The 52736-nt window shown below is 64.3% G+C and carries 66 protein-coding genes and 1 pseudogene (2 of these 67 cut by a window edge); 58 read left to right on the top strand and 9 right to left on the bottom strand.

The window, feature by feature from the left end:
• From tuf to A3AS_RS0135860, 31 genes are all read left to right on the top strand, one after another.
• Positions 1 to 1111: the 3' portion of an elongation factor Tu gene (gene tuf, locus A3AS_RS0135710; RefSeq protein ID WP_008136415.1), read on the top strand. Its footprint begins 80 nt before the window's first position; the window shows 1111 of its 1191 coding nt (coding positions 81–1191); its start codon lies beyond the left edge, outside the window; it ends in the stop codon at positions 1109 to 1111.
• Positions 1112 to 1194: 83 nt separating this feature from the next.
• On the top strand, positions 1195 to 1503 hold the full coding sequence (gene rpsJ, locus A3AS_RS0135715) for a 30S ribosomal protein S10 (protein ID WP_002712302.1): 309 nt from the start codon (positions 1195 to 1197) through the stop codon (positions 1501 to 1503).
• Between the two features lie 53 nt (positions 1504 to 1556).
• Positions 1557 to 2273, top strand: a complete 717-nt coding sequence (gene rplC, locus A3AS_RS0135720) for a 50S ribosomal protein L3 (protein WP_018322262.1) — start codon at positions 1557 to 1559, stop codon at positions 2271 to 2273.
• A gap of 1 nt (position 2274) precedes the next feature.
• On the top strand, positions 2275 to 2895 hold the full coding sequence (gene rplD, locus A3AS_RS0135725; RefSeq protein WP_020508797.1) for a 50S ribosomal protein L4: 621 nt from the start codon (positions 2275 to 2277) through the stop codon (positions 2893 to 2895).
• The gene (locus A3AS_RS0135730) at positions 2892 to 3194 is read left to right on the top strand and encodes a 50S ribosomal protein L23 (RefSeq protein WP_018322264.1); all 303 of its coding nucleotides are present in this window, start codon (positions 2892 to 2894) and stop codon (positions 3192 to 3194) included. Before rplD ends, A3AS_RS0135730 begins: the two co-directional genes overlap by 4 nt.
• A 12-nt stretch (positions 3195 to 3206) precedes the next feature.
• Positions 3207 to 4040 carry a 50S ribosomal protein L2 gene (rplB, locus tag A3AS_RS0135735; RefSeq protein WP_018322265.1) on the top strand — a complete coding sequence of 278 codons (834 nt, stop codon included), beginning with the start codon at positions 3207 to 3209 and terminating at the stop codon, positions 4038 to 4040.
• Between the two features lie 12 nt (positions 4041 to 4052).
• Positions 4053 to 4331: a 30S ribosomal protein S19 gene (rpsS, locus tag A3AS_RS0135740; protein WP_008136357.1), complete on the top strand. Its 279-nt coding sequence runs from the start codon at positions 4053 to 4055 to the stop codon at positions 4329 to 4331.
• 10 nt (positions 4332 to 4341) lie between these two features.
• Complete coding sequence (rplV, locus tag A3AS_RS0135745; protein WP_008136353.1) at positions 4342 to 4728, top strand: 50S ribosomal protein L22; 387 nt, start codon at positions 4342 to 4344, stop codon at positions 4726 to 4728.
• A gap of 17 nt (positions 4729 to 4745) precedes the next feature.
• The gene (gene rpsC, locus A3AS_RS0135750) at positions 4746 to 5471 is read left to right on the top strand and encodes a 30S ribosomal protein S3 (protein WP_014494500.1); all 726 of its coding nucleotides are present in this window, start codon (positions 4746 to 4748) and stop codon (positions 5469 to 5471) included.
• A gap of 30 nt (positions 5472 to 5501) precedes the next feature.
• A complete protein-coding gene (rplP, locus tag A3AS_RS0135755; RefSeq protein ID WP_008136349.1) occupies positions 5502 to 5915 on the top strand; it encodes a 50S ribosomal protein L16 in 414 nt (137 codons plus the stop codon).
• Positions 5916 to 5920: 5 nt separating this feature from the next.
• Positions 5921 to 6127 carry a 50S ribosomal protein L29 gene (rpmC, locus tag A3AS_RS0135760; protein WP_026202715.1) on the top strand — a complete coding sequence of 69 codons (207 nt, stop codon included), beginning with the start codon at positions 5921 to 5923 and terminating at the stop codon, positions 6125 to 6127.
• Between the two features lie 13 nt (positions 6128 to 6140).
• The gene (rpsQ, locus tag A3AS_RS0135765; protein ID WP_007603028.1) at positions 6141 to 6389 is read left to right on the top strand and encodes a 30S ribosomal protein S17; all 249 of its coding nucleotides are present in this window, start codon (positions 6141 to 6143) and stop codon (positions 6387 to 6389) included.
• An 83-nt stretch (positions 6390 to 6472) separates the two neighbouring features.
• Positions 6473 to 6841, top strand: a complete 369-nt coding sequence (gene rplN, locus A3AS_RS0135770) for a 50S ribosomal protein L14 (protein WP_007603030.1) — start codon at positions 6473 to 6475, stop codon at positions 6839 to 6841.
• The gene (gene rplX / locus A3AS_RS0135775) at positions 6841 to 7155 is read left to right on the top strand and encodes a 50S ribosomal protein L24 (RefSeq protein ID WP_007603031.1); all 315 of its coding nucleotides are present in this window, start codon (positions 6841 to 6843) and stop codon (positions 7153 to 7155) included. The genes rplN and rplX overlap by 1 nt, the downstream gene beginning before the upstream one ends.
• Positions 7148 to 7705: a 50S ribosomal protein L5 gene (gene rplE / locus A3AS_RS0135780; protein WP_018322267.1), complete on the top strand. Its 558-nt coding sequence runs from the start codon at positions 7148 to 7150 to the stop codon at positions 7703 to 7705. Before rplX ends, rplE begins: the two co-directional genes overlap by 8 nt.
• A 46-nt stretch (positions 7706 to 7751) precedes the next feature.
• Positions 7752 to 8057 (top strand): 30S ribosomal protein S14, encoded by a 306-nt coding sequence (rpsN, locus tag A3AS_RS0135785; protein ID WP_018322268.1) that lies wholly within the window; start codon positions 7752 to 7754, stop codon positions 8055 to 8057.
• A gap of 14 nt (positions 8058 to 8071) precedes the next feature.
• A complete protein-coding gene (gene rpsH, locus A3AS_RS0135790; RefSeq protein WP_018322269.1) occupies positions 8072 to 8470 on the top strand; it encodes a 30S ribosomal protein S8 in 399 nt (132 codons plus the stop codon).
• A 16-nt stretch (positions 8471 to 8486) separates the two neighbouring features.
• Positions 8487 to 9020, top strand: coding sequence for a 50S ribosomal protein L6 (gene rplF / locus A3AS_RS0135795; protein ID WP_018322270.1), 534 nt, complete (start codon positions 8487 to 8489; stop codon positions 9018 to 9020).
• A gap of 11 nt (positions 9021 to 9031) precedes the next feature.
• Positions 9032 to 9394 (top strand): 50S ribosomal protein L18, encoded by a 363-nt coding sequence (gene rplR, locus A3AS_RS0135800; protein WP_007603036.1) that lies wholly within the window; start codon positions 9032 to 9034, stop codon positions 9392 to 9394.
• 44 nt (positions 9395 to 9438) lie between these two features.
• A complete protein-coding gene (rpsE, locus tag A3AS_RS0135805; RefSeq protein WP_018322271.1) occupies positions 9439 to 10035 on the top strand; it encodes a 30S ribosomal protein S5 in 597 nt (198 codons plus the stop codon).
• A 23-nt stretch (positions 10036 to 10058) separates the two neighbouring features.
• Complete coding sequence (gene rpmD / locus A3AS_RS0135810) at positions 10059 to 10253, top strand: 50S ribosomal protein L30 (RefSeq protein ID WP_018322272.1); 195 nt, start codon at positions 10059 to 10061, stop codon at positions 10251 to 10253.
• Between the two features lie 15 nt (positions 10254 to 10268).
• Positions 10269 to 10754, top strand: a complete 486-nt coding sequence (gene rplO, locus A3AS_RS0135815) for a 50S ribosomal protein L15 (RefSeq protein ID WP_018322273.1) — start codon at positions 10269 to 10271, stop codon at positions 10752 to 10754.
• A gap of 150 nt (positions 10755 to 10904) precedes the next feature.
• A complete protein-coding gene (gene secY / locus A3AS_RS0135820) occupies positions 10905 to 12236 on the top strand; it encodes a preprotein translocase subunit SecY (protein WP_018322274.1) in 1332 nt (443 codons plus the stop codon).
• Complete coding sequence (locus A3AS_RS0135825) at positions 12233 to 13438, top strand: preprotein translocase subunit SecY (protein WP_018322275.1); 1206 nt, start codon at positions 12233 to 12235, stop codon at positions 13436 to 13438. Before secY ends, A3AS_RS0135825 begins: the two co-directional genes overlap by 4 nt.
• A complete protein-coding gene (locus tag A3AS_RS0135830) occupies positions 13435 to 14343 on the top strand; it encodes an adenylate kinase (RefSeq protein ID WP_018322276.1) in 909 nt (302 codons plus the stop codon). Before A3AS_RS0135825 ends, A3AS_RS0135830 begins: the two co-directional genes overlap by 4 nt.
• A 187-nt stretch (positions 14344 to 14530) precedes the next feature.
• A complete protein-coding gene (rpsM, locus tag A3AS_RS0135835; RefSeq protein ID WP_008549231.1) occupies positions 14531 to 14899 on the top strand; it encodes a 30S ribosomal protein S13 in 369 nt (122 codons plus the stop codon).
• Between the two features lie 122 nt (positions 14900 to 15021).
• Entirely contained in the window at positions 15022 to 15411 is a 390-nt protein-coding gene (rpsK, locus tag A3AS_RS0135840; protein ID WP_007603045.1) for a 30S ribosomal protein S11, read from the top strand.
• 112 nt (positions 15412 to 15523) lie between these two features.
• Entirely contained in the window at positions 15524 to 16555 is a 1032-nt protein-coding gene (locus tag A3AS_RS0135845) for a DNA-directed RNA polymerase subunit alpha (protein WP_008136316.1), read from the top strand.
• 150 nt (positions 16556 to 16705) lie between these two features.
• Entirely contained in the window at positions 16706 to 17122 is a 417-nt protein-coding gene (gene rplQ, locus A3AS_RS0135850; RefSeq protein WP_018322277.1) for a 50S ribosomal protein L17, read from the top strand.
• Between the two features lie 203 nt (positions 17123 to 17325).
• Complete coding sequence (locus tag A3AS_RS0135855; RefSeq protein WP_018322278.1) at positions 17326 to 18114, top strand: SDR family NAD(P)-dependent oxidoreductase; 789 nt, start codon at positions 17326 to 17328, stop codon at positions 18112 to 18114.
• Positions 18115 to 18121: 7 nt separating this feature from the next.
• Complete coding sequence (locus A3AS_RS0135860; protein ID WP_018322279.1) at positions 18122 to 18418, top strand: DUF1330 domain-containing protein; 297 nt, start codon at positions 18122 to 18124, stop codon at positions 18416 to 18418.
• Positions 18419 to 18521: 103 nt separating this feature from the next.
• On the opposite strand, the gene A3AS_RS0135865 is transcribed toward A3AS_RS0135860, so the two are convergent.
• Entirely contained in the window at positions 18522 to 19535 is a 1014-nt protein-coding gene (locus A3AS_RS0135865; protein ID WP_018322280.1) for a zinc-binding alcohol dehydrogenase family protein, read from the bottom strand.
• 135 nt (positions 19536 to 19670) lie between these two features.
• Between A3AS_RS0135865 and A3AS_RS0135870 the strand changes: the two genes are divergently transcribed.
• Positions 19671 to 20048 (top strand): helix-turn-helix domain-containing protein, encoded by a 378-nt coding sequence (locus A3AS_RS0135870; RefSeq protein WP_018322281.1) that lies wholly within the window; start codon positions 19671 to 19673, stop codon positions 20046 to 20048.
• A 173-nt stretch (positions 20049 to 20221) separates the two neighbouring features.
• Here the strand turns inward: A3AS_RS0135870 and A3AS_RS0135875 are convergent, their stop codons facing one another.
• Positions 20222 to 21835: an OprO/OprP family phosphate-selective porin gene (locus tag A3AS_RS0135875; protein ID WP_018322282.1), complete on the bottom strand. Its 1614-nt coding sequence runs from the start codon at positions 21833 to 21835 to the stop codon at positions 20222 to 20224.
• Positions 21836 to 22148: 313 nt separating this feature from the next.
• On the opposite strand from A3AS_RS0135875, the gene A3AS_RS0135880 reads away from it, so the two are divergent.
• From A3AS_RS0135880 to blaOXA, 8 genes and pseudogenes are all read left to right on the top strand, one after another.
• On the top strand, positions 22149 to 23555 hold the full coding sequence (locus A3AS_RS0135880; RefSeq protein WP_018322283.1) for a DegQ family serine endoprotease: 1407 nt from the start codon (positions 22149 to 22151) through the stop codon (positions 23553 to 23555).
• A complete protein-coding gene (locus tag A3AS_RS0135885; protein WP_018322284.1) occupies positions 23552 to 24886 on the top strand; it encodes a replication-associated recombination protein A in 1335 nt (444 codons plus the stop codon). Before A3AS_RS0135880 ends, A3AS_RS0135885 begins: the two co-directional genes overlap by 4 nt.
• A 52-nt stretch (positions 24887 to 24938) precedes the next feature.
• Positions 24939 to 26156 (top strand): RluA family pseudouridine synthase, encoded by a 1218-nt coding sequence (locus A3AS_RS0135890; RefSeq protein ID WP_018322285.1) that lies wholly within the window; start codon positions 24939 to 24941, stop codon positions 26154 to 26156.
• 40 nt (positions 26157 to 26196) lie between these two features.
• The gene (locus A3AS_RS0135895; RefSeq protein ID WP_018322286.1) at positions 26197 to 26496 is read left to right on the top strand and encodes a hypothetical protein; all 300 of its coding nucleotides are present in this window, start codon (positions 26197 to 26199) and stop codon (positions 26494 to 26496) included.
• Between the two features lie 70 nt (positions 26497 to 26566).
• Positions 26567 to 27361 (top strand): ATP12 family chaperone protein, encoded by a 795-nt coding sequence (locus tag A3AS_RS0135900; protein ID WP_018322287.1) that lies wholly within the window; start codon positions 26567 to 26569, stop codon positions 27359 to 27361.
• Positions 27362 to 27417: 56 nt separating this feature from the next.
• A complete protein-coding gene (locus A3AS_RS0135905) occupies positions 27418 to 29019 on the top strand; it encodes a flagellar hook-length control protein FliK (protein ID WP_018322288.1) in 1602 nt (533 codons plus the stop codon).
• Positions 29016 to 29279, top strand: coding sequence for an EscU/YscU/HrcU family type III secretion system export apparatus switch protein (locus tag A3AS_RS0135910; protein ID WP_018322289.1), 264 nt, complete (start codon positions 29016 to 29018; stop codon positions 29277 to 29279). The genes A3AS_RS0135905 and A3AS_RS0135910 overlap by 4 nt, the downstream gene beginning before the upstream one ends.
• A gap of 76 nt (positions 29280 to 29355) precedes the next feature.
• A pseudogene (blaOXA, locus tag A3AS_RS0135915) lies at positions 29356 to 30174 on the top strand (class D beta-lactamase).
• Between the two features lie 273 nt (positions 30175 to 30447).
• Here blaOXA and A3AS_RS0135920 read toward each other — a convergent pair.
• Complete coding sequence (locus tag A3AS_RS0135920; RefSeq protein ID WP_018322290.1) at positions 30448 to 31041, bottom strand: hypothetical protein; 594 nt, start codon at positions 31039 to 31041, stop codon at positions 30448 to 30450.
• Positions 31042 to 31194: 153 nt separating this feature from the next.
• Positions 31195 to 31599, bottom strand: coding sequence for a DUF4260 domain-containing protein (locus A3AS_RS0135925; protein WP_018322291.1), 405 nt, complete (start codon positions 31597 to 31599; stop codon positions 31195 to 31197).
• Positions 31600 to 31737: 138 nt separating this feature from the next.
• Between A3AS_RS0135925 and A3AS_RS0135930 the strand changes: the two genes are divergently transcribed.
• From A3AS_RS0135930 to A3AS_RS0135945, 4 genes are all read left to right on the top strand, one after another.
• Positions 31738 to 33270 (top strand): acyl-CoA carboxylase subunit beta, encoded by a 1533-nt coding sequence (locus tag A3AS_RS0135930; RefSeq protein WP_018322292.1) that lies wholly within the window; start codon positions 31738 to 31740, stop codon positions 33268 to 33270.
• A gap of 71 nt (positions 33271 to 33341) precedes the next feature.
• Entirely contained in the window at positions 33342 to 33518 is a 177-nt protein-coding gene (locus A3AS_RS48680; RefSeq protein ID WP_183234613.1) for a hypothetical protein, read from the top strand.
• Positions 33515 to 34186 carry a Fic family protein gene (locus tag A3AS_RS0135940; protein ID WP_018322294.1) on the top strand — a complete coding sequence of 224 codons (672 nt, stop codon included), beginning with the start codon at positions 33515 to 33517 and terminating at the stop codon, positions 34184 to 34186. Before A3AS_RS48680 ends, A3AS_RS0135940 begins: the two co-directional genes overlap by 4 nt.
• A 60-nt stretch (positions 34187 to 34246) precedes the next feature.
• Positions 34247 to 34594 (top strand): hypothetical protein, encoded by a 348-nt coding sequence (locus A3AS_RS0135945; RefSeq protein WP_018322295.1) that lies wholly within the window; start codon positions 34247 to 34249, stop codon positions 34592 to 34594.
• A gap of 97 nt (positions 34595 to 34691) precedes the next feature.
• Here the strand turns inward: A3AS_RS0135945 and A3AS_RS0135950 are convergent, their stop codons facing one another.
• Positions 34692 to 35342, bottom strand: a complete 651-nt coding sequence (locus A3AS_RS0135950; RefSeq protein ID WP_018322296.1) for a glutathione S-transferase family protein — start codon at positions 35340 to 35342, stop codon at positions 34692 to 34694.
• A gap of 130 nt (positions 35343 to 35472) precedes the next feature.
• Here A3AS_RS0135950 and A3AS_RS0135955 point away from each other — a divergent pair, with 130 nt between their 5' ends.
• Both A3AS_RS0135955 and A3AS_RS0135960 read left to right on the top strand, forming a co-directional pair.
• Positions 35473 to 35787, top strand: a complete 315-nt coding sequence (locus tag A3AS_RS0135955; protein ID WP_026202718.1) for a hypothetical protein — start codon at positions 35473 to 35475, stop codon at positions 35785 to 35787.
• A 132-nt stretch (positions 35788 to 35919) separates the two neighbouring features.
• Positions 35920 to 36195 carry a twin-arginine translocation signal domain-containing protein gene (locus tag A3AS_RS0135960; RefSeq protein ID WP_018322297.1) on the top strand — a complete coding sequence of 92 codons (276 nt, stop codon included), beginning with the start codon at positions 35920 to 35922 and terminating at the stop codon, positions 36193 to 36195.
• 176 nt (positions 36196 to 36371) lie between these two features.
• On the opposite strand, the gene A3AS_RS0135965 is transcribed toward A3AS_RS0135960, so the two are convergent.
• Together A3AS_RS0135965 and A3AS_RS0135970 are read right to left on the bottom strand one after the other, a co-directional pair.
• Complete coding sequence (locus A3AS_RS0135965; RefSeq protein WP_026202719.1) at positions 36372 to 36620, bottom strand: GCG_CRPN prefix-to-repeats domain-containing protein; 249 nt, start codon at positions 36618 to 36620, stop codon at positions 36372 to 36374.
• Positions 36621 to 36951: 331 nt separating this feature from the next.
• A complete protein-coding gene (locus A3AS_RS0135970; RefSeq protein ID WP_018322299.1) occupies positions 36952 to 37650 on the bottom strand; it encodes a winged helix-turn-helix domain-containing protein in 699 nt (232 codons plus the stop codon).
• Positions 37651 to 37863: 213 nt separating this feature from the next.
• Here A3AS_RS0135970 and A3AS_RS0135975 point away from each other — a divergent pair, with 213 nt between their 5' ends.
• The 3 genes from A3AS_RS0135975 to A3AS_RS0135985 all read left to right on the top strand — a co-directional run bounded on the left by A3AS_RS0135975 (position 37864) and on the right by A3AS_RS0135985 (position 39428).
• The gene (locus A3AS_RS0135975; RefSeq protein WP_018322300.1) at positions 37864 to 38172 is read left to right on the top strand and encodes an NIPSNAP family protein; all 309 of its coding nucleotides are present in this window, start codon (positions 37864 to 37866) and stop codon (positions 38170 to 38172) included.
• Positions 38173 to 38196: 24 nt separating this feature from the next.
• Complete coding sequence (locus A3AS_RS0135980; protein WP_026202720.1) at positions 38197 to 38547, top strand: antibiotic biosynthesis monooxygenase; 351 nt, start codon at positions 38197 to 38199, stop codon at positions 38545 to 38547.
• Positions 38548 to 38618: 71 nt separating this feature from the next.
• Complete coding sequence (locus tag A3AS_RS0135985; RefSeq protein WP_018322302.1) at positions 38619 to 39428, top strand: oxaloacetate decarboxylase; 810 nt, start codon at positions 38619 to 38621, stop codon at positions 39426 to 39428.
• A 77-nt stretch (positions 39429 to 39505) separates the two neighbouring features.
• On the opposite strand, the gene A3AS_RS0135990 is transcribed toward A3AS_RS0135985, so the two are convergent.
• Positions 39506 to 39898 (bottom strand): hypothetical protein, encoded by a 393-nt coding sequence (locus tag A3AS_RS0135990; protein ID WP_018322303.1) that lies wholly within the window; start codon positions 39896 to 39898, stop codon positions 39506 to 39508.
• A gap of 164 nt (positions 39899 to 40062) precedes the next feature.
• Here A3AS_RS0135990 and A3AS_RS0135995 point away from each other — a divergent pair, with 164 nt between their 5' ends.
• Complete coding sequence (locus A3AS_RS0135995) at positions 40063 to 40707, top strand: trimeric intracellular cation channel family protein (protein ID WP_018322304.1); 645 nt, start codon at positions 40063 to 40065, stop codon at positions 40705 to 40707.
• Between the two features lie 39 nt (positions 40708 to 40746).
• Here the strand turns inward: A3AS_RS0135995 and A3AS_RS0136000 are convergent, their stop codons facing one another.
• Positions 40747 to 41985, bottom strand: a complete 1239-nt coding sequence (locus A3AS_RS0136000) for a cytochrome c (RefSeq protein ID WP_018322305.1) — start codon at positions 41983 to 41985, stop codon at positions 40747 to 40749.
• A 284-nt stretch (positions 41986 to 42269) separates the two neighbouring features.
• Here A3AS_RS0136000 and A3AS_RS0136005 point away from each other — a divergent pair, with 284 nt between their 5' ends.
• From A3AS_RS0136005 to A3AS_RS0136040, 8 genes are all read left to right on the top strand, one after another.
• Positions 42270 to 45761: an indolepyruvate ferredoxin oxidoreductase family protein gene (locus A3AS_RS0136005; RefSeq protein WP_018322306.1), complete on the top strand. Its 3492-nt coding sequence runs from the start codon at positions 42270 to 42272 to the stop codon at positions 45759 to 45761.
• A 230-nt stretch (positions 45762 to 45991) separates the two neighbouring features.
• On the top strand, positions 45992 to 46990 hold the full coding sequence (locus A3AS_RS0136010) for a hypothetical protein (RefSeq protein ID WP_210163483.1): 999 nt from the start codon (positions 45992 to 45994) through the stop codon (positions 46988 to 46990).
• A 42-nt stretch (positions 46991 to 47032) separates the two neighbouring features.
• Positions 47033 to 47539 carry a DUF4262 domain-containing protein gene (locus tag A3AS_RS0136015; RefSeq protein ID WP_018322308.1) on the top strand — a complete coding sequence of 169 codons (507 nt, stop codon included), beginning with the start codon at positions 47033 to 47035 and terminating at the stop codon, positions 47537 to 47539.
• 958 nt (positions 47540 to 48497) lie between these two features.
• Positions 48498 to 49655 (top strand): thiolase domain-containing protein, encoded by a 1158-nt coding sequence (locus tag A3AS_RS0136020; protein ID WP_018322309.1) that lies wholly within the window; start codon positions 48498 to 48500, stop codon positions 49653 to 49655.
• Complete coding sequence (locus tag A3AS_RS0136025; protein WP_018322310.1) at positions 49655 to 50044, top strand: Zn-ribbon domain-containing OB-fold protein; 390 nt, start codon at positions 49655 to 49657, stop codon at positions 50042 to 50044. The genes A3AS_RS0136020 and A3AS_RS0136025 overlap by 1 nt, the downstream gene beginning before the upstream one ends.
• A 221-nt stretch (positions 50045 to 50265) precedes the next feature.
• Positions 50266 to 51126, top strand: a complete 861-nt coding sequence (locus A3AS_RS0136030; RefSeq protein ID WP_018322311.1) for a MaoC family dehydratase — start codon at positions 50266 to 50268, stop codon at positions 51124 to 51126.
• A 187-nt stretch (positions 51127 to 51313) separates the two neighbouring features.
• Positions 51314 to 52192, top strand: coding sequence for an SDR family oxidoreductase (locus tag A3AS_RS0136035; protein WP_018322312.1), 879 nt, complete (start codon positions 51314 to 51316; stop codon positions 52190 to 52192).
• Between the two features lie 129 nt (positions 52193 to 52321).
• Positions 52322 to 52736: the 5' portion of a dihydrodipicolinate synthase family protein gene (locus A3AS_RS0136040; protein ID WP_018322313.1), read on the top strand. 539 nt of this gene lie beyond the right edge of the window; 415 of the gene's 954 nt are visible here — the first part of the coding sequence; the start codon lies at positions 52322 to 52324; its stop codon lies off the right edge, out of view.

Below are 52736 nucleotides of genomic sequence, written 5' to 3' on the forward strand. Positions count from 1 at the left end.
GCTGACCGCGGCGATCACCAAGGTTCTCGCCGAAGCCGGCGGTGCGACGTTCACCGCGTACGACCAGATCGACAAGGCGCCGGAAGAGAAGGCGCGCGGCATCACCATCTCGACCGCGCACGTCGAGTACGAGACGCCGAACCGCCACTACGCCCACGTCGACTGCCCCGGCCACGCCGACTACGTCAAGAACATGATCACCGGCGCCGCCCAGATGGACGGTGCGATCCTGGTCGTGTCCGCCGCTGACGGCCCGATGCCGCAGACCCGCGAGCACATCCTGCTCGCCCGCCAGGTCGGCGTGCCCGCGCTCGTCGTGTTCCTCAACAAGTGCGACATGGTCGACGATCCGGAACTGCTCGAGCTCGTCGAGCTCGAAGTCCGCGAGCTGCTCTCGAAGTACGACTTCCCGGGCGACAAGATCCCGATCATCAAGGGTTCGGCGCTCGCCGCTCTCGAAGATTCCGACAAGAAGCTCGGCCACGACGCCATCCTCGAGCTGATGAAGAACGTCGACGAGTACATCCCGCAGCCGGAGCGTCCGATCGACCAGCCGTTCCTGATGCCGGTTGAAGACGTGTTCTCGATCTCGGGCCGCGGCACCGTCGTGACCGGCCGTGTCGAGCGCGGCATCGTCAAGGTCGGCGAGGAAATCGAGATCGTCGGTCTCCGTGCGACCCAGAAGACGACCGTCACCGGCGTCGAAATGTTCCGCAAGCTGCTCGATCAGGGCCAGGCCGGCGACAACATCGGTGCGCTGCTCCGCGGCACCAAGCGCGAAGACGTCGAGCGCGGCCAGGTGCTGTGCAAGCCGGGTTCGGTCAAGCCGCACACCAAGTTCAAGGCTGAGGCTTACATCCTCACCAAGGAAGAGGGCGGTCGCCACACCCCGTTCTTCACCAACTACCGTCCGCAGTTCTACTTCCGCACCACCGACGTGACCGGTGTCGTGCACCTGCCGGAAGGCACCGAGATGGTGATGCCGGGCGACAACATCGCGATGGAAGTGCACCTGATCGTGCCGATCGCGATGGAAGAGAAGCTCCGCTTCGCGATCCGCGAAGGTGGCCGCACCGTCGGCGCCGGCGTCGTCGCCTCGATCATCGAGTAACAAGCGAATAGGGAATGGTGAGTGGCGAATAGGGATTTCTATTCGCTACTCGCTACTCGCCACTCACTAAAGAAAGCACGGCAATGAACGGCCAAAACATTCGTATCCGTCTCAAGGCGTTCGACCATCGTATCCTCGATACGTCGACCCGCGAGATCGTGAACACGGCGAAGCGCACCGGCGCGCAGGTCCGCGGACCCATTCCGCTGCCCACCCGCATCGAGAAGTTCACCGTCAACCGTTCGCCCCACGTCGACAAGAAGAGCCGCGAGCAGTTCGAGATGCGCACTCACAAGCGCCTGCTCGACATCGTCGATCCGACCCCGCAGACCGTCGATGCTTTGATGAAGCTCGACCTGGCCGCCGGTGTCGACGTCGAGATCAAGCTCTAAGATTTTTGGATCCCGTTCGCTTAAGGCGGACAGAAAGAACAGGAAGCAAGCCGATGCGCTCCGGAGTGATCGCACAAAAGGTCGGGATGACGCGGGTCTTTACTGAGGCCGGCGAACATATCCCCGTGACCGTGCTGAAGCTCGGCAATTGCCAGGTCGTGGGCCACCGTACCGAAGAGAAGAACGGTTACGTGGCGCTCCAGCTTGGTTCTGGTGCCCGCAAGACCGTTTACATGCCCAAGGCGGAGCGCGGCCAGTTCGCGGTCGCCAAGGTCGAGCCGAAGCGCCGGGTCGAGGAATTCCGCGTCACCGCGGATGCCATGATCCCGGTCGGCGCCGAGATCCTTGCCGACCACTTCGTCGTCGGCCAGTTCGTCGACGTCACCGGCACCTCGGTCGGTAAGGGCTTCGCCGGCGGCATGAAGCGCTGGAACTTCGGCGGTCTGCGCGCCACCCACGGCGTCTCGGTCTCGCACCGCTCGATCGGTTCGACCGGTGGCCGTCAGGACCCCGGCAAGACCTGGAAGAACAAGAAGATGCCCGGCCACATGGGTGTCGACCGCATTACCACGCTCAACCTTCGCGTCGTTCAGCTCGATGTCGAGCGCGGCCTGATCCTCGTCGAAGGTGCCGTTCCCGGCTCCAAGGGCGGCTGGATCCGCGTGCGCGACGCCGTCAAGAAGCCGCTGCCGAAGGAAGCTCCGAAGCCCGGCAAGTTCAAGGTTGCCGGTGGCGAAGCCGAGGCTGCGGCCCAGCAGGAGGGTGCGTGAGATGGAATTGAAGGTCACCACCCTCGAAGGTAAGGAAGCCGGCTCGGTCCAGCTGTCCGACACCATTTTCGGCCTCGAGCCGCGCCAGGACATCATTGCGCGTTGCGTGCAGTGGCAGCTCAACAAGCGTCAGGCCGGCACCCACAAGGCCAAGGGCCGCGCCGAGATCTGGCGCACCGGCAAGAAGATGTACAAGCAGAAGGGCACCGGCGGTGCTCGTCACGGCTCGGCCCGCGTGCCGCAGTTCCGCGGCGGTGGCCGTGCTTTCGGTCCGGTGGTGCGTTCGCACGCCACCGATCTGCCGAAGAAGGTCCGCGCGCTGGCGCTGAAGCATGCGCTCTCGGCCAAGGCCAAGGACGGCGATCTCGTCGTGATCGAGAAGGCCGCGCTGGAAGCCGCCAAGACCAAGGCGCTGCTCGGTCACTTCTCGGGTCTGGGTCTCACCAACGCGCTGATCATCGACGGCGCCGAGCTCAACAACGGCTTCGCCGCTGCGGCCCGCAACATCCCGAACATGGACGTGCTGCCGATCCAGGGCATCAACGTCTACGACATCCTGCGCCGTCAGAAGCTCGTTCTGACCAAGGCCGCCATCGATGCGCTGGAGGCGCGCTTCAAATGACGAAGAACATCGAGGCTCGCCACTACGACGTGATCCTGTCGCCGGTCGTGACCGAAAAGGCAACGATCGCCTCGGAGCACAACAAGGTGCTGTTCAAGGTGGCCGCCAAGGCGACCAAGCCGCAGATCAAGGAAGCGATCGAGAAGCTGTTCGACGTCAAGGTCAAGAGCGTCAACACGCTGGTCCGCAAGGGCAAGACCAAGATCTTCCGCGGCAATCTCGGCTCGCAGTCGAACACCAAGCGCGCGATCGTGACCCTCGAAGAGGGCCACCGGATCGACGTCACCACCGGTCTGTAAGGTCGTACGACGATGGCACTGAAGACATTCAATCCTACGACGCCGGGCCAGCGCCAGCTGGTCATGGTCGATCGTTCGGCCCTCTACAAGGGCAAGCCGGTCAAGGCGCTCACCGAGGGCAAGCACTCCTCGGGCGGCCGCAACAACACCGGTCGCATTACCGTGCGTTTCCGTGGCGGTGGCCACAAGAAGACGCTGCGCACTGTGGATTTCAAGCGCGAGAAGATCGACGTCCCCGCGACGGTCGAGCGTCTCGAGTACGATCCGAACCGCACCGGCTTCATCGCACTGATCAAGTATCAGGACGGCGAGCAGGCCTACATCCTGGCGCCGCAGCGCCTGGCCGTCGGTGACACCATCATCGCGGGCAACTACGTCGACGTGAAGCCGGGCAATGTCATGCCGCTCGGCAACATGCCGGTCGGCACGATCATCCACAACATCGAGGTCAAGATCGGGAAGGGCGGCCAGCTCGCCCGTTCGGCCGGCACCTACGCCCAGCTCGTCGGCCGCGACCAGGACTACGTGATCATCCGCCTGAACTCGGGCGAGCAGCGCCTGGTGCACGGCCGTTGCCGCGGCACGATCGGCGCGGTGTCGAACCCGGATCACATGAACACCTCGATCGGCAAGGCCGGCCGCAACCGTTGGCTGGGCCGCAAGCCGCACAACCGCGGTGTTTCGATGAACCCGATTGACCATCCGCACGGCGGTGGTGAAGGTCGTACCTCGGGCGGCCGCCACCCGGTCACCCCGTGGGGCAAGCCGACCAAGGGCAAGAAGACCCGCACCAACAAGTCGACCAACAAATTCATTCTCCTAAGCCGCCACAAGCGGAAGAAGTAAGGAACGCCGGACATGGTTCGTTCAGTCTGGAAAGGCCCGTTCGTCGAGGGTTCTCTGCTCAAGAAGGCAGATGCCGCCCGCGCGTCCGGCCGTCACGACGTCATCAAGATCTGGAGCCGTCGCTCGACGATCCTGCCGCAGTTCGTCGGCCTGACCTTCGGCGTCTACAACGGTCAGAAGCACGTGCCGGTGGCCGTCAACGAGGAAATGGTCGGTCACAAGTTCGGCGAGTTCTCGCCGACCCGGACCTTCCATGGCCACTCCGGCGACAAGAAAGCCAAGAAGGCTTGAGGATTAAACGATGAGCAAACCTAAGCGCGAACGGAGCCTCGCCGAAAACGAGGCCAAGGCGGTCGCCCGGATGCTGCGGGTGAGCCCGCAGAAGCTCAACCTGGTCGCCCAGCTCATTCGCGGCCGGAAGGCAGCTGCTGCGCTCGCCGATCTGCAGTTTTCGCGCAAGCGGATCGCGGTCGACGTGAAGAAGTGCCTGGAATCGGCTATCGCCAATGCCGAGAACAATCACGATCTCGACGTGGACGATCTCGTCGTAGCGCAGGCCTTCGTCGGCAATGGCCTCGTGATGAAGCGCTTCGCCGCCCGTGGCCGTGGCCGCTCGGGCCGTGTCTACAAACCATTTTCGCAGCTGACGATCATCGTTCGTCAGGTCGAAGCCGAAGCAGCCGCTTAAGGGCGCAGGAGAACACGATGGGTCAAAAGATCAATCCGATCGGTCTGCGTCTCGGCATCAACCGCACTTGGGATTCCCGCTGGTTCGCCGGCAAGCAGGAATACGGCAAGCTGCTGCACGAAGACGTCAAGATCCGTGAGATCCTGCACAAGGAGCTCAAGCAGGCGGCCGTCGCCCGCATCGTGATCGAGCGTCCGCACAAGAAGTGCCGCGTCACCATCCACTCGGCTCGTCCGGGCGTGGTGATCGGCAAGAAGGGCGCCGACATCGACAAGCTGCGCAAGAAGGTCGCGGACATCACTTCGTCCGACGTCGTCATCAACATCGTCGAGATCCGCAAGCCGGAGCTCGATGCGACGCTGGTGGCCGAGTCGATCGCGCAGCAGCTCGAGCGCCGCGTGGCGTTCCGCCGTGCCATGAAGCGCGCCGTTCAGTCGGCGATGCGTCTCGGCGCGGAAGGCATCCGCATCAACTGCTCGGGTCGTCTGGGCGGTGCGGAAATCGCGCGCATGGAGTGGTACCGCGAAGGTCGCGTGCCGCTGCACACGCTGCGCGCCGACATCGACTACGGCGTTGCGACCGCGTTCACGACCTTCGGCACCTGCGGCGTCAAGGTCTGGATCTTCAAGGGCGAGATCCTCGAGCACGATCCGATGGCCCAGGACAAGAGAATGGCCGAAGGCGAGACGGGTGGCAGTGGTGATCGTGGTGGCCGTCAGCGCCGCGATACGGCTGCAGCCTAAAGCCGCACAGGAATTTGAGGGCTTAAAGCCATGATGCAACCTAAGAAAACGAAGTTCCGGAAGGCGCATAAGGGCCGCATCCACGGCGTTGCGTCTTCGGGCGCGACGTTGGCGTTCGGCCAGTTCGGCCTGAAGGCGACCGAGCCTGAGCGCGTCACCGCGCGCCAGATCGAAGCCGCTCGCCGCGCGCTGACCCGCCACATGAAGCGCGCCGGCCGCGTCTGGATCCGCGTGTTCCCCGACGTTCCGGTGTCGAAGAAGCCGGCCGAAGTCCGCATGGGCTCCGGCAAGGGTTCGCCGGAATTGTGGGTCGCGCGCGTCAAGCCGGGCCGGGTGCTGTTCGAGATCGACGGCGTCAACACCCAGACGGCGCGTGAGGCGCTGACCCTGGCGGCCGCCAAGCTGCCGATCAAGACGCGCTTCGTCGAGCGCATTGCGGAGTAATGGCCATGGCCCAGATGAAGATCGAAGACATCCGCGCGATGAGCCCCGACCAGCAGGACGACGCCGTCCTGAACCTGAAGAAGGAGCGCTTCAACCTGCGCTTCCAGCGCGCCACCGGGCAGCTCGAGAACACCTCGCGCCTGCGCGAGGCCCGCCGTGACATCGCCCGGATCAAGACCGTCGCCGCGCAGACGCGCGCGAAGAAGAAGTAAGAGGCTTACGAAGATGCCGAAACGTACTTTGCAGGGCGTGGTCGTCAGCGACAAGCAAGCCAAGACCATCGTGGTGCGCGTTGATCGCCGCTTCACGCACCCGATCTACAAGAAGACGATCCGCCGTTCGAAGAACTACCACGCGCACGACGAGAGCAACGAGTTCAAGCCGGGCGACATGGTGTGGATCGAGGAATCGAAGCCGATTTCGAAGTTGAAGCGCTGGGTCGTGATCCGGGGCGAACACAAGAAAAGCGCCTGATCTGTTGGCTTTAGCCGACTGACTTCAGGGAAATGTTGAGCGCCGGCTGGGCTGGCGCAAATAGAAGAGGACGAGGTGCATCAATGATTCAGATGCAGACCAACCTCGACGTGGCCGACAATTCTGGCGCACGCCGTGTCATGTGTATCAAGGTGCTCGGGGGCTCCAAGCGCCGCTACGCCACGATCGGCGACATCATCGTCGTTTCGATCAAGGAAGCAATTCCGCGTGGCAAGGTGAAGAAGGGCGACGTGATGAAGGCCGTCGTGGTGCGCGTCCGCAAGGACATCCGCCGCGCCGACGGTTCGGTCATCCGCTTCGACCGTAACGCCGCCGTTCTGATCAACAACCAGTCCGAGCCGGTCGGCACCCGTATCTTCGGGCCCGTGCCGCGCGAGCTGCGCGCGAAGAACCACATGAAGATCATCTCGCTCGCGCCGGAGGTGCTGTGATGGCTGCCAAGATCCGCAAGGGCGACAAGGTCGTCGTGCTGACCGGCCGCGACAAGGGCCGCACCGGTGAAGTGTTCGAAGTGCGTCCCGACGCCGGCACGGCGCTGGTGCGCGGCATCAACATGGTCAAGCGTCACCAGAAGCAGACGCAGGCCCAGGAGGGCGGCATCATCTCGAAGGAGTCGCCGATCCAACTGTCCAACATCGCGTATGTCGGCAAGGACGGAAAGCCGACCCGCGTCGGATTCAAGATTCTGGCGGACGGCAAGAAGGTCCGCATCGCCAAGAGCTCGGGAGCTGAGATCGATGGCTGAGGCCGCTTACACGCCGCGCCTGCGCGCGGAATACGATGCGAAGATCCGCACGGCCATGACCGAGAAGTTCGGTTATGAGAACGTCATGCAGGTTCCGCGTCTGGACAAGGTCGTGCTGAACATGGGCGTTGGCGATTCCGTCAACGATCGCAAGAAGGCCGAGACCGCCGCTGCCGAGCTGACCCAGATCGCCGGCCAGAAGGCGATCGTGACCTATTCGCGTATCGCGATCGCGACCTTCAAGCTGCGTGAAAACCAGCCGATCGGCTGCAAGGTCACGCTGCGCAAGGCCCACATGTACGAGTTCATCGATCGCCTGGTAACGGTCGCGCTGCCGCGCGTCCGCGACTTCCGCGGCCTGAACCCGAAGAGCTTCGACGGCCGCGGCAACTACTCGCTCGGCATCAAGGAGCACATCATTTTCCCCGAGATCGACTTCGACAAGGTCACGGAAGCCCGCGGCATGGACATCACCGTCTGCACCACGGCCAAGACCGACGAAGAGGCGAGGGCCTTGTTGACCGCTTTCAATTTCCCGTTCCGGCAGTGAGACGCTGACCTAAAGCCTCTCAAACGCGGATACCCAGGAGCCAAGCATGGCAAAGAAGAGTTCAGTCGAGAAGAACAACCGGCGCAAGCGGATGGTGAAGAACGCCGCCGCCAAGCGCGAGCGGTTGAAGGCGATCATCGCCGACAAGAAGCTGCCGATGGAGGAGCGTTTCGCTGCGACGTTGAAGCTGGCGGAAATGCCGCGCAACTCGTCGGCAACCCGCATCCGCCTGCGTTGCGAGCTGTCGGGTCGCCCGCGCTCTAACTACCGCAAGAACAAGCTGTCCCGTATCGCGCTGCGCGAACTTGGCTCCAAGGGCATGGTCCCGGGCCTCGTGAAGTCCAGCTGGTAAGGAGGGTCGTTTAGATGTCTACGCACGATCCAATCAGCGATCTGATCACCCGTATCCGCAACGCGCAGATGCGCTCCAAGACCAAGGTCTCCACGCCTGGCTCGAAGATGCGCGAGAACGTGCTCGAGGTCCTCAAGTCCGAGGGCTACATCCGCGGTTACGCCACGCTCGAGCATTCCTCGGGCCGCAGCGAGATCGAGATCGAGCTGAAGTATTTCGACGGCGAGCCCGTCATCCGCGAGATCGAACGTGTTTCCAAGCCCGGGCGTCGCGTCTACGCCTCGGTGAAGAACCTGCCGCGGGTCAACAACGGGCTCGGCATTTCGGTGTTGTCGACGCCGAAGGGGATCATGGCCGACCACAGCGCGCGCGACGCGAATGTGGGCGGTGAAGTCCTCTTCACGGTGTTCTGAGAAGGATTTTTGATCCATGTCACGTGTTGGCAAAAGGCCTGTGGCGGTGCCGTCGGGCGTTACCGCGACCGTCGATGGGCAGACCGTCAAGATGAAGGGGCCGAAGGGCCAGCTTCAGTTCGTCGTTCATGACGACGTCGAGGTGAAGCTCGAGAGCGGCCAGATCAAGGTCAAGCCGCGGCTCGAGACCAATCGCGCGCGCGCGCTCTATGGTACCGCTCGCGCCCAGGTCGCGAATCTGGTCGAAGGCGTCACCAAGGGCTTCGAGAAGAAGCTCGAGATCACCGGCGTCGGTTACCGCGCCGCGATGCAGGGCAAGAACCTGCAGCTCGCGCTCGGCTACAGCCACGACGTGATCTACACGATCCCCGAGGGGATCACGATCACCGTGCCGAAGCCGACCGAGATCACGGTGGCGGGCAGCGACATCCAGCGCGTCGGCCAGGTTGCGGCCGAGATCCGCGGTTATCGCCCGCCGGAGCCCTACAAGGGCAAGGGCGTGAAGTATGTTGGCGAATTCATCTTCCGCAAGGAAGGCAAGAAGAAGTAACGGAGCCGGTCATGTCCAAAGCCAAGGTTACCAATGCCCGGCGCAAGCGGAGTGTGCGGCTGAAGCTGCGCCGCTCCGGTGGTGGTCGTCCGCGTCTGTCGGTGTTCCGCTCGTCCAAGCACATCTACGCCCAGGTCATCGACGACCTCAAGGGCGAGACGCTGGCCTCTGCCTCGTCGCTCGAGAAGTCGATGCGCGACGGCGGCAAGACCGGCGCCGACATCGATGCAGCGAAGGCGGTCGGCAAGCTGCTGGCCGAGCGCGCCGCCGAGAAGGGCGTCAAGGAAGTCGTGTTCGATCGCGGCAGCTACCTCTACCACGGGCGCGTCAAGGCTCTTGCCGACGCGGCGCGTGAGAGCGGGCTGAGCTTCTAACAGAATTTGAGGATTGAGGCGCAAGCCTCTGAAGGATTGGAAAAATGGCAGAACGCGAACAACGTGGTGGACGCGATCAACGCGGCGGCGGCGGACGTGAACGCAGGGAGCGCGAGGAGCGCGACAGCGAGTTCGTCGACAAGCTCGTCCACATCAACCGCGTGGCCAAGGTCGTCAAGGGCGGCAAGCGCTTCGGTTTCGCAGCGCTGGTCGTGATCGGCGACCAGAAGGGCCGCGCCGGCTTCGGTCACGGCAAGGCGCGCGAAGTGCCGGAAGCGATCCGCAAGGCCACCGAGTCCGCCAAGCGCAACCTGACCCGCGTCTCGCTGCGCGAGGGCCGCACGCTCCATCACGACATCGCCGGCCGTCACGGCGCGGGCCGTGTCTACCTGCGTGCAGCTCCCGCCGGTACCGGCATCATCGCCGGCGGCCCGATGCGCGCCGTGTTCGAAACGCTCGGCGTCCAGGACGTGGTCGCCAAGTCGATCGGTTCGTCGAACCCCTACAACATGGTTCGCGCGACCTTCGACGCGCTGAAGCATCAGGATTCGCCGCGTTCGGTCGCAGCCCGCCGCAACATCAAGGTGTCCACTCTGCAGTCCCGCCGTATCGGTGGTGATGCCGAGGCGGCCGCCGACTAACGGAAGCTCTGGAGTAGACTCCCATGGCCAAGGCCAGCAAGACGATCAAGCTCGAGCAGACCGGCAGCGCGATCCGCCGCCATCACTCGCAGCGCTCGACGCTGATCGGGCTCAAGCTCAACAAGATCGGTCGCACCAGCGAACTGCAGGACACCCCGGCGGTCCGTGGCATGATCGAGAAGGTTCACCATCTCGTCCGCATCGTCGACGAGAAGTAAATAAGGAGAAGGGCGATGAAGCTCAGCGATATCGCCGACAACGCCGGCTCGCGCAAGAAGCGCATGCGCGTCGGCCGTGGCATCGGTTCGGGCAAGGGCAAGCAGTCCGGCCGCGGCGGCAAGGGTCAGACCGCGCGTTCCGGCGTGCGCATCAAGGGTTTCGAAGGCGGCCAGATGCCGATGCATCGCCGTCTGCCCAAGCGCGGCTTCAACAACATCTTCCGTGTCGAGTTCGCCGAGATCAATCTCGACCGGCTCCAGGAAGCGGTCGACGCCAAGAAGATCGACGCCGGCAGCGTCGTGAACGTCGAGGCCCTGGTGAAGGGCGGCGTGCTGCGCCGCGCCAAGGCCGGCCTGCGGCTGCTCGGCCGTGGCGAGCTCAAGTCCAAGCTCAACATCGAAGTCCACGGCGCCACCAAGACCGCGATCGCCGCGGTCGAGAAGGCCGGCGGCTCGGTGAAGATCCTCGCCCCTGCCAAGGAAGAAGGCGAGGCGGCGTAACAACTGCGTCATTGGCCCGCGGCTAGCGGGCCTTTACGCGTGCGGGACGTGGACTTATCGAAGCCGAGCCCCAGATAATGTCCGGTGTCCGGTATAATGTAGCCCGGCCGCGGGCATGACGGCGCAATAGGCGGCGGGAGAAAGTCCAAGATGGCCTCTGCAGCGGAACAACTGGCAGCCAATCTCAATTTCGGTGCGTTTGCCAAGGCTGACGAACTGAAGAAGCGCATCTGGTTCACCCTGGGTGCGCTGCTCGTTTATCGGCTCGGGACCTACATCCCGCTCCCCGGCATCGATCCCAATATCTGGGAGCAGGTGTTCCGTTCCCAGGCGGGTGGCATCCTCGGCATGTTCAACATGTTCGCCGGCGGCGGCATCCACCGCATGGCGATCTTCGCGCTGAACATCATGCCGTATATCTCGGCCTCGATCATCATCCAGCTCCTCACCACCGTCTCGCCGCAACTCGAGGCGCTGAAGAAGGAAGGTGAGTCCGGCCGCAAGCTACTGAACCAGTACACCCGCTATCTCACGGTGATCCTGGCCGCGTTCCAGTCCTACGGCATCGCGGTAGGCCTCGAGGGCGCCGGCAACGTCGTCAGCGACCCCGGCCTGTTCTTCCGCCTGTCCACCGCGATCACGCTGACCGGCGGCACCATGTTCCTGATGTGGCTGGGCGAGCAGATCACCTCGCGCGGCATCGGCAACGGCATCTCGCTGATCATTCTCGCCGGTATCGTCGCCGAGCTGCCCGCCGCGCTCGCCAACATGCTCGAGCTCGGCCGTCAGGGCGCGATGTCGACCGGCCTGATCCTGGTCGTCATCATCATGGCGGTCGCCGTGATTGCCTTCATCGTGTTCATGGAGCGGGCGCAGCGCCGTCTCCTGATCCAGTATCCGAAGCGCCAGGTCGGCAACAAGATGTTCGAGGGCCAGTCCTCGCATCTGCCGCTCAAGCTCAACACCTCCGGCGTGATCCCGCCGATCTTCGCGTCCTCGCTGCTGCTGCTGCCGACGACGGTTGCGAACTTCAACGCGGGCAGCGGGCCGGAATGGTTCCAGTGGATCACGACCCAGCTCGGCCACGGCCGTCCGCTGTTCCTGATCATGTACCTGGCGCTGATCGTGTTCTTCGCCTTCTTCTACACCGCGATCGTGTTCAACCCGACCGAGACCGCGGACAATCTGAAGAAGCACGGCGGCTTCATTCCGGGCATCCGTCCCGGCGAGCGCACTGCGGAATATATCGACTACGTGCTCTCGCGTATCACCGTGCTTGGTGCGATTTATCTCGCGATCGTTTGCTTGATCCCGGAGATCCTGATCTCCTACGCCTCGGTGCCGTTCTACTTCGGCGGTACCTCACTTCTGATCGTGGTCAGCGTCACCATGGATACGGTGGCCCAGGTGCAGGGCTATCTGCTGGCGCACCAGTATGAAGGCCTGATCCGCAAGTCGAAGCTGCGCGGCCGCCGTAGATGAGCAGGGAGCTCGCGCGCCGAATCGCTTTCACGATCGGCGCGCTGCTCCTCTTCAGGCTCGGCACCCAGATTCCGGTCGCGGGTGTCGCGGTGCATGGCGGATTCGCGGCAAACAAAATCGCCCCGCTTTCGATCTTCTCGCTGTCCCTGTTTCCTTATCTGACTGCCGCAATTCTTGTTCAGCTCGTCGCTGTGGTGTGGCGAAGGCTGAGGGCGCTCGAACGATCGGGCGAGGCCGGTCGGCGCAAGCTGGCGCGTATCACCCTGATCCTGACGTTGCTCCTTGCTACGTTTCAGGCCTTTGGCATCGCCTCGACCATGCGGCAAATGCCGGGACTTGTCGTCCATCCCGGCGACTGGTTCGTCTTGAGCGCCACGGTCTCGCTTGTCGGCGGCGTGTTCGTTCTGATCTGGCTCAGTGAGCAGATCACGCGTCGCGGAATCGGCAATGGCCTCGCGCTCGTCCTAACCGTCAGCATCGTGGCTTCGCTGCCGTCCGATGTTGCGACCCTCCTCACCCAGCTGCGACGAGGAGCGATCTCCGGCAATGTTCTGGCGAGCAACGCGGTCTTCCTGATCGTGGTGGTCGCGCTGATCGTCTTCGTCGAGCGCGCGCGGCGTAACGTTCCGGTGCAGTTTGCCGCGCGCCGCGTCGGGGAGCGCTCGCTGCCTTCGCGTTTGGCGGTGCTGCCGCTCAAGATCAACAGCGCCGGTTACCTGTTGCCCGTGACCGTCGCGCCCTGGGCGATCTCGCTGCCAGTGATTTTTGCCGGCTTCATCTTCGGTGCCGATGACGGATCCTGGGTCGAAACCATCAGCGCGCATCTTCAGTTCGGCGAGAAGGCTCACATCGTTTTCGGATCGATCGCGGTATTCGCGCTGGCCTTCGTCTACACGGCCTTTGTCATCGATCCCGATCATGCCGCCGAATCGCTTGCCCGGCAGGGCGGCGTGATTCCCGGCGTCACGCCGGGCGAGGCAACAGCTAGCTATCTCGACCACGTGGTGTCGCTGACCACCGTGATCGGCGCCAGCTACCTGACTGCGCTTTCGTTGATTCCCGAGGTGTTCTTGGCCTACGGGAATGCGCTAGTTTATAAAATGGGTGGTGGTGCGGCGCTGATTGTGGTTTGCACTATTCTCGATCTTCAAACACAGGTGCGCGAGGTATCGCTCACCAATCCGGGGGGCGTACGCCGATGAGAATTATACTTCTGGGACCGCCGGGGTCGGGCAAGGGGACCCAGGCGCAGCTCTTGGTGCAGCGTTATGGCATCGTCCAGCTCTCGACCGGCGAGATGCTGCGTGCCGCGGTTGCGGCCGGTACGCCGGTCGGGCTGAAGGCCAAGGAGATCATGGCCAGTGGTGGTCTCGTACCCGACGAGGTCGTGGTCGGAATCATCTCGGATCGGATCGACCAGCCGGATGCCCGCAACGGCTTCATCCTCGACGGTTTCCCGCGCACCGTGCCGCAGGCCGAGGCGCTGGACGAGTTGCTCAAGCACAAGCACCTCAAGCTCGACGCCGTGATCGAGCTTCGCGTCAACGAGAGCGCGTTGCTGAATCGTGTCGAGACCCGCGTCGCCCAGATGCGTGAGCGCGGGGAGGAGGTCCGACTCGACGACACGCCGGAGGTCCTGACCAAGCGGTTAGCCAGCTACCGCAACCAGACGGAACCGCTGATTCACTACTATTCCGAGCGGCGGAAGCTTTCGACCATCGACGGTATGATGGCCATCGACGAGGTCACCCGCGCCATCCATCGCCAGCTCCTGGCGCTGGGGGCGGTCGAGCCCAAGACCCACGCCAAAAGCGCAGCCAAGGCGGGCCCGGCCAAGAAGGCCAAGGCGGGCAAGAGCAAGACGGCCCGGAAAACAGCCCAAAAACCGGCCAGAACGAACAAAAAACCCGCCAAATCGGCCAAAAAGGCCGCCAAGAGGGCGGTGAGGGGTCCTAAGAAGACGGCCAAGAGAGCCGGCAAGAAGGCCGCTGGGAAGACCGTCAAGAAAGCGGCGAAAAAGGCAGCCCAAAAGACCGCCAAGAAGGCTTTCAAAAAGGGTGCCAGAAAGGCCGCAAAAAAGGTCACGAAAAAGCGAGCTAAGCGCTAGCGGCGGTTGACGAAAGCCCCTGGAATCCCCTAATAAGCCCCGCATCCAAGTCGGATAGTTTCAAACGATGCCGGGCCCCAGGAAGACCAGGGGTGGGCGTCGTGTTCGCGTTTGTGAACACCTGCCCGAGAAACCAAGCACTTAAAGACCGATTCCTGACGAGGGATCGGCAACAGGAGAGAAGGCCGTGGCCCGTATTGCCGGCGTGAACATCCCGACCAACAAGCGCGTGCTGATCGCGCTCCAGTACATCCATGGCATCGGCCAGAAGATCGCCGGTGAGATCCTGGAGAAGGTGAAGATCCCCGTGGATCGTCGCGTCAATCAGCTGAGCGACGCCGAAGTGCTCCAGATCCGCGAAGTGATCGACCGCGACTATCTCGTCGAGGGCGACCTGCGTCGTGAGGTCGGCATCAACATCAAGCGTCTGATGGACCTCGGCTGCTATCGCGGCCTGCGTCATCGTCGCGGCCTGCCGGTGCGCGGCCAGCGCACCCACACCAATGCGCGCACGCGCAAGGGTCCGGCCAAGGCCATCGCCGGCAAGAAGAAGTAAGTTTTCGAATCCAATCGCGGCGTGTGGCGAACAGGGATGACCCGTTCGCCACGCGCCTTTCGTTCCACAGGTGTAGCCGCTGGCATTACGGCGGCGTTTGAGATCTTCAGGAAAGGTAATCTATGGGCAAGGAAGCCACCCGCGTTCGTCGTCGCGAGCGCAAGAACATCGCCTCCGGCGTCGCGCACGTGAACTCGTCGTTCAACAACACGACCATCACCATCACCGACGCGCAGGGCAACACGATTGCCTGGTCTTCCGCCGGCACGATGGGCTTCAAGGGCTCGCGCAAGTCGACCCCGTACGCCGCGCAGGTTGCCGCCGAGGACGTGTCCAAGAAGGCGCAGGAGCACGGCATGCGCACGCTGGAAGTCGAAGTCGCAGGTCCCGGTTCGGGCCGCGAGTCGGCACTCCGCGCGCTTCAGGCCGCAGGCTTTACCGTCACCTCGATCCGCGACGTGACCACGATCCCGCATAACGGTTGCCGTCCCCGCAAGCGTCGGCGCGTTTGATCCCGAGTTGCGGGCGCATTGGCGCCCGCAATGACTTTTCTAAGAAGCCGCGGGAATGATCTGCGGCCTTTCTCCAACGCCAGTATTTGAACTCTCAAATTGACTGGCCTGTATGGGTGAAACAGTGACGATCCAGAAAAATTGGCAAGAACTGATTCGACCGAACAAGCTCCAGGTCACGCCCGGCAGCGATTCGAACCGTTTCGCGACCATCGTCGCCGAGCCGCTCGAGCGCGGCTTCGGCCAGACGCTCGGCAACGCGCTGCGCCGCATCCTGCTCTCCTCGCTCCAGGGCGCGGCGGTGCAGTCGGTGCACATCGACGGCGTGCTGCACGAGTTCTCCTCGATCGCTGGCGTTCGTGAGGACGTCACCGACATCGTGCTCAACATCAAGGACATCTCGATCAAGATGCAGGGCGAAGGCCCCAAGCGCATGGTCGTGAAGAAGCAGGGCCCGGGCGTCGTCACCGCCGGCGACATCCAGACCGTCGGCGACGTCGTGGTGCTGAACCCGGATCTGCAGATCTGCACGCTCGACGAGGGCGCCGAGATCCGCATGGAGTTCACGGTCGCCACCGGCAAGGGCTACGTGCCCGCCGAGCGCAACCGCCCCGAGGACGCGCCGATCGGCCTGATCCCGGTCGACAGCCTTTACTCGCCGGTCCGCAAGGTCTCCTACAAGGTCGAGAACACCCGTGAGGGCCAGATCCTCGACTACGACAAGCTGACCATGACGATCGAGACCAACGGCGCGATCTCGCCGGATGATTCCGTGGCTTACGCCGCGCGCATCCTGCAGGATCAGCTCAACGTGTTCGTCAACTTCGAAGAGCCGCGCAAGGAAGTCGCCCAGGAGATCATCCCGGACCTCGCCTTCAACCCGGCCTTCCTCAAGAAGGTGGACGAGCTCGAGCTGTCGGTGCGTTCGGCCAACTGCTTGAAGAACGACAACATCGTCTACATCGGCGACCTCGTGCAGAAGAGCGAGGCGGAAATGCTCCGCACTCCGAACTTCGGCCGCAAGTCGCTGAACGAGATCAAGGAAGTGCTGGCCCAGATGGGTCTGCATCTCGGCATGGAAGTGCCGGGCTGGCCGCCGGAGAACATCGACGAGCTCGCCAAGCGCTTCGAGGATCATTACTGAGCGAGTTGGGAGTGGCGAATAGCGAATAGGGAAGATCATCCATTCGCTACTCGCCATTCGCTATTCGCGACCTAGGGCGAACGCAGGCAGCCCACCTGAGCAACATGTCCGACGAACCGTCGCGGCAGTTTTTACGTAAGGAATAGTCAAATGCGTCACGGCAAGGTTCATCGGAAGCTCAATCGCACTGCCGAGCATCGCCGCGCGATGTTCGCCAACATGTGCGCCGCGCTGATCAAGCACGAGCAGATCGTCACCACGCTGCCGAAGGCGAAGGAATTGCGTCCGATCGTCGAGAAACTCGTCACCCTCGGCAAGAAGGGCGGGCTGGCCATGCGCCGCCAGGCGATCTCCGAGATGCGCGACAAGGACCAGGTCAAGAAGCTGTTCGACGTGCTGGCGCCTCGCTACAAGGACCGCCAGGGCGGCTACACCCGCATCATCAAGGCCGGCTTCCGCTACGGCGACAATGCCGCGATGGCCGTGATCGAGTTCGTCGATCGCGACGTCGATGCCAAGGGCCAGGATTCCGGTCCGGTGCAGGAAAAGGAAGCCGAGGCGGCGTAAGCCGACCGGTATTGAATTCAGAGAGCGGCGCCTTCGGGCGCCGCTTTTTTGTTGGCCGTCGCCGATACCTTATCGGTGCTCGTCTCGTAGTCCCGGGTTTCGCCGTGGCGACGAGCCCGTGTCCTTCTCACGCGTGAGTGAGCGCCAATTGCGGTCTCATGTCGAGCGCCCGATATCTCCACCGACATCGATGGAGATGAGACATGAAGATCGACCTTTCTGGAAAGACCGCCCTCGTGACCGGCTCGACTGCCGGCATCGGCCACGCCATCGCCAGAGGCCTAGCAGCCTCCGGCGCCAGTGTCGTGATCAATGGGCGCGGCCAGGACAAGGTCGATGCCGCCGTGCGCAAGCTGGAAGGGACGGGCGCGAAGGTGCGCGGTATCGCTGCCGACGTCTCGACCGCAGCGGGCTGCAAGGCGCTCGTTGCGGCGCTGCCCGAGGTCGACATCCTCATCAACAATGCCGGCATCTTCGAGCCCAGGGATTTCTTCGAGATTCCGGACGAGGACTGGAGTCGTTTCTTCGAGGTCAATGTCATGAGCGGCGTGCGGCTGTCGCGGGCCTACCTGAAGGGCATGCTCAAGCGCAATTGGGGCCGCATCGTCTTCATCTCATCGGAGTCCGGGCTCAACATTCCCGTCGAGATGATCCACTACGGCATGACCAAGACGGCCCAGCTCTCGGTCGCGCGCGGTCTGGCGCAGCTCACCCGCGGCACCGGCGTCACCATCAATTCCGTGCTGCCGGGCCCGACCATGTCGGAGGGCGTCGAGACCTTTGTGAAGGATCTCGCCAAGCAGAACGGCCAGTCGGTCGACGAGGCTGCAGCCAATTTCGTCAAGCAGCATCGCCCGAGCTCGCTGCTGCAACGCTTCGCCAGCGTCGACGAGATCGCCAACATGGTGGTCTATGCCGCGTCGAAGGAGGCGTCGGCGACCAACGGTGCGGCGCTGCGGGCCGAGGGCGGCATCGTCAACACCATCGCCTGAGCCGCGCATGACAGCCTATGTGATTTCCGAAGTCGAGATGCGCGATCCCGAGGGGTTCGAAGCCTATCGTGTGCTTGCCGCAGAGACGATCGCGCAGTATGGCGGGCGTTACCTCGTCCGCGGCGGCAAGGCCGAGCTTGCCGAAGGCAACCTTCCAGCGAAGGCCATCGTCATCGTCGAATTCGCGTCGATGGCGCGGCTGAAGGAATGGTACGCCTCGCCGGAATATGCCGAGGCGCTGAAGCTGCGGCAGTCGGCGCTGGAGCGGCGGCTGCTGTTCGTCGAGGGCGCGGCGGAAGCGTAGCTGCGGTAGGGTGGGCAAAGCGTAGTGCCCACCACTCCTGTCCTCGTTGAGCGTTGGTGGGCACGGCGCAAGTGCGCCTTTGCCCACCCTACGAGACCTTCGCCTACCATCCCTCCAGCACGATCTTGCCGCGCGACTTGCCGCTCTCCAAGAGCGCATGCGCGCGCTTGAGGTTGGCGGCGTTGATCGTGCCAAAAGTCTGGTCGAGCGTGGTGCGCAGCACGCCTTTGTCGACGAGGTCGGCGACGTCGTTCAGCAAATGATGCTGCGCGATCATGTCTGATGTCTGGAACGAGGAGCGCGTGAACATCGATTCCCAGTGCACCGAGATCGCCTTGCCCTTGAACGTGCTCATGGTGAATTCAGGGGGGTCGTCGATCAGGCCGAACCGGCCCTGCGGGGCCATGAACTCGACGATCGCCTTGTAATGCTGATCGGTGAAGGTGAGGCTCGCCACCAGCGCGACCGGCGGCAGCTTCAATTTTTCGATCTGCTCCTTCATCGGCTTGCCGTGGTCGATCACCGCATGCGCGCCGAGATCGAGGCACCATTTCTGCGAGTCCGGACGCGTCGCGGTGGCGAGCACCGTGAGGCCGGTGAGGCGGCGCGCGAGCTGGATCAGGATCGAGCCGACGCCGCCGGCGCCGCCCGTGATCAGCAGCGTGCGCGGATCGACGCTCTTGCCGGGCACCGCGCCGAGCCGATCGAACAGCAATTCCCAGGCGGTGATGGAGGTGAGGGGAAGGGCAGCGGCTTGCGCGAACGACAGGCTCTTCGGCTTGTTGCCGACGATGCGCTCGTCGACCAGGTGGAATTCGGAATTGGTGCCCTGGCGCAGGATCGAGCCGGCGTAAAACACCTCGTCGCCCGGCTTGAACAGCGTGACTTCAGGCCCGACGGCGTCGACCACGCCTGCCGCGTCGTAGCCCAGGATCTTGGTCTCGCCCTCGGGCGGCGCTGCGCGCTTGCGTACCTTGTAATCGACCGGATTGGCCGAGATCGCCTTCACGGCGACGCGGATGTCGCGCCCTTTGGGCTCGGGTTTTGCGGTCTCGAAATCGATCAGCGCATCCTGATCCTCGATCGGGAGCGATTTCTTGTAGCCGACGGCCTTCATGGCTTGTCTCCATCAGATGGGGCGCAGCTTGGCATGGGAGCGCCTGACCTGCTAACTGTCGCGCTGGCTCCAATTTGGCAAGTACTGTAAATTCGGGGATATAGTCCCTGTTTGGATACTATTGGGAAAATACGCATGAAACGGCGCGATTTTGCCCGTCGCCCGGGCTGCTCGGTCGAGGCGACGCTGGATCTGATCGACGGCAAGTGGAAGGGCGTGATCCTCTACCATCTGCAGAGCGGCACCCAGCGTTTCGGCGAACTGCGCCGCCGGATGCCCGGCATCACCCAGCGCATGCTGACAAAGCAGCTGCGCGCGCTGGAGGAGGACAAGCTTGTCATCCGCAAGGTCTATGCCGAGGTGCCGCCGCGCGTCGAATATTGCCTCTCCGAGCTCGGCGAGAGCCTCAAGCCGGTGATCGACATCCTGAAGGCCTGGGGCGAGAGCCACCAGCAGCGGCTGTCCTGCGCACCGGCGCCGGTCGTGGTGAAGAAGCCGAAGCGCGCGGCGTGAGTTGGTCGTAAAGCTGGCGCCTCACTCTCGGTGTCATCCCCGCGAACGCGGGGATCCATAACCCCAGGAAGAAATTGTAGCGCGAGCGGCCAACTCTGAGACTTCGCCAAACTACTCCCTGTGGTTATGGGTCCCGGGTTCGCGCTTGCGCGCGCCCCGGGACGACAGCGAGTTTAGAACGCGAACTGCGTGCGCATCGCGACCGCATCGAACTTCGAGCCGACATCTGCGGTTGAGATCGGCGAGGCTTGCCTCGACACCGTGCCGTGCAGATAGTCGAGCATGAAGCGGACGTTGCCGTTGACGTACCAGTTGAGCGCCAGCGTATAGACGGTCTGCCGTCCGCCGGCGATGCCGGTCGCTGTGCCCAACTGATTGTTGAGGTCGACCGTCGAGAAGCGCCCCGCGATCTCCCACGCACCCCAGCCGCCGCCGTCGAGCGAGAACGGATTCGCCGGCTTGACGCCGCTATAGGCCGCGTTCGCCGCGTTGTAGCTGCGGCCTTCCCCCGTCAACACGTAGCCGGCTTGCGCGTAGCCGCCCTGGAATTTCAGGCTGGGTGCGCCGACCAGCGGCACGCCGGTGTTGGCGGTCCGGTCGACATTGTACCAGAAGTACTCGCCTTGAACGATGAGCGGGCCGTAGGTCGCCGCGGCTTCGATGCTGTAGACCTGCGCACCCGAGGCATTGGCGATCGCGCCGGTCGAGATCAGCGTGGTCGGGTCGAGACGCAATTCCGGACGATCGCTGAGCGTGACGGTCTGCGTATTGGCAATGAGATTGCGCGGCGGCTGGATCAGCCATTGGGCGTCGGCGCCGATATGCACCGAATAGTCCTTGCCGCTGATCGGGTTGCCGGCAATGCGCGCCACAGCGCCGTATTGCTCGCTCGTGCCTGCCGGTGCCGCGCTGGAAGCCGAGTGGATCGCGCCGGTCGATGGCCCCGTGACGTAGCCGCCGATCCAGAGCTGGTCGTTGTACCAGCGCGTACCGGCCGCGGAGCGGAAGTCGCCGGCGGCGATATTGGTCGCGATGATGCCGGCCGAGGCGCGCTCCATGAACATGATGTCGTTGGAGCTCGTGGCCTCATCGAGCGTGTAGGGCAGGTCCATGATGCCGGCTTCGATCGCCATCTTGCCGCCGAATGGCTTCAAGCCGGTGTAGCTGAGATAGGCGTTCTCGACGCCGGAGACGCCGCCGCCCGGCAGTGATCCAGGGGCCGTGCCGCCAAAACCGTCGGACGTGCCGCCGAAATCGTAGACCAGCGCGAAGTTCCAGTCGTTGAAGAATTTGCCGGTGACGCCGATGCGCGCGCGGCGGACGTTCTGGCCGCTGTCGAGCTTCTGCGGCACGGTCGCTGCCGTGTTGGGACGATAGTCATAGCCGCCGACATCCCAGTGCAGGCGGCTGGTGATGGCGACGCAATTGGCCTGGTCCGCGGTGCAGATGGTCGGCCGGTTGTTCGGCATGGTCACGACGACGCCGGATGCCGGTGCCGGGCCTTTGACCGGGATCGCCGCGTTCGCGTTGGCCACGGCGACCTTCGCCTCCGACCGCGCTTCGGCCTTGGCCTCTGCCTTTGCTTCGGCTTTGGCTTTTGCCGTGGCCGCCGTGTTCGCCGCGGTCTGGCTCTGGAGCTTGTCGAGCTTCTGCTCCAGCATCTTCAGCTGCTGCTTGAGCAGCGCGATCTCCTGCTCGCTGCTGCTTGCTGATTGGGCCTGGGCCTGCGAGGCCGCCAACGCTCCGGCGAGGCCAATCGCCGTGGCTGCAATCCTTGTCCTGCTCACGTCATGACTCCATGGTTTGACCAATTCCCCAAGTCGTAGGCGGTGAGGCTAGGAACGATTGATGACTGCCCCGCGACGACGCGCATCGGTTGCCTGGTTCCCGGTGATGTAAATTCGCCGCAACCGAATCCACCGCGAGCAAGGATGCAAGATGATGCGTGTCATGCCAATCCGCGGGGCAAGACAAATCGCCGTTCCGCACGCTTGGCTTGCAGGCCGTAGACGTCAGACCGAGGCCGAATATTGCCGCCCGGCGCCCTTCTATTGGGGGACGAACGCGCCTATATTCCGGCGTCTTTTCCAAGAGGTAGGAATGTTTCGATCGATCCGGACCGCCGTCGTCACGGCATTGTGCATAGGCTTTTCCGCCCACTTCAACCCGGCTGCTGCGCAGGACCGTCGGGTCCCGTCATCGCCGGCCGAGCTGCGGCTGTCCTATGCGCCGATCGTGCAGCGGGTGCAGCCGGCCGTGGTCAACGTCTATGCCGCCAAGGTGGTGCAGAACCGCAACCCGCTGCTGGACGATCCGATCTTCCGCCGCTTCTTCGGCGTGCCGGGCCAACAGCCCGAGCAGATGCAGCGCTCGCTCGGCTCCGGCGTCATCGTCGATGCGTCCGGCCTCGTCGTCACCAACGTCCACGTCATCGAGGGCGCGGACCAGGTCAAGGTGTCGCTGTCGGACAAGCGCGAGTTCGAGGCGGAGATCCTGCTGAAGGATACGCGCACCGATCTTGCCGTGCTGCGCCTGAAGGACACCAAGGAGAAATTCCCGACCCTCGATTTCACCAATTCCGACGAATTGCTGGTCGGCGACGTCGTGCTCGCGATCGGCAATCCCTTCGGCGTCGGCCAGACCGTGACTCACGGCATCATCTCGGCGCTGGCGCGCACGCAGGTCGGCATCACCGACTATCAGTTCTTCATCCAGACCGATGCGGCGATCAATCCCGGTAATTCCGGCGGCGCGCTGGTCGACATGGCCGGCAAGCTGGCGGGCATCAACACCGCGATCTATTCGCGCTCCGGCGGCTCGCAAGGCATCGGTTTCGCGATCCCTGCCAACATGGTGCGTGTCGTCGTCGCCTCCGCCAAGAGCGGCGGCAAGGCGGTGAAGCGTCCCTGGCTCGGGGCAAAATTGCAGGCGGTGACGCCCGAGATCGCCGAGAGCCTCGGCCTGCGTTCGCCGACCGGCGCGCTGGTCGCGAGCGTGGTGTCGAACGGCCCCGCCGCGAAGGCCGGCCTGAAGTCCTCCGATCTCATCACTGGGATCGATGGCCAGACCGTAGATGATCCCAACGCCTTCGACTATCGCTTCGCCACTCGTCCGCTCGGCGGCAGCGCGCAGATCGACGTGCAGCGCAGCGGCAAGCCGCTCAAGCTGACGGTGGCGCTGGAGACCGCGCCCGATACGGGACGTAACGAGCTCGTCGTCACCGCGCGTTCGCCGTTCCAGGGCGCGAAGGTCTCGACCATCACGCCGGCGGTCGCCGACGAGCTGCATCTTGACGCCGACACCGAGGGTGTCGTGATCACCGATCTCGGCGGCGACAGTGCGGCCGCAAATGTCGGCTTCCAGAAGGGCGATATCATTCTGGCGGTCAACAACCAGAAGATCAGCAGGACCGGCGACCTCGAAAAGGCGGCCGGAGAGCGCCCGCGGATCTGGCGTATCACGCTGGTGCGCGGCGGCCAGCAGATCAACGTCACGCTGGGCGGATGAGTCCGAAGCGACCACAAACGCCAACGCTCTTTGCCGCGGCGGGGCTCGACCACGACGCTCCGCATCCGCTGCCGGACCGGTTGCGCCCGCGCGCGCTGTCGGAGGTCGTGGGCCAGGACCACATCCTCGGTCCCGACGGGGCGCTGACGCGCATGCTGGAGACGCGCACGCTGGGATCGCTGGTGTTCTGGGGCCCGCCCGGCACCGGCAAGACCACGGTGGCGCGGCTGCTGGCGGATGCGACCGACCTGCATTTCGAGCAGATCTCCGCGGTGTTCTCCGGCGTCGCCGATCTGAAGAAAGCCTTCGACGCCGCGCGCGCCCGCCGCGAGATGGGCAAGGGCACGCTGCTGTTCGTCGACGAGGTGCATCGCTTCAACCGCGCCCAGCAGGATTCGTTTCTGCCCGTGATGGAAGACGGCACCGTGGTGATGGTCGGCGCCACCACGGAGAATCCGTCCTTCGAGCTCAACGCGGCGTTGCTCTCTCGTGCGCGCGTCTTGGTGTTTCGCTCGCTCGATGCCGCCGCGATCGAAAAACTGTTTGCGCATGCCGAGGAGGTCGAAGGTCGCAAGCTGCCGCTCGATGCGGAAGCGCGCGCCGTGCTGGTGCGCATGGCCGATGGCGATGGCCGCGCCTCGCTGACGCTCGCCGAAGAGGTCTGGCGTTCGGCGCGGGCGGACGAGATCTTCAATGCCGCGCAGTTGCAGGAGATTTTGCAGCGCCGCGCGCCGATCTACGACAAATCGGCCGATGGCCATTACAATTTGATCTCGGCGCTGCATAAGTCCGTGCGCGGCTCCGATCCCGACGCCGCGCTGTATTACCTCGCGCGCATGCTCGATGCCGGTGAGGATCCGCTGTTCCTGGCCCGCCGCGTCGTGCGCATGGCGGTGGAGGACATCGGCCTTGCCGATCCGCAGGCCCTCGTCATCGCCAATGCGGCCAAGGACGCGTTCGACTTCCTCGGCCATCCCGAAGGCGAACTCGCCATCGCGCAGGCCGTCGTCTATCTCGCCACCGCGCCGAAATCGAATGCGGTCTACACCGCCTTCGGCACGGCGATGCAGGTCGCCAAGCAGGCCGGCTCGCTGCTGCCGCCAAAGCACATCCTCAATTCGCCGACCAAGCTGATGAAGTCCGAAGGCTACGGCGCATCTTACGAATACGACCACGACGCCCCCGACGCCTTCTCCGGGCAGGACTACTTCCCGGAAGCCCTGGGTCGCCAAACGTTCTACGACCCGCCCGAGCGCGGCTTCGAGCGCGAGATCAGGAAGCGGCTGGATTACTGGGCCAAGCTGAGGAAGGAGCGGGGCGGCCCGCGCTAAAAACGGCCATTTCGCCGTGACGGGACCCGGCTTTTAGGGTACGCAGGCAACCATGAGCCGCCGCATCAAGAGAATGAACCCGAAGCCCCGTTCGCGTGACGAGCGCGACGATTCTCGCCCGTTCAAGGCACGTAGCGCGTCTAAGGCTGGACCCCGGCCGGGTGGCAAGCCCGGCGGCAGCAAGCCGCCGCGCTTTGCCGGCGAGCGCGCCGAGCGGCGCGCGCCGAAAGCCGAGCTGGAAAGGGCCGCGCCCGAAAAGCCCGTCGAGGCGCTGTTGCCGACCAAGGTGCAGACCGTCAAGGTGACCGCCGACGAGAACAACATGCGCGTCGATCGTTTCCTCGAGGCGCGCTTTCCCGGCCTGTCGTTCTCCCACATCCAGCGTGTCGTCCGCAAAGGCGAGCTGCGCGTCGACGGCAAGCGCGTCGACAGCAAGGACCGCCTGGAGGAGGGCCAGAGCGTCCGCATTCCGCCGCTCAAGCTCGACACGCCGAAGGGCATCGGCGAGCTCTCGGAAGCCGCCCAGAAGACCCTCAAGGCGCTGAAGGAGATGACGATCTTTGAGGACGACGACGTCCTTGTCCTGAACAAGCCGGCCGGCCTTGCCGTGCAGGGCGGCTCGGGCATGACGCGGCACATCGACCAGATGCTGGAGGTGATGCGCGATTCCAAGGGCCAGAAGCCACGCCTGGTGCATCGTATCGACCGGGAGACGTCAGGCTGTCTGCTGGTTGCCAAGACGCGGTTTGCCGCTTCGCATCTGACCGGCGCGTTCCGCTCGCGCTCGGCGCGAAAGGTCTATTGGGCGCTGGTGCCGGGCCTGCCGAAGCCGAAGCAGGGCCGCATCTCGACCTTCCTCGCCAAGGAGGAGAGCGAGGACGACACCATCATGCGCATCGCCCAGCATGGCGACGAGGGCGCCAGCCACGCGGTGACATATTACGCGGTGGTCGAGACCGCCGGCAACAAGCTGACCTGGGTGTCGCTGAAGCCGGTGACGGGACGCACCCATCAGCTGCGCGCCCACATGGCCCATATCGGCCATCCCATCGTCGGCGATCCCAAATATTTCAACATCGAGAACTGGCAGCTGCCGGGCGGCCTGCAAAACCGGCTGCATCTGCTCGCGCGCCGCATCGTCATTCCGCATCCCCGCGGCGGCGTGATCGACGCCACCGCGCCATTGCCGCCGCACATGCAGCAGTCGTGGAATCTGCTCGGGCTGGATGCAAGCCGGTTTGATCCAATCGAGAACGCGCCTGAAGAATAGCCGGGTTGAACGGGGGTGGTAGACCCACGACATATCCTCCATGACACGGCTCTCGATCTATCTTGTGCTGTTGGCCGCGCTATGTGTGGGGCAGGCCACCCACGCGCAATACGTGCTGCCGGACGCTTCACGGCTCGCCCCACCGCTGCCTCAGCCGCCACCGCCGCCGAAGATCGAGGTGCCGCAGGTTCCGCAAGTCGACGCGCCGCCGCGCTACAACTACCAGCCGCTTCCGCGTAACTCGTTCAGCGATCGTGTCACAAAGTGCCTCGACGCCGCCGCAGCTGCGGGACTGGGCCCAGCCGATCGCGGCACTTACTCACGCGCTTGCGCGAACTAGCAGCACTCATGGTCGTGGCCAAGTCATGACGAGACAGATAATCTGACCGACGACAGGGACCGAAGAAACGATGCGCGAATTGTTCGAAGAAGCAGCAGGGCAACCCCCGCCTGACCCGCGGGAATCGGCGCGCGCGTCCGCGCGCCCGCCGCAGCGCAAGCGCTTCTACAAGGAGGCGAGCGCGACCGAAGCCGAAGGCGGTTTCGCCATCACGCTCGACGGCAAGCCGATCCGCACGCCCTCCGGCCGCCAGGTGGTGATTCCGTCGCGCGCGCTCGCCGATGCCGTGGCCGCGGAATGGGCGGCTCAGGGCGAGAGCATCGACCCCATGACCATGCCGCTGACGCGGATCGCCAACAGCGTGGTCGAGGGCGTTGTCGATCGCGTCGAGCTCGTCAGCGACGACCTTGCGAAATATTTCGAGTCCGACTTGCTGTTCTATCGTGCCGGCCATCCCGAAGGGCTGGTCGCCCGCGAGGCCGCGCATTGGGATCCCGTGCTGTTCTGGGCCGCGGACACGCTGGGCGCGCATTTCATCCTGTCCGAGGGCGTCATGCATGTGAAGCAGCCCGATGAGGCGGTCGAGGCCGCGCGCGCCGCGCTGCCGGGGGACGCCTGGTCGGTCGCCGCACTCCACGTGGTGACGACCCTGACCGGCTCGGCGCTGCTGGCGCTGGCGCTGGCGCATGGGGCACGCGATGCCGGCCAGGTCTGGGCCGCCGCCCATGTCGATGAGGACTGGAACATCGACCAATGGGGCGTGGACGAGGAGGCCGCCAGCCGTCGGGCCACCCGTCTCAGGGATTTCGAGGCCGCCGTAGCGGTTCTGGCGGCGGCAAAGGCGTCCGCAGCCGAAGGTCCTTAACGAGAGGTTTACGACGGTGGCCTTAGGGTGTGGCCAGCGCTCCATGGGCCCCTGAGATGCCGACGCCGGTCACTTCCATCCTCCCCGTCAGTGCCGCCAGCCCCGTTGCTGATGCGACGACGCCGGACCTCGTGCTGCAGGCCGGCAGCGTCGTCGATGCCAGGGTCGTCAGCGTGATGGCCGACAATCTGGTGCGGATCGCGATCGCCAACCTCTCGATGGACGTGATGTCGGAGGTGGCGCTGACGCCCGGGCAGAATCTCCAGCTGGCGGTCTCGCAGAACGACGGCACCATCAGGCTCTCCGTGATCAACGGGGCAGGCGAGGCCACTGCCGATCAGATCACGCTGACGCCGCGTGCGGCTTCGCTGGTGGAAAGCCCGCCGCTGGCGCCGTCCGCGGCCGCGACACGCAACATGCTGACGCCATTGGAGCAGGCCGCTGTCACCGCGGCCTCGGCCGAGGCCGCCACAAAACAGGGCAGCCAGGCACCGCTGTTCGCCAATCTGGCGTCCGTGGTCACCGGCAGCAATCTGCCTGCGGGCTTGAAGCAGGCAGTGCTGGACGTGCTGGCGCAGCAGACGCCGCTCAGTCCCGGGCTCGATGGCGCCGATGTCGAAACCGCGTTCCAGAAATCCGGCTTGTTCTTCGAGGCTTCGCTGGCCGCCGGCGCGAGGCCGCCCGCCGGAACGACGCCCGACCTGAAGGCGGCGCTGCTGGTGCTGCGCCAGACGCTGACCACGCTCGAAACCGCCGCGCCACAGGGCGCTGCAACTCCCGCTGCGACGACAGAGACACCGCAGGTCGCCACTGCGCCTGCTCAGGCCGCAGGTGAGGCCGCGCAGTCCGCGTCCGCTTCCGGCCCCGAGATCGCGCAGACGCCGCGCAACGCCAATCTCGCGGCCGCCGTGCTCGCGGACGTCGTCGGAAACGCTCAGCAAGCCGCGATGCCGCGCACCATGTCCGCGGGGCTTGCCGCGAGCCTCCTGCAGGAGGTCACGGAAAACCTGCCGCGCCTGACCGGCAACGTGCCCGGCTCGAACAAAGCCGTGCCCGACGGCCACATCTTCGAAGCAGCCGCACGTGCGACGCCACCGCCGTTCCGTGGTGCATTGCCCTCGCCGCAGGCGATTGCCTCGCCCTCGCTCGCGCCGGACACGCCGTTGTCCGCAACCGTGCATCGCCTGCTCGACGACACCGATGCCGCCATCGCGCGGCAGACATTGTTGCAGGTCGCTTCGCTCCCGGATCGCACCGACGCCTCTGGCCACCGCATCGACCCGGCAATGCCGCAGTGGAATTTCGAGATTCCCTTTGCAACGCCGCAGGGCACCGCGATGGCGCAGTTCGAAATCTCGCGCGATGGCGCTGGCGAATCCGCCGATGCCGCCAAGCGCGCCTGGCGCGCGCGCTTCTCGCTCAACGTCGAGCCGGCCGGCCCCGTGCACGCGCTGATCACGCTGAACGGCGACAAGACTTTCGTGCGGATGTGGGCGGAGCGGCCGGCGACGGTGCAGCAGCTGCGCGCCGGCATCGGCGAGCTCAATCAGGCGCTGACGCGGGCCGAGCTCAAGCCCGGCGACATTCTGGTTCGCGAGGGCACGCCGCCGCAGCCGGCACCGGCCCGCGCCGGCCACTTCCTGGATCGGGCGACATGAGCGACCCATCCAAGCTCGCCATCGCGCTGCATTACGAAAAAGGTACCAACGCGCCCGTGGTCGTCGCCAAGGGCAAGGGCACGATCGGCGAGAAGATCGTCGAGATCGCCAGGGCTCACGACATCCCGATCGAGGAGAACGAGGTTTTGGCCGGCGCGCTGTCCAAGGTCGAGCTCGGCGAGGAGATCCCGCCGGACCTTTACAAGGCTGTCGCCGAAGTGCTGGTATTCGTGCTGCGGCTGTCGGGCCGGGGGCGGTAGAGCATGATCTGTCATCGTTTCACCATGGAGCGGCGGCATGGTCGCGATCACTTTCATCGTTTGACGGACATCGCTCTTGCTCACCCGCCGCTCCACTCTCGGCCTTCTCGCCGCATCTGCCATCCTGCCATCGCGCGCGCTCGCCCATGTCGCGCCGCCGCGCAACGAGATCCGCGATAGCCTCGCAAAGCGCTTCACCGACCTCGGTACATCAGGCACCTTCGTCGGCTACAAGGTCGAGGACTACCTGGTCGTCGCCAGCGACAAGGAGCGCTCGGGCGAAGGCAAGCTGCCGGCCTCGACCTTCAAGATCCCGAACTCGCTGATCGCGCTGGAGACGGGCGTCGTCACTGACCCCGACAAGGACGTGTTTCCCTGGGATGGCGTGAAGCGTCCGATCGAGGCCTGGAACAAGGATCACACGCTGCGTAGCGCGATCGCCGTGAGCGCAGTGCCGGTCTATCAGGAGATCGCCCGCCGCATTGGCTAGGAGCGAATGCAAAAGTATGTCGACGAGTTCGACTACGGTAACCGCGACATCGGCGGCGGCATCGACCAGTTCTGGCTGACCGGGAATTTACGCATCGACCCGGTCGAGCAGATCGATTTCGTCGACCGGCTGCGGCGCCGCGCGCTGCCGATCAGCAAGCGCAGCCAGGATCTGGTCGCCGACATCCTGCCGGTGACCAAGGTCGGCGACAGCGTCATTCGCGCCAAGTCCGGATTGCTGGGGGCCGAACGCGGCGAGCCGTCGCTCGGCTGGATGGTGGGCTGGGCGGAAAAGGGCGAGACGCACACCGTGTTCGCGCTCAACATGGATTGCAAGGAGCCGCGACTCGTCGGCGAGCGCATGACACTGACGCAAGCCTGCCTTACCGAGATCGGCGCGATCTAGCCTGTGAGTGGTGCAATCGTTCTGTCGAGCGCAGCCGCCCTAGGGTGGGCAAAGGCGCGTAGCGCCGTGCCCACGATCTTTATGCCGTAAGCGACGATTCGTGGGCACGCTACGCTTTGCCCACCCTACGGCACCGGTGCAGGCCGAGATGCCTCTCACCCCAACTTGAACAACACCTGCAAAAACTCCTCCACCGCCTTGCGCGACTCGGCGGCCGTCTTCGGATTGCCGCCGACATGCGGGTTGAGCTCGACGTAGCCAGGGGCGACCGCCTCAGGCGGTGTCGCTCTTCTTCGCCGTCAGCGCCTGGTCGATCGCAAAGCCGCCGATCTCGCTCATCGCCTGCGAGATCACGTCGCCCTTGCGGGCAAACCCTGCGGAGAGGAAATCGAACTGCGTCCGCGCCAGCCGCAGCACCTCGATCGGCACGGAGACCGCGGTCGCGTTGAAGCTGTCGACTGAGGCGCGCAAGCTGTCCAGCTCGGTCGTGAGCTTGCCGATATGGCTCTCGGCATTCTGCATCACGCCGATCAGCTTGCCGCGCTCGGCATCGAAGGCGGTGCGCTCGGCGGCGGCTGCCGCGGTGACCTCGGCAAGCTGTGCCCGCAGCACCTCGATCTGGCCGACCATGGCATCGGAGGCGAGATCGGCGGCCTCGCGCAGCTCGGCGTTACGCGTGCTCGCATCCAGCTGCTCATGATAGAGCCGCTCGGCCGACATGGCGCGCTGCGCCAGCGACTCGATCAGGCTTGCGGCGCGCAGCAGCATCTCGCCGTTCCGCCCCGACACCATGCTGGCCATCCGCCGCAGGAAGTCGATGATTTGGGACGACGAGTTCGGCGGCAGGGGGACGACCGTCGCGGACATCTCAGTGATGCTTGCGTGATGCTCGAGCCAAGGCGTAATGACCGCCGCCGTACCAACTGAGCTCACGCAACATTCGGCGCCTGATCGCGAGCGCGAAGCAAGCCTGAATCGGCAGGCCCGGTCAACCGGGCCGGGCGACCAAATTCGTGCGCGTCAGGCGTCTTTTTGCCGCCCGATCCGGCCCAGATGGGTGAAGCCGAACCCGGCGGAATATTTCAGGCCATAGCCGAGCGCCCGGTCGATGCCGATATGGGCGAGCCAGATCAAGGCGATGGACAAGGTGAGCGGCGAGCCGAGGCCGAAGCCCAGCGTCAGCAGCGACACCGGCGCCATGTAGCTGTGGGCGGCGTTGTAGATCAGCGCGCCGAATTTGGCGTCGGACAGGTATGCCAGGAAGCTGAGATCGGGGACGAAGAAGAGCAGGGCAAAGACCAGCCAGGAGCCGTCCCAGGCCCAGTAAAGCATCACCATCCCGATAAACAGGGTGAGGCCCTCCAGCCGCAGCAGGATGTTGACGCCGCCCGTCGCCGCACCAGTCTCGGCCATTCTCTCGTCCATGCTCGCCTCCCGGGCAAAGCTTTGTAATCTCTCACGCTTTTAGCCCGGACAGGGCAGCCCTGCGGCGCGGAAAGGCGCTTTCCGGTCCGCAAAATGCCGTGTTAGAACCCCGCATCACTTAAGAACTGGCGGGAGCAAATGAAACACATCCTGGACGCCCTTGAAGACCGTCGCGCCGGCGCAAAGCTCGGCGGCGGGGAGAAGCGCATCGAGGCGCAGCACGCCCGCGGCAAGCTGACCGCGCGTGAGCGTATCGAGCTGTTGCTCGACAAGGGATCGTTCGAGGAGTTCGACATGTTCGTCGAGCACCGCTCCACCGAGTTCGGCATGGAGAAGAACAAGGTGCCCGGCGACGGCGTCGTCACGGGGTGGGGCACCGTCAACGGCCGCAAGACGTTCGTGTTCGCCAAGGANTTNACGGTGTTNGGCGGCTCGCTNTCGGAAACGCANGCGCTGAAGATCACNAANCTCCAGGACATGGCGATGAAGGCGCGGGCGCCCATCATCGGCCTNTATGACGCGGGCGGCGCCCGCATCCAGGAGGGTGTCGCCGCGCTCGCCGGCTATTCCTACGTNTTCCGCCGCAACGTGCTNGCCTCCGGCGTGATCCCGCAGATCTCCGTCATCATGGGCCCCTGCGCCGGCGGCGACGTCTATTCGCCTGCNATGACCGACTTCATCTTCATGGTGAAGAACACCAGCTACATGTTCGTGACCGGTCCTGACGTCGTGAAGACCGTCACCAACGAGGTCGTCACCGCCGAAGAGCTNGGCGGCGCCTCGGTGCACGCGACGCGCTCCTCGATNGCNGACGGCGCCTTCGAGAACGACGTCGAGACGCTTCTGCAGATGCGCCGCCTGATCGACTTCCTGCCGTCCAACAACAGTGACGGCGTGCCGGAATGGCCGAGCTTCGACGACATCGGTCGCGTCGACATGTCCCTGGATACGCTGATCCCGGACAATCCGAACAAGCCTTACGACATGAAGGAGCTGATCCTGAAGGTCGTGGACGAGGGGGACTTCTTCGAGATCGCGGANANNTTCGCCAAGAACATCGTCACNGGCTTCGGCCGCATCGCNGGCCGNACCGTCGGCTTCGTCGCCAACCAGCCGATGGTGCTGGCCGGCGTGCTCGACAGCGACGCATCGCGGAAAGCCGCGCGCTTCGTCCGCTTCTGCGACGCCTTCAACATCCCGATCGTCACCTTCGTCGACGTGCCGGGCTTCCTGCCCGGCACCGCGCAGGAATATGGCGGCCTGATCAAGCACGGCGCAAAGCTGCTGTTCGCCTATTCGCAGTGCACCGTGCCGCTGGTCACCATCATCACCCGCAAGGCCTATGGCGGCGCCTTCGACGTCATGGCCTCCAAGGAGATCGGCGCTGACATGAACTACGCCTGGCCGACCGCCCAGATCGCGGTGATGGGCGCCAAGGGCGCGGTCGAGATCATCTTCCGCAGCGACATCGGCGACCCCGACAAGATCGCCGCCCGCACCAAGGAATACGAAGACCGCTTCCTGTCGCCCTTCATCGCGGCGGAGCGCGGCTATATCGACGACGTCATCATGCCGCACTCGACGCGGAAGCGGATCGCCCGCGCGCTGGCGATGCTGAAGGACAAGAAGGTGGAAGCGCCGGCGAAGAAGCACGACAATTTGCCGTTGTGAGATGAACTTACCGGGGGCACTACGTATAAAATCGCATGGTGCCCCTGAATGGACTCGTCTATATTGGTGTCATGACCGACGCACTCAAGAAGCTGATCGAAGCTGCCAAGACGGCTAATCCATCCCCGGAACATCGGGAGGAGCAGCGGCGGAGCTTCGTGTATGGCAATACCCATTTCGAAAATTCGCTCATCACGCGCGAAATGGTGGATCGTGAGGCCGAAAAGCTGGCCAAGGATAAAAAATGACAAGCGAAGAGCGTGAACGGCGCGATAGCCGTGCGCTCGAACCTGAGTTGATTACCGATCCTCAGGAAAAGGCTGCGGCCGAAGCTCGGAACGGGTTCCGTCAGTACGACGCAGCAATTGGCGTGATACAGACGGCTCTTGAGCGAGGCTCATTCAAGCTCCGTCCGTCACTCATCCTCGGTTTGCAGCGAGAAGCTTTAGCAGGCATCAGCTCTTACGCTGGCAACTATCGCCCCGGCGGCGTTGCCATCGAGGGAAGCAAGCATGAGCCCGTTGGTGCACATCTGGTCCCCGAACTCGTTGAGGACATGTGCGACTACGTCAATGATCGGTGGGAGGCTAGCACGCCGATCCATCTCGGCGCCTATCTCATGTGGCGGCTGAATTGGATTCATCCGTTCGCGGACGGGAATGGTCGTACCTCCCGGATTGTCTCGTATGTCGTCCTTTCAATTCGTGCTGGTGCGCTTCTGCCGGGCACACCGACGATACCGGATCAAATTGTCGACAACCGAAAGCCCTATTTCGACGCGTTGGATGCGGCCGATTTAGCCTTTCGCGATGGAGACCGGATCGACGTCTCGCAGATGGAAGATTTATTGGCCTCACTGTTAGCGAACCAACTTGCGGAATTCTACAAGTCGGTTGGAGGCAAGCTGCCTGGCTGAACGAGAGCCTTCGTTGCTAGGTTCTATTTGCAATCGAGTCACCTTAAAATTTCGAATCCAATGACCAAAGACGATCCGACGGACGAAATCTCCGACATCGAGGATCGCATCGAGCGGCTTGCCGAGATCGCCGAGCGGTGCCGGAAGTACATCCTGGCGTCCAAGATCGCGATCGGTGGCGGGGCCGCGCTGTTGCTGATCACGATCCTCGGTGTGTTCGGCTTCGGTCAGACCGCAGCCCTCGGATCGATCGCGTTGGTGCTGGGCGGGATCGTGTCGCTGGGCTCGAACGTCAGCACGTTGCGGCAGACGGACGACGCCATTAGTGCTGCGGAGGCACGCCGGGCGGCGTTGATCGGCAGCATCGACCTGCGCGTGGTCGCCGACGCGCCGCTGAAGCTGGTGTGAGGTGTAGGGCGGATTAGCGACAGCGTAATCCGCCAATGTCTTTATCGCCGGATGCAGGCGTTGGCGGATTACGGCTTCGCCTAATCCGCCCTACGAACTACGCGCGTGCCTTATCCGCCGCAGCGAAATGCGCCATCTGGTCGGCATGGGCCTTGATGAAGGCCGGGCGGGCCGTGGCGCGCGCGACGTAGGCGCGGCAGGCAGGACTGTCCGCCAGGCCACCAAAACCATCGACGACGCGCAGCACGTCCGACATCAGGATGTCGGCGACGGAGAAGGAGCCGGCCAGCCATTCGCGGCCGGCCAGCACCGGCTCGAGATGCTTCAGCCGCAGCTTGAGGAAGTCGTCGACGAATTTCCACGCCGCCGTGTCGGTCGGATGGCCCATGAACTTCGACATTACCCAGGGCAGGCTGGCCATCTCCACCGAATTGAGCGCCGCGAACACCCATTCCGTCGCTTCAGTGCGGCCGCGCGGATCTGATGGCATCAGTTTCTCGCTGAGCCCGCCGAGATGCAGCAGGATCGCGCCGGTCTCGAAGATCGAGAGGTCGCCGTCGGTCAGCCAGGGCACCTGGCCGAAAGGCTGATGCGCGAAATGTGCGGCGCCGCGATCGTCGAATGGGGCGCTTGCGACGCGATAGGGCAGCGCGGCCTCTTCGAGCGCCCAGCGCACGCGAAGGTCGCGCACGAATCCTCGCGGCGGTTCGGGAACCCAATTGAAGGTGGTCAGGGTGAGGTCGGCCATTTGCTGTCTCCGTGTCCTGGTTCGAAACAAAGGACGAGCGAAGGGCGTCCGTTCCGACACCCGCGCCAACTCTTTTTGTCGGCGGCGGCTTATCCGGCTAGGTTCGCGCCAAACAACAGGAGGAAACCCGATGCCCGCTGCCTTCTTCGTCGTTCGCGCCATCGTCACCGATCCCGGCAAGCGCGCCGCTTTTGACCGATGGTACGAGAGGGAACATGTGCCCGACGCGGTGAAGGCATTCGGCGTGAGCAAAGCCTGGCGATTCTGGAGCCTGGACGATCCCTCGCTGCATCAGGCGATGTATCAGTTCGATGACGAGGCCAAGCTCGCGGCGATGCTGAAGGGCGATGCGCTCAACCAGCTCGTCGCCGATTTCAACCGCGACTGGCCCGATGTCAGGCGTTCGCGCGAGACGCTGGTGCTGGCGCAGGAGTTTGCGAAGTAGCGAGGTCCATCCAGGCTACGAATTCTCCACCTCACTTCATTTCTGAATCTGAACACAGGATTCAGCCTTGGTTCATGTCGTGACCGCGACACTCCCTCTGCATCACTTGCTCGATAGCCTAGAGGACATGTCATGGAGCGCCGGAACTTTTTGAAACTTGCATTGGGAGTGACGGCGGGCGCCGCCGCCTTCGCCGCGACCGCGCAGGCCGCGCCGTTGTCGCCGCAGCCGGTCGGCGATCCCGCGCGCATGCCGCAAGGCAACCCCGACGCTCATCCTGCCGTCACCACCGGCGAGGAAGCCGCCAAGCTGACGCCGGAACAGGTTCACTGGCATGGCCGCCACCGGGGCTGGGGTCACCGTCATTGGGGCTGGCGTCGCCGGCGCTGGCACCGCCGCCACTGGTGAGCCGCGGCAAGCCGCGAATTGGACGGGGACGCAGCCGCGGTCCCCGTTTCGATTCCAGGCCGCTCAAACTCCACGGCGGACGATTAGTCGGCGGCAAGCCTGAAAACGAACAAGCCTGAAAACGAAAATGGCCGCGCAGGCTGAACCTGCGCGGCCATCTTTGCGATGCAAAGAGATCAGAACGGGCGGCAGCGGCCGGCGTACCAGCGGAAGCCATAGGGGCACACACGCGCGCGCGGCACGACGACGACTGGCGGAGCGACCACCACCGGGGCGGGGCGCACGACGACCGCGCCGCGCATCGGGCGGCAGCCGCCGTAGGCGCCACGATACCAACCCGGGCCGCAACCCTGCGCGGCGCTGGCGGCCTCGCTGAAACCGACAACCGCGCTGGCGAGCATGGCGGCGGCGAACAGGTATTTCATGTGATCTTCCTTCTCGTCCTTGGGGCAAGTCTTTGGGGGCAAGTCTTTGGAGGCAACTCTCGGGAGGCAGGTCTTTGGAGCAAGTCTTCGGGAGCTTGGCGCTTGCGGCGCACAATGAATCAAAAGACACGATTCGACATGTTAATTTTGCAACATGCCGGCACGGCGCGATCCAAACCTGCCAATCATGACCTGAATGCGGCATGAACGCTCCCGGCATGCGGCTTGGCGCGACAGACACTGGCGTCGGCGGCCGGCCCGGCAGCAATCCTCCACGACGCCGGGGCCGGGAGCATTTGAGGCGCGCACTTCCGGTGTGGCGGCGCGCGGGTCAGTCCTTCCCGTCGCCGAACAGCGCGGCAAACTGCTTCTCGCCGGTGCGGGTGAAGTTGACGACACGACTGCCGGGCGTGGAATCGCGCGCCGCCCATTTCAGCTCGGCGAAGCGCTGCATCATGGCGGCCCCCAGCGTGCCGGCGAGATGATGGCGCCGTTCGCTCCAGTCGAGGCAGGCTTTGCACACCGGGCGACGTGGATGGGTGAGCATGCCGGGCGAGATCTGCAGATGCCTGGCGAGAAAGCGTTCGCCCTCGGCCGTCAGCTCGATGTCCTGCTTCTTCTGCTTGACCAGATTCCGTTCGCGCAGGGAATCGAGCATCTGCACGCCGAGATCGCCGGCGAGGTGGTCGTAGCAGATCCGCGCGCGCCGCAAGGCGGGATCCTTCGGCCCGGTGCGCACGCGCATGTGGCCGGTGCGCGCGGCAAGGCCTGCAAGGCCCTCGAGCACGCTGGCGACGTCGTCGTCGGTGAGGCGATAGTAGCGGTGGCGGCCCTGCTTCTCCGGCTCGACCAGCCCGCCGGCCTCGAGCTTGGCCAGATGCGAGCTCGCAGTCTGCGGCGTGATGCCGGCCTCCTGCGCCAGCTCGCTCGCCGTGAGCGCGCGGCCGTTCATCAGCGCGGTGAGCATGTTGGCGCGCGCGGGATCGCCGACCAGCGAAGCGACCAGGGCGATGTCGGGTCCTGATTTCATGCTTCGATGGTAGCCGAAGCATTGTGGTCGGGCAAGGGCGTAGCGTGTTGCTGCAAACACGTCATTGCGAGGAGCCGAAGCCGTAGGGTGGGCAAAGCGTAAGCGTGCCCACGTTCTGTTGCTATTACGAAGAAATGGTGGGCATGGCGCTGACGCGCCTTTGCCCACCCTACGAGACCGCGCTCGCAGTGACGGAAGAAAACAGGAGCCATCATGTCCGTCACCGTCTTCATCCGCTACCAGATCGACCCGTTCAAGCGCGCGCAGTTCGAGGAATATTCGAAGCGCTGGCTCACCATCATCCCGAAATGCGGCGGTGACCTGATCGGCTATTTCATGCCGCATGAGGGCACCAACAACATCGCCTTCGGGCTGATCAGCTTCGAGAGTCTGGCCGCATACGAGGCCTATCGCGCGCGGCTGCGGCAGGATGCGGAGGGCATGGCGAATTTCCATTTCGCCGAGGAACACAAATTCATCCTCGCTGAAGAGCGCACGTTCCTGCGCAAGGTGGTATTGTAGGCCCGATAGCAGCAGGAGATGCCCATGATCGCCGTGATCTTCGAGGTCTGGCCGAAGCCGGAACACCGCCAGGATTATTTCGACCTCGCAGCCGATCTGAAGCCGATCCTGCAAACCATCGACGGCTTCATCTCGGTCGAGCGCTTCGAGAGCCTGACCGAGAAGGGCAAGATCCTGTCGGTGTCGTTCTGGCGCGACGAGGCGGCAGTGCAGGCCTGGCGCAACACGATGGAGCACCGCCGCACCCAGGCGAAGGGCAGGGCGCAGATCTTTGCCGATTATCATTTGCGCATCGCCAGCGTGGTCAGAGACTACGGCATGAATGATCGCGAGCAGGCGCCGAAGGACAGCCGGGCGGTGCACGACGCGCACTAGCGCTGCCGGGCGCGCACTGGCGCTGCCGTGTTAGCGCGCCTATGTCTGCGCGGCCAACAAGGGAGAGAAACATGCACGTCACGACCGCGGACAAGCGCGCGACCTTCAAGAAGATGCACGAAAGCGGCTGCTTCATCCTGCCCAATCCGGTCGATATCGGCAGCGCCAAGGCGTTGCAGCATCTCGGTTTCAAGGCGATTGCGTCGTCGAGCGCGGGCTTTGCCTGGACCATCGGCAAGGCCGATAACCACGTCAGCGTCGAGGATGTCTGTCAGCATCTGGCAGCATTGAGCTCGGCCGTCGACATCCCCGTCAACGCCGATTTCGAGGGCGGCTTCGCGGTCGAGCCTGAGAGGGTCGCGGACAATGTCGAGCGCTGCGTGCGCACCGGCGTTGCCGGCCTGTCGATCGAGGATTCCACCGGCGACAAGGACAGGCCGCTCTACGATCGCGCACTCGCGGTCGAGCGCATCAAGGCCTCGCGCAAGGCGATCGGCGACAGCGGCACGCTGCTGGTCGGCCGCTGCGAAGCGTATTTGTGGGGCGTGACCGACTTGAAGCTGGTCATCGACCGGCTCACCGCTTACGCCGATGCCGGCGCCGACTGCCTTTATGCGCCGGGTCTGAAGACCCGCGAGGACATCAGCGCCGTGGGGAAGGCGGTGCATCCCAAACCGTTCAATCTTCTGATCGGTGCCTCCGGCCTGTCATTGCAAGAGGCCGCCGATCTCGGCGTCCGCCGGATCAGCGTCGGCGGCTCGCTCGCCCGCGCCGCCTGGGGCGGCTTCATGCGTGCGGCAAAGGAGATGGCGGAGAAGGGTACGTTCACCGAGCTCGGCAGCGGTTATCCCGGCGGCGAGCTGAACAAGATGTTCAGCTAGAGGCGACGATCAGCCCAGGAAACGAAAAGCGGCGGGACTTTTTGAGTCCCGCCGCTTTCACGCGCTATTGCTAAGTGTTACTTCGCGCCGTCAGACGGCTTCTGCGTATCCGGGGCCGGCTTGCTCGGCGCCGCACCCGTGGTCACGCCCGGCTCGGCGTTGTTGCGCGGTGGCGTCACGTCGCGCATGCCGGGAGGCGCGGCGGGATTGGTGGGCTGCGTCTGTGCCGTCTGCGAGGCCGGGGCGTTACTGGCCTGGTTGCTAGTGGTGGTATTGTTCAGGCCGTAGAACACGGCACCCAGCACCAGCGCAATCGCAACGGCGAACAGCGCAACCTTGCCGCTGGAAGCGGGGCCTTCGCCAAGCTCGGGATCGGCCTGAAGGTCGGCATCCCGGCGCGCCGCGCGAAGATACTCATCGTCGGCGAGGTTCGGGCGGTACGGATCGTTGGGAAAACGGTCGTCAGCCATCGATTCAATCTCCTCGTTGATTGCGCCGTGACAACCCGGGGATGCGAGATTCTGTTCCGCCCGTTTTATGCTTTCGTCGGATGTTGCCCTCCCGGCGGGAATCGGGAACCTGTCTGGCTGGGAACTGGACGCGGTTCCATGGCCGCGACGAAGGGAACAAGCCGATGTGGAGCCTGCCGCCGACGGATAGCGTGCTGCATCTTCTGGGACTCGTCGCCATCACGGCAGAGGGCATGACGGCGGCACTGGCCGCCGGCCGGCGCAGCATGGACTATGTCGGCGTTTGTCTTCTCGCCTGCGTGACCGCGCTCGGCGGCGGCACGCTGCGCGACCTGTTTCTCGGTCACTACCCGCTGGTGTGGGTGGCGAGCCCGATCTACCTCGCGCTGCCGGGTGGCGCGGCGCTGCTCACGATCCTGATCGCGCGGCTGGTGCATCGGCTGCACCTCGCGTTCATCGTGCTCGATGCCATCGGCCTCGTCGTCTTCACCATGATCGGCTGCAATGTCGGCTGGCAGATGGATGCCTCGCTGCCGATCGTGATCGTGTCGGGCATGGTGACGGGCTGCGCCGGCGGCGTGTTGCGCGACGTGCTCTGCAACGACGTGCCGCTGCTGTTCCGATCCGAACTCTACGCCAGCGTCTCGGTCGTGACGGGACTGTTCTACGCCACCGCCTTCGGCCTCAACCTCAATGCCGAGCTCTGGACCATCCTGACCTTCGTGCTCGGTCTCAGCTTCCGCCTGCTCGCGGTGCGCTACAAATGGGAGATGCCGAAATTCGTGTTCACCGGGGATGAGGAGAGGTGAGCGCCGCGCGCGCGAATGGCGAATAGCGGATAGATCTGGCTATTCGCTACTCCCCATTCGCCCCTGCTTCCTGGCCTTCGCCACCTGCGCCGGCGTCACCAGGGGGGCCGCATTGCCCCAGGCGTTGCGGACGTAGTTCGTCACCGCAGCGATCTCCTCATTGGACAGCCTGTCATAGGGCGGCATCTCGCCGGTGTTGGGCGCGCGCGGGGTGGTCACGGTGTGGGCGCCGTCGAGGATGATGCGCAAGGTGGAGGATGGATTGATCGATTGCAGCAGCGCATTGCCGGGCAGCGGCGGATAGATCCGCGGCGCTCCCGTGCCGTCGGCTTCATGGCATGCGATGCAGAGCTTGGCGTAGACCGCCTGGCCCGCCTTCATCTCGGCATCACCGGGCGGCGTCACGATGGTCTCGCGCCGCGACGGCGGCAGGCTCTTCAGGTACACCGCGATCGCGCGCACATCGGCATCGCTCATCTTCGAGGTCGAGTCGACGACCACCTCCGCCATCAGCCCGCCGGCATGGCTCCTGGCATTGCGCCCGCTCTGCAGATATTCGGCGATGTCCGCCTCGCTCCACGACTTCAGGCCCGTGCGGGAGGCGCCGTCGAGCCTTGGCGCGTACCAGCCGCCGACCTCGTTGCCCGAGAGCGCCTGCGCCGGTTTGTCCGCGCCAAAATAGTTCTTCGGCGTGTGGCAGGCCCCGCAATGACCGAGCCCGGTGACGAGATAGCCACCTCTGTTCCAGGCCGCGCTCTGGCCCTGGTCCGGCTCGAACAGGCCGGGCTTGAAATACATCGCGTTCCAGATCCGCATCAGGCCGCGATAACCGAACGGCCAGCGCAGCTCCGGCGGCTTGTTGCGGCTGACGACGGGCGCAAGCGTGCCGAGATAGGCGCGGATCGCCAGCGTGTCGTCCTTCGTCATCTTCGTGAAGTAGGGATAAGGGAACGCCGGATAGTAGTTCGAGCCGTCGGGCGCGACGCCGGTGCGCAATGCGCGGGTGAAATCGGCATCCGGCCAGGCGCCGATCCCGGTGTCGCGGTCCGGGGTCAGGTTCGGCGCATAGATCGCGCCGAACGGCGTGTCGATGCGCTTGCCGCCCGCGAACGGTTTTGCCGGATCGGCGGTGTGGCAGCCCGCGCAGTCGCCGGCCTCGACCAGCGTCTTGCCGTAGGCGATCAGCTCCGGCGACGGCTCGGCGGCGCGGGCTGCGCTTGCAACCGCACTGCACAACGCCAAGCCGACAACAGCCGCGCCAGCCAGAATCGTCCGCATCGAAAGTCTCTCCTGCGACCAATCGCCCGCATCTGGCACGACAGGGGCATCAGTTCATTTCGTCACAGTGGGGGTATGGTGACACAAATTGAAAATGCCCAACGTGTTTCAGGCCACGAAATTGCGATTTTTACCCAGGGCTCCCTTTGGTCCAGATTTGTGATGCGGATCGTGAAATATCCGACATAGAGTGGCGAGATTGGTCGGCGCGCCCTAGCTAAAAACAACGGGAAGGCAACGGCTTAAGTCGGAAAGACCTGAAACAGGGCGATAAAGAGGACAGCATGGGAATCAACCAGGGTCCGATCAGTCTCGATCAAAAATACACCCAGGAAACCGGACACGTCTTCACCACGGGCATCCAGGCCCTGGTCCGCCTGCCCATGGCCCAGATCCGGCGTGACCGCGCCAGCGGCCTCAACACCGCGGGCTTCATCTCCGGCTATCGCGGCTCGCCGCTCGGCGGCTACGACCAGCAGCTCTTTGCCGCCCGCAAGCATCTCGAACAGTACAACATCAAGTTCCAGCCCGGCGTGAACGAGGATCTGGCGGCCACGGCCGTCTGGGGCTCGCAGCAGCTTAACCTCTCGCCCGGCGCGAAATATGACGGGGTGGTCGGCATCTGGTACGGCAAGGGGCCCGGCGTCGATCGCTGCGGCGACGTGTTCCGCCACGGCAATGCCGCAGGCTCGGCCAAGAACGGCGGCGTGCTGTGTCTCGCCGGCGACGACCACGGCGCAAAATCCTCGACGGTCCCGCATCAGTCCGACCATGCCTTCATGTCGGCCTTGATGCCGTATCTCTATCCCTCGAGCATCCACGAGATGATCGAGATGGGCCTGCTCGGGATCGCGATGTCGCGCTATTCCGGCTGCTGGGTCGGCATGAAGGTGATCACGGAGACGGTGGAGACCACCGCCGAGATCGACCTCACCGACGAGATGAAGCCGTTCATCATCCCCACCGATTTCGAGATGCCGCAAGGCGGACTCAATCTGCGCTGGCCCGACGATCGCTTCGAGCAGGATCGGCGCCTGCAGGACTACAAGGGCTTTGCCGCGATCGCCTTTGCGCGCGCCAACAAGGTCAACCGCGTCACCATGGATTCGCCGAACGCCCGCTTCGGCATCATGGCGTCAGGCAAAAGCTATGAGGACGTCCGTCAGGCGCTGCGCGAGCTCGGCGTCACCGAAGAGGTCGCTGCCAAGATCGGCCTTCGCCTCTACAAGATCGGCATGCCGTGGCCGCTGGAGCCGGAAGGCGTGCATGAATTCGCCGTCGGCCTGGAGGAGATCTTCATCGTCGAGGAGCGCCGCGAGATCGTCGAGAACCAGGTCAAGCAGGTATTGTTCAACTGGCGCGACGACGTGCGCCCGCGCATCGTCGGCAAGATGGACGAGCACGACAAGCGCTTCTTGACCTTCGCCGCCGAGCTCAGCGTCGCCTCGCTTGCGACCTCGCTTACCGAGCGACTGCTTCGACTTAATCTCAACCCCGAGATTGCTTCGATGCTCCGCGCCAAGGCCGACTGGTTCAACGGCCGTCAGGCCACCCAGATGCAAGCGGTCGCCCCTGTCTCCCGCACTCCGTATTTCTGCTCCGGCTGTCCCCACAACACCTCGACGAAGGTCCCCGAAGGCAGCCGCGCGCTCGCCGGCATCGGCTGCCACTTCATGGCGCTGTGGATGGACCGCTCGACCGAGACCTTTACGCATATGGGCGGCGAGGGCGTGCCGTGGGTCGGCATCGCACCCTTCACCAACGAGAACCACATTTTCGCCAATCTCGGCGACGGCACCTATTTCCACTCGGGCCTTCTCGCCATCCGCCAGGCGGTAGCATCCAAGACCAACATCACCTACAAGATCCTCTACAACGACGCGGTGGCCATGACCGGCGGCCAGCGCCATGACGGCGATCTCTCGCCGCAGCAGATCACCCATCAGCTCCACGCCGAAGGCATCCGCGAGATCTATCTTGTCTCGGAGGCGCCCGATGCCTATCCGGCCGGCACCATCGCGCCGGGCGTGAAGCTCTATCATCGCGACGAGCTGCAGAACGTCATGAAGATGTGCCGGGAACACAAGGGCACATCGGCGATCGTGTTCGTGCAGACCTGCGCCGCCGAAAAACGCCGCCGCCGCAAGCGCGGCCTGATGGAAGATCCGGCGCGCCGCGTCATGATCAACCCCGCGGTCTGCGAAGGCTGCGGCGATTGCTCGGTGCAGTCGAATTGTATCTCGGTTGAGCCGCTGGAGACCGAGTTCGGTCGCAAGCGCGCCATCAACCAGTCGTCCTGCAACAAGGATTATTCCTGCCTCAAGGGCTTTTGCCCGTCCTTCGTCACCGTGGACAGCGGCAAGCCGCGCCACCGTGCGCCGGCCGAGCTTGCCGATATCGGCGCGCTGCCCGAGCCGGCCTCGCGCCCGACGCTCGACAAGCCCTATAACATCGCGGTCGGCGGCGTCGGCGGCACCGGCGTGCTCACTATCGGCGCGCTGCTCGGCATGGCCGCCCATATCGAGGGCAAGGCCTCGATGATCCTCGACATGTCCGGCCTTGCACAGAAGGGCGGGGCGGTGCTCAGCCATGTCCGCCTGTCGGATCACCCCGCGGAAGTGACCTGCTCGCGCATCGTCACCGGCACGGCCGATCTCGTGCTCGCCGCCGATGAGGTGGTCGCGGTTGCCAAGGACACGATCTCGCTCTGCGACTCCACGCGGACGCGCGGCATCATCAACAGCCACGTCATTCCTACCGCCGATTTCGTCCTTAACCGCGACTTCAACTTCCAGACCCGCAAGCTGAACGGGCTCTTGGAGACCGCGCTGCACAAGGACTCGGTGTTCTTCAATTTCACCAAGCCGGCCGAGCAGCTGCTCGGCGACAGCATCGCCACCAACATGATGATGATGGGCTACGCCTATCAGAAGGGCTTGTTCCCGCTGTCGGCGGAGTCGATCGAACAGGCGATCGAGGTCAATGGCGTCTCGATCAAGATGAACAAGGAGGCCTTCCGCCTCGGCCGGCTCGCGGTCGCCGATCCCGCACGTCTTGCCAACATGCTGAAGGGTACGGACCAGGTGGCTGCGCCCAAGACGCTGGACGCCATGAGCCTCGACGAGGTCATCGAGCACCGCGCCAAGCACCTCGCTGCCTATCAGAACAGCCGTCTCGCCAAGCGCTACCGCAAGCTGATCGACCAGGTGCGCGATGCCGCAGTGAAGGGTGGCTATGGCGATGCGCTGCCGCGCGCGGTTGCGGTGAACTACGCCAAGCTCTTGGCCTACAAGGACGAATACGAAGTCGCGCGCCTCTACACCGACGGGGCCTTCGCCCAGCAGCTCCGCGATCAATTCGAGGGCGACTTCAAATTCAGCTTCAACCTGGCGCCGCCGATCCTCGGCGGTGGCCTCGACGCGCTGGGACGCCCGAAGAAGCGCGCCTTCGGCCCCTGGATGCTGAACGTCTTCGGCGTGCTGGCGAAACTCAAATTCCTGCGCGGCACGCCGCTCGACATCTTCGGCCGCAGCGCCGACCGCAAGCTCGAACGCGACCTGATCGCCGGCTACGAGAAGGACGTCGCCACCGTGCTCGGCCTGTTGTCGCCGGTGACGATCGACACCGCGGTGGAACTGCTGTCGCTGCCCGACCGCATCCGCGGCTACGGCCCGGTGAAGGAGAAAGCGGTCGCGGACGCCAAGGCCCGCTACGCCCAACTCGCCGCGGACTTGGCCAACCCGCCGCCCGCGCCAAGGCAGATCGCGGCGGAGTAGGCCGGTCTCGTAGGGCGGATTAGCGACGCGTAATCCGCCACATCCGTTGCCGTGGGGATCAATAGGGCGGATTACGCCTTCGGCTAATCCGCCCTACGCCAACGGACGGCAATTCATCCGTTTGACAAGAGTTGTGGCGCCGCGATATCAGCAACTTGCGATAGTGAGGCGCGCCGGGCGATGCGGCCCTGCGCTATGCGGGGCGATGATCGATGTCATTGCGCACTGTGTTGATTCTGTTTCTGGCCGTCGGTGTTTTGGCGGCGTTGGGGATGTTCTGGAATCAGCATGCCATCGAACGCGTCATGCGCGATGGCTATGGCACCACCGGAAAGATCATTTCGGCCAAAGTCGTCTCGCCGCGGTTTCCGTTCGTGTTTGACGGCGGCTGGCCGCGCTATGTCGACGAAAATCTGTCGATCGGATTGCAGTGGACCGGCAGGGATGGCGTCCAGCGCGAGCGCACGGGCATTGCGGTCAGTGCTGCCTATGCGGCGCGGATCATGGTTGGCAACCAGCTCAAGCTCCTGACGATTCCCATTCAGGCTGTTGACGACGATGCATCGCTTCCGGTCATTGTCGAGGATCTCGACGACCATCTGAACCATATCCGGTCCACGTCCAGGTTCATGGCGGCGGGAGCAGGCGTTTGCGCCGTGCTCCTGATGCTCGTGATCGGATGGCAGACATGGTCGGCGCGTCGAGGCGGGCCGAGGAGTGCGACGATCGCCGCCGGAGCAAGGCGTCCCTTTCCTTTCATCCTCGGGACCCTGACTGCTGTGATGCTTCCATTCGGCGGCTACATGCTGGTGGACTCCTACATTGAGCAAAGCACGTTGAATGAGATCCTTGCCCATGGCGATGACGCCACCGCCGATGTGACCCGCGCCTACGGTGAGGTGAACAAGGCAGGTGAGGCCCCGAGCTATCTCGTGACGCTGGCGTGGACCGACAAGAGCGGACGACAGCAGGCCTACGGACCGACCCATATCAGCCCGGCGTTCTGGCGGCAGATCACGCGCAACGGCGTCCAGACCGTCAGACAGATCAGGATCCGCTATCTCACGGGCAGACCTGATGCGCGGCCCCTGATCGTCGACGACGCGGCCGAGCGCCAACACCAGGACAGTTTTGGCGTGAAGGGAGGCGCTGTTTTTCTCGTCCTCGGCCTGATGTTCGCCGGGCTGACCGCGTTCCGTTATCGCGCGCGCCCGAGCACCGCCTCGTAGCGAAGAGTCTGTCTTTCACCCCTCGTATCGGACGAGCGAGCAATGTTCACAGCCCTTGATGCGCCTCCCGATCGGCTCGATAAGCACGAGCAGAATTTCGTCGAGAAGGTTCGCAATCACGGCTGGTTCGGCACGCATGTCTTCCCCGATGGCGAAGGACCGGGCTTCGCCTACACGACCGGATTCTGGCTGAAGTTCAGGTTTCCGGAGATGATCGTGTTTTCAATGGGGCAGCAGACCGCCCAGGATACGTTCTGGACGATCTACCACGAACTCGACGCAGGACGGCGACCGCTGGTCGGCGAGCCCACGGATGCGCTGTTTGAGAATGTCGCCGCCGTGCTCCTTCCGGTGTCGTTGCAGCACTACCGCTCGCATCTCGGATGGAGCAGATGGTTCTACGGCAATGATGAGTTCGAATGCCTGCAAGTCGCGTACCCCGATCGCGACGGGCATTTTCCATGGGCTGCGGAGGCATCCGCTGAGGCCCGTGCCGCACAGCCCGACCTGACGGAAGGCAACTGGTTGGGACGGCGCAAGGTCCCGTAGGGTGGGCAAAGGCGCGAAGCGCCGTGCCCACGACCTCGCCATGATCGCGCAAAAGACGTGGCACGCTTCCGCCTTCGCTCTCCGAGCTACCGCGGACAAGTCCCTTTGCCCACCCGACGACACCACCCCTTGTGTTACCGCCGGGCGAAACATCCAAGAGACGAGTCAATCCCCGCGCGCAAAAACATTCCACTTTACCGAAATTCGGAATTGTCGTATCGGTCCGCCACCTCATCCCTCAAGAGGGGCGTATCGCGATCGTCACGAAACGCGGGGTGAGTGGCGGTGGACGCGGGCTGCGTCGCGCGGGCGATTGTCTCGTGCACGACGGGCGCGGTCTCGCGTACGGCAAAATCGTGTGGTCCTGACGCCCGCAGGCTGGCGTCAAGTCTTGCGAGTAATTGCAAGGCGACGGGGGCAATAGTGCATCGCTCCCCGGGGAGAGCACGACATAAGCCGTAAAGCCACTGCGCAGGGAAGGCCGGATGTTTGGCCGCACCTGTATGCCGCTGTGCATCTGTTCTTCGCGCAATCGCGCACAGCGGACCGTGGGTGCCCAGCCGGCACCCGGTCTTCCCTGCGCCCTCTGTTCAAGGAGGGAGCGAGACGGAAGCAAAGCTCGGGCGAGGTGGGCCGCGAGGATGCGGGGGTGTGTCTGCGATGTGAGAGCGAGCCGGTCATCTAGACCGTCACCCTGAGGCGCTCGCCTCTTCGGCGAGCCTCGAAGGGCGACGGCCCGGCTGTCGCTCAGTGGGCGTCGAGATAGCTTGGCCGTGCATCCTTCGAGGCTCCTGATGGGGCGCGCTGCGCCCCATCACTCGCACCTCAGGATGACGGGATTGGGAGTTGCGCCGACCCGCTGCCCTCTCGCGGGGCGGAATATTTCCGCGCTTGCCAATCTGCCCAGTGCGGTTCAGAAAAACGGGGCAATTAAGAAACGCCAGCGGAGACCTGAAGTTTGACCATCAAGGGCAAGGCCTACATTGCCGGGATCTACGAACACCCGACCCGGCATGCGCCGGACAAATCCACCGCCCAGCTCCACGCCGAGGTCGCCAAGGGCGCGATCGAGGATGCCGGGATCAGCAAGGACGATGTCGACGGCTATTTCTGCGCGGGCGATGCGCCCGGCGGCGCCTGGCCGATGGTCGACTATCTCGGCCTGAACACCAAGAAGCTCCGCCACGTTGACTCCACCGAGACCGGCGGCTGTTCCTACATCATCCATCTCGGCCATGCCGCCGAGGCGATCGCGGCGGGCAAGTGCTCGATTGCGCTGATCACGCTCGCCGGCAAGCCCCGCACCGGTGTGATGCCGCCGCGTGCGGCCGGTGCCGAGGTCGATTTCGAATCCGCTTACGGGGCGACCACGCACAATGCCTATGGCATGTGTGCCATGCGCCATATGCACGACTATGGCACAACTTCAGAGCAGCTCGCCTGGATCAAGGTCGCGGCCTCGCATCACGCGCAATACAATCCGCATGCGATGCTCAAGGACGTCGTCACCGTCGAGGATGTCCTGAACTCGCCGATGATCTCCGATCCGCTGCATCGTATGGATTGCTGCGTCGTCTCCGACGGCGGCGGCGCGCTGATCGTGACGACGCCGGAGATCGCCAGGAGCCTGAAGAAGCCATTGGTCAAGCTGATCGGCCATGGCGAGGCGATGAAGGGCCCGCGCGGCGGCAAGGATCTCGATCTCACTTACTCCGCCGGCATCTGGTCCGGCCCGCGTGCGTTCGAGGAAGCCGGCATCACGCCGAAGGACATCAAATACGCCTCGATCTATGACAGCTTCACCATCACTGTGCTGATGCAGCTCGAGGATCTCGGCTTCTGCAAGAAAGGCGAGGGCGGCAAGTTCGTCGCCGACGGCAATCTGATCTCGGGCGTCGGCAAGCTGCCGTTCAACACCGACGGCGGCGGCCTCTGCAGCAACCATCCGGTCAACCGCGGCGGCATGACCAAGATCATCGAGGCCGTGCGGCAGCTGCGCGGCGAGGCGCATCCGAAGGTGCAGGTCAAGAATTGCGATCTCGCCATCGCTCACGGCACCGGCGGCCTTTTGGGAGTTCGCCACGCCGCCTCGACGGCCATTCTGGAGCGCGTGTGATGAGCGAGACGAAGAAATATCCGGCACCGGTCACGAACCCCGAGACCGCCGCGTTCTGGGATGCGGCGAAGCAGGGCAAGTTCATGATCAAGCGCTGCACGGCGTGCGGCGAAGCGCACTATTTCCCGCGCTCGATCTGCCCGTTCTGCTACTCCGACAAGACGGTGTGGGAGGAAGCCTCGGGCGAGGGGACGATCTATACCTGGAGCCTGATGCGGAAGTCGCCGACCGGCCCATACGCCATCGGCTACGTCACGCTGAAGGAGGGGCCGTCGGTGCAGACCAATTTCGTCGACTGCGATCTTGAGAAGCTCAAGATCGGCCAGAAGGTGAAAGTGGTGTTTAAGCCGACGGATGGTGCGCCACTGCCGTTCTTCACGCCTGCCTGACACGAAGCAAGATGTAACCCTCTCCCCTTGTGGGAAAGGGTGGCAGCTGAAGGCTGCCGGGTGAGGGGTCTCCCTCCGCACGAGAAGTGTCAATGCGGAGCCAACCCCTCACCCACGTGACTTTGTTGCAAGAGCGGTGCTGCCCTCTCCCACAAGGGGAGAGGGCACATTCACGGGCATCGCCGCCTGCGGATAAGAAACTCGGGAGGAAGACAAACAACATGTCCGCCAGATACGAAGAGCTCAAAGGCCTGAAAAACCTCGGCCAGAAATACGCCTACACCGATCGCGAGGTGATGCTCTACGCCTACGGCATCGGGCTCGGCGCCGATCCGATGGACGAGAATGAGCTCGCCTTCGTCAACGAGGGCACGCTGACGCCGCGGCCGCTCAAGGTGGTGCCGACATTCGCGTCCGTCGCGGCGTGGGGCGCGGGTCCCGGCGAGATGAACCTCAACCGCGTCATGGTGGTCGATGGCGAGCGCGACATCACCTTCCACCAGCCGCTGCCGGTCGCCGCGCACATCACCGCCGACTCTTCCGTCGTTGAAGTCTACGACAAGGGCAAGGACAAGGGCGTCGTCATCGCCCACCAGACCGTGCTCAAGAACGAGAAGGGCGAGAAGCTCGCGACCCTCGTCGCCTCGCGCTTTGCCCGCGGCGATGGCGGCTTTGGCGGGCCGAGCCTGACCCAGCCCGATCCGCACAAGATCCCGTCACGCGCACCCGACAAGACCATCGACATCACCACGCGCCCCGACCAGGCGCTGGTCTATCGCCTCTGCGGCGACCGCAACCCACTGCACAGCGATCCCGAGTTCGCCAAGAAGGCCGGCTTTCCGCGTCCGATCCTGCACGGCATGTGCACCTACGGCATCACCTGCCGCGGCGTGCTGCAGACCTACGCCGACTACGACGCGAGCGCCTTCCGCCAGCACATCGCGCGGTTCTCCTCGCCGGTCTATCCCGGCGAGACCGTGACCATGGACCTCTGGAAGGACGGCAACGTGATCTCGTTCGAAGCCAAGGTGAAGTCGCGCGGCGTCACCGTGATCAAGAACGGCAAGACGGTGCTGGGTTAGGCGGGCACTGGTGCTTCACTGCCTCGCCCCGCTTGCGGGGAGAGGGTGGGGTGAGGGGGAGTCTCCCGGGGACGGTGACAGTTGAGCTCGCGGAGGCTCCCCCTCACCCTGAAATCAAGCTGCGCTCGTCTTCGCCTCTCCCCGCACGCGGGGAGAGGCGAAGAAAACAAAACAGGGAGAAGCCACCATGGGACTACTCGACGGCAAGGTCGCGCTGATCACCGGCGCGGGCGGCGGGCTCGGTGAGGCCTACGCGAAGCTGTTTGCGCGGGAAGGGGCCTCGGTCGTCGTCAATGACCTCGGCGGTCCCCGTGACGGCTCCGGCGCCGACAAGTCGATGGCGCAGCTCGTGGTGGACGCGATCAAGGCCGAAGGCGGCAAGGCGATCGCCAACGGCGCCGATATCTCCACCATGGAGGGCGGCCAGTCGGTGTTCGACGACGCCATCAAGCATTTCGGTCGCGCCGACATCCTGGTCAACAATGCCGGAATCCTGCGCGACCAGACCTTTCACAAGGCTTCCGAAGCCGACTGGGACAAGGTCATCAAGGTGCATCTGAAGGGCACCTTTTGTTGCACCATGCCGGTGTTTCGCTGGATGCGGGAAAATGGCGGCGGCGTCATCGTCAACACCTCCTCGACCTCGGGCCTGATCGGCAATTTCGGCCAGACCAATTACGGCGCGGCCAAGGGCGGCATCTGGGGCCTGTCCAACGTGCTGGCGATCGAGGGCCGCAAGTACAACATCCGGATCTGGACGCTGGCCCCGGGCGCCCTGACCCGCATGACCGCAGACCTGCCCCGCTATAAGGAGAACCCCTCCGCGGCGCTGGGGCCGGACGGCATCGCGCCGGCCGTGCTATACATGGTCAGCGACTTGTCGGGCGACCAGACCGGCAAGGTGCTGGGTGTGTCCGGGCCCCGCGGCGTGCGCGAGATGCGGATGATGGAAATGGAAGGCTGGAAACCGCCGCACACGGGCTGGAAGGCCCAGGACATCGCCGATCATGCCAAGGAGATCTTCTTCTCCGAGGAGCAGATCAAGATGGGCGCGCGGAGGTTTTAGGCTGTTGTTGTCGTTCCGGGGCGATGCAAAGCATCGAACCCGGAACCTCGAGATTCTCAGGTGCGCAATTGCGCACCAGAGTTCGGCTCTGCGAGCCGCCCCGGAATGACGAACAGAGACGAGGACTAAATGAAACTGACCGCCGACGCCAAGGGCACTTTCGCAATCGCCCCGACGCCGTTCCACGACGACGGCCGGATCGACGAGCGCTCGATCGACCGCCTGACCGATTTCTACGAGGAGGTCGGTTGCGACGGCGTCACGGTGCTGGGCATCCTCGGCGAGGCGCCGAAGCTGGACGCGGCTGAGGCCGAGCAGGTGGCGGTGCGCTTCGTCAAGCGCGCCAAGAAGATGCAGGTGATCGTCGGCGTCTCCGCGCCGGGCTTTGCCACCATGCGCTCGCTGGCGAAGGCCTCGATGGACGCGGGTGCGGCCGGCGTCATGATCGCCCCGCCGCCGTCGCTTCGGACCGACGACCAGATCGTCGGCTATTTCAAGCAGGCGGCGGAAGCGATCGGGCCGGATGTGCCCTGGGTGCTCCAGG

Origin of the sequence: Bradyrhizobium sp. WSM2793, assembly GCF_000379585.1 — a bacterium.
In the GTDB taxonomy this organism is placed as follows: Bacteria; Pseudomonadota; Alphaproteobacteria; order Rhizobiales; family Xanthobacteraceae; genus Bradyrhizobium.

What these genes read in the sequence shown, in the direction of transcription:
- rpsJ (WP_002712302.1), top strand. Translation starts at nt 1,195, where the DNA reads ATGAACGGCCAAAACATTCGTATCCGTCTCAAGGCGTTCGACCATCGT.
- rplC (WP_018322262.1), top strand. Translation starts at nt 1,557, where the DNA reads ATGCGCTCCGGAGTGATCGCACAAAAGGTCGGGATGACGCGGGTCTTT.
- rplD (WP_020508797.1), top strand. Translation starts at nt 2,275, where the DNA reads ATGGAATTGAAGGTCACCACCCTCGAAGGTAAGGAAGCCGGCTCGGTC.
- A3AS_RS0135730 (WP_018322264.1), top strand. Translation starts at nt 2,892, where the DNA reads ATGACGAAGAACATCGAGGCTCGCCACTACGACGTGATCCTGTCGCCG.
- rplB (WP_018322265.1), top strand. Translation starts at nt 3,207, where the DNA reads ATGGCACTGAAGACATTCAATCCTACGACGCCGGGCCAGCGCCAGCTG.
- rpsS (WP_008136357.1), top strand. Translation starts at nt 4,053, where the DNA reads ATGGTTCGTTCAGTCTGGAAAGGCCCGTTCGTCGAGGGTTCTCTGCTC.
- rplV (WP_008136353.1), top strand. Translation starts at nt 4,342, where the DNA reads ATGAGCAAACCTAAGCGCGAACGGAGCCTCGCCGAAAACGAGGCCAAG.
- rpsC (WP_014494500.1), top strand. Translation starts at nt 4,746, where the DNA reads ATGGGTCAAAAGATCAATCCGATCGGTCTGCGTCTCGGCATCAACCGC.
- rplP (WP_008136349.1), top strand. Translation starts at nt 5,502, where the DNA reads ATGATGCAACCTAAGAAAACGAAGTTCCGGAAGGCGCATAAGGGCCGC.
- rpmC (WP_026202715.1), top strand. Translation starts at nt 5,921, where the DNA reads ATGGCCCAGATGAAGATCGAAGACATCCGCGCGATGAGCCCCGACCAG.
- rpsQ (WP_007603028.1), top strand. Translation starts at nt 6,141, where the DNA reads ATGCCGAAACGTACTTTGCAGGGCGTGGTCGTCAGCGACAAGCAAGCC.
- rplN (WP_007603030.1), top strand. Translation starts at nt 6,473, where the DNA reads ATGATTCAGATGCAGACCAACCTCGACGTGGCCGACAATTCTGGCGCA.
- rplX (WP_007603031.1), top strand. Translation starts at nt 6,841, where the DNA reads ATGGCTGCCAAGATCCGCAAGGGCGACAAGGTCGTCGTGCTGACCGGC.
- rplE (WP_018322267.1), top strand. Translation starts at nt 7,148, where the DNA reads ATGGCTGAGGCCGCTTACACGCCGCGCCTGCGCGCGGAATACGATGCG.
- rpsN (WP_018322268.1), top strand. Translation starts at nt 7,752, where the DNA reads ATGGCAAAGAAGAGTTCAGTCGAGAAGAACAACCGGCGCAAGCGGATG.
- rpsH (WP_018322269.1), top strand. Translation starts at nt 8,072, where the DNA reads ATGTCTACGCACGATCCAATCAGCGATCTGATCACCCGTATCCGCAAC.
- rplF (WP_018322270.1), top strand. Translation starts at nt 8,487, where the DNA reads ATGTCACGTGTTGGCAAAAGGCCTGTGGCGGTGCCGTCGGGCGTTACC.
- rplR (WP_007603036.1), top strand. Translation starts at nt 9,032, where the DNA reads ATGTCCAAAGCCAAGGTTACCAATGCCCGGCGCAAGCGGAGTGTGCGG.
- rpsE (WP_018322271.1), top strand. Translation starts at nt 9,439, where the DNA reads ATGGCAGAACGCGAACAACGTGGTGGACGCGATCAACGCGGCGGCGGC.
- rpmD (WP_018322272.1), top strand. Translation starts at nt 10,059, where the DNA reads ATGGCCAAGGCCAGCAAGACGATCAAGCTCGAGCAGACCGGCAGCGCG.
- rplO (WP_018322273.1), top strand. Translation starts at nt 10,269, where the DNA reads ATGAAGCTCAGCGATATCGCCGACAACGCCGGCTCGCGCAAGAAGCGC.
- secY (WP_018322274.1), top strand. Translation starts at nt 10,905, where the DNA reads ATGGCCTCTGCAGCGGAACAACTGGCAGCCAATCTCAATTTCGGTGCG.
- A3AS_RS0135825 (WP_018322275.1), top strand. Translation starts at nt 12,233, where the DNA reads ATGAGCAGGGAGCTCGCGCGCCGAATCGCTTTCACGATCGGCGCGCTG.
- A3AS_RS0135830 (WP_018322276.1), top strand. Translation starts at nt 13,435, where the DNA reads ATGAGAATTATACTTCTGGGACCGCCGGGGTCGGGCAAGGGGACCCAG.
- rpsK (WP_007603045.1), top strand. Translation starts at nt 15,022, where the DNA reads ATGGGCAAGGAAGCCACCCGCGTTCGTCGTCGCGAGCGCAAGAACATC.
- A3AS_RS0135845 (WP_008136316.1), top strand. Translation starts at nt 15,524, where the DNA reads ATGGGTGAAACAGTGACGATCCAGAAAAATTGGCAAGAACTGATTCGA.
- rplQ (WP_018322277.1), top strand. Translation starts at nt 16,706, where the DNA reads ATGCGTCACGGCAAGGTTCATCGGAAGCTCAATCGCACTGCCGAGCAT.
- A3AS_RS0135855 (WP_018322278.1), top strand. Translation starts at nt 17,326, where the DNA reads ATGAAGATCGACCTTTCTGGAAAGACCGCCCTCGTGACCGGCTCGACT.
- A3AS_RS0135860 (WP_018322279.1), top strand. Translation starts at nt 18,122, where the DNA reads ATGACAGCCTATGTGATTTCCGAAGTCGAGATGCGCGATCCCGAGGGG.
- A3AS_RS0135865 (WP_018322280.1), bottom strand. Translation starts at nt 19,535, where the DNA reads ATGAAGGCCGTCGGCTACAAGAAATCGCTCCCGATCGAGGATCAGGAT.
- A3AS_RS0135870 (WP_018322281.1), top strand. Translation starts at nt 19,671, where the DNA reads ATGAAACGGCGCGATTTTGCCCGTCGCCCGGGCTGCTCGGTCGAGGCG.
- A3AS_RS0135880 (WP_018322283.1), top strand. Translation starts at nt 22,149, where the DNA reads ATGTTTCGATCGATCCGGACCGCCGTCGTCACGGCATTGTGCATAGGC.
- A3AS_RS0135885 (WP_018322284.1), top strand. Translation starts at nt 23,552, where the DNA reads ATGAGTCCGAAGCGACCACAAACGCCAACGCTCTTTGCCGCGGCGGGG.
- A3AS_RS0135890 (WP_018322285.1), top strand. Translation starts at nt 24,939, where the DNA reads ATGAGCCGCCGCATCAAGAGAATGAACCCGAAGCCCCGTTCGCGTGAC.
- A3AS_RS0135895 (WP_018322286.1), top strand. Translation starts at nt 26,197, where the DNA reads ATGACACGGCTCTCGATCTATCTTGTGCTGTTGGCCGCGCTATGTGTG.
- A3AS_RS0135900 (WP_018322287.1), top strand. Translation starts at nt 26,567, where the DNA reads ATGCGCGAATTGTTCGAAGAAGCAGCAGGGCAACCCCCGCCTGACCCG.
- A3AS_RS0135905 (WP_018322288.1), top strand. Translation starts at nt 27,418, where the DNA reads ATGCCGACGCCGGTCACTTCCATCCTCCCCGTCAGTGCCGCCAGCCCC.
- A3AS_RS0135910 (WP_018322289.1), top strand. Translation starts at nt 29,016, where the DNA reads ATGAGCGACCCATCCAAGCTCGCCATCGCGCTGCATTACGAAAAAGGT.
- A3AS_RS0135920 (WP_018322290.1), bottom strand. Translation starts at nt 31,041, where the DNA reads ATGTCCGCGACGGTCGTCCCCCTGCCGCCGAACTCGTCGTCCCAAATC.
- A3AS_RS0135925 (WP_018322291.1), bottom strand. Translation starts at nt 31,599, where the DNA reads ATGGACGAGAGAATGGCCGAGACTGGTGCGGCGACGGGCGGCGTCAAC.
- A3AS_RS48680 (WP_183234613.1), top strand. Translation starts at nt 33,342, where the DNA reads ATGACCGACGCACTCAAGAAGCTGATCGAAGCTGCCAAGACGGCTAAT.
- A3AS_RS0135940 (WP_018322294.1), top strand. Translation starts at nt 33,515, where the DNA reads ATGACAAGCGAAGAGCGTGAACGGCGCGATAGCCGTGCGCTCGAACCT.
- A3AS_RS0135945 (WP_018322295.1), top strand. Translation starts at nt 34,247, where the DNA reads ATGACCAAAGACGATCCGACGGACGAAATCTCCGACATCGAGGATCGC.
- A3AS_RS0135950 (WP_018322296.1), bottom strand. Translation starts at nt 35,342, where the DNA reads ATGGCCGACCTCACCCTGACCACCTTCAATTGGGTTCCCGAACCGCCG.
- A3AS_RS0135955 (WP_026202718.1), top strand. Translation starts at nt 35,473, where the DNA reads ATGCCCGCTGCCTTCTTCGTCGTTCGCGCCATCGTCACCGATCCCGGC.
- A3AS_RS0135960 (WP_018322297.1), top strand. Translation starts at nt 35,920, where the DNA reads ATGGAGCGCCGGAACTTTTTGAAACTTGCATTGGGAGTGACGGCGGGC.
- A3AS_RS0135965 (WP_026202719.1), bottom strand. Translation starts at nt 36,620, where the DNA reads ATGAAATACCTGTTCGCCGCCGCCATGCTCGCCAGCGCGGTTGTCGGT.
- A3AS_RS0135970 (WP_018322299.1), bottom strand. Translation starts at nt 37,650, where the DNA reads ATGAAATCAGGACCCGACATCGCCCTGGTCGCTTCGCTGGTCGGCGAT.
- A3AS_RS0135975 (WP_018322300.1), top strand. Translation starts at nt 37,864, where the DNA reads ATGTCCGTCACCGTCTTCATCCGCTACCAGATCGACCCGTTCAAGCGC.
- A3AS_RS0135980 (WP_026202720.1), top strand. Translation starts at nt 38,197, where the DNA reads ATGATCGCCGTGATCTTCGAGGTCTGGCCGAAGCCGGAACACCGCCAG.
- A3AS_RS0135985 (WP_018322302.1), top strand. Translation starts at nt 38,619, where the DNA reads ATGCACGTCACGACCGCGGACAAGCGCGCGACCTTCAAGAAGATGCAC.
- A3AS_RS0135990 (WP_018322303.1), bottom strand. Translation starts at nt 39,898, where the DNA reads ATGGCTGACGACCGTTTTCCCAACGATCCGTACCGCCCGAACCTCGCC.
- A3AS_RS0135995 (WP_018322304.1), top strand. Translation starts at nt 40,063, where the DNA reads ATGTGGAGCCTGCCGCCGACGGATAGCGTGCTGCATCTTCTGGGACTC.
- A3AS_RS0136000 (WP_018322305.1), bottom strand. Translation starts at nt 41,985, where the DNA reads ATGCGGACGATTCTGGCTGGCGCGGCTGTTGTCGGCTTGGCGTTGTGC.
- A3AS_RS0136005 (WP_018322306.1), top strand. Translation starts at nt 42,270, where the DNA reads ATGGGAATCAACCAGGGTCCGATCAGTCTCGATCAAAAATACACCCAG.
- A3AS_RS0136015 (WP_018322308.1), top strand. Translation starts at nt 47,033, where the DNA reads ATGTTCACAGCCCTTGATGCGCCTCCCGATCGGCTCGATAAGCACGAG.
- A3AS_RS0136025 (WP_018322310.1), top strand. Translation starts at nt 49,655, where the DNA reads ATGAGCGAGACGAAGAAATATCCGGCACCGGTCACGAACCCCGAGACC.
- A3AS_RS0136030 (WP_018322311.1), top strand. Translation starts at nt 50,266, where the DNA reads ATGTCCGCCAGATACGAAGAGCTCAAAGGCCTGAAAAACCTCGGCCAG.
- A3AS_RS0136035 (WP_018322312.1), top strand. Translation starts at nt 51,314, where the DNA reads ATGGGACTACTCGACGGCAAGGTCGCGCTGATCACCGGCGCGGGCGGC.